This window comes from Azospirillum sp. VT-I1, from assembly GCF_055698305.1.
Map to the genome: position 1 here is coordinate 340,654 of NZ_CP168807.1, position 55,515 is coordinate 396,168.

Sequence of the window (55,515 nt, forward strand, 5' to 3'; positions counted from 1 at the left end):
CTGGGGTGGCATTCCCCGCCCGGGTGGCTGAGCGGTACCGTCCTGTTTCGCCAATCCTCGCAGCGGGACGGAATTTGGCTCCCGACCAGCGACCTCCAATCGCATCCATGGCTGTCTGAGCGCATCCCGGCGGGCAAGTCCGTCCGCCGGTCCGCTGCCCTATGGAACGGCTTTCCTTGAAAGCCCGCCAACCGGCCTCGCCTTGCAATCCGGAAGGCTTCGGGCGCCGCACAGGCTGCGTCCCGTCGCCTCCCCACGCCATCGGATGTTCCATCGTCATGTTCGCAAGCCGCACCCTTCGTGCCGCCGTTCTGTTCGCCGCGCCGCTCGCCGCCTGGCTGGTGGCCGGCGCCGTTCCGGCGCAGACGCCCACCGCCGTCACCGCTGCCGTTCCGGCCACGGCCACCATGCCGCGCGTGCTGGGCGATCCCCAGGCTCCGGTCGAGGTGATCGAGTATGCCTCGCTCACCTGCCATCACTGCGCCACCTTCCACAACACGGTGTTGCCGCAGGTGAAGCAGGAACTGGTCGATACCGGCAAAATCCGCATCGTCTATCGCGATTTTCCACTCGACCGGAGCGGTGTGGAGGCCGCGACCCTGGCCCGCTGCGTGACACCGGAGCGTTATTTCCCGCTGCTCTCGGTGCTGTTCGCCAAGCAGGACGACTGGTCGCACGCCAAGGATCCGGTGGAGGTCCTCGCCCGTCTCGGCGCGCTCGCCGGCCTGTCCCGCACCGCTTATGACGCCTGCCGCAACGACCAGGCACTTCAGGATGCGATCCTGCAATCCCGCTTGGACGGCGAACGGCTCCACGGCGTAAATTCCACGCCGTCCTTCGTGATCGGCGGCAAGACCTACAAAGGGGTTCTGCCGTTCGAGGACTTCAAGAAGGCCGTGACGCCCCTGCTGCCGGCACCCTGACGGTCGGAGCAGGAAAATTCCGGAGCTTCCGGCAATTCTGCCTTGATCCTCCAGTGGCTGGAGGATGCATGGTCGACGACGGCGGCGTGCCAGAACCGGATCGGCAAGGGTGGAGTGGATGATGCAGGACGGCACGGCCATGGATGCGGTGAACAGCTCCGGCAGGCAGAGTCTGCGCTACCGGGTGGATGGCATGGACTGTCCAAGTTGCGTCACTAAGATCGAAACCGCCCTGCGGCGGTTGTCCGGTGTCAGCGACATCTCCGTCTCCTACCACTCCGGCCTGCTCAAGCTGAAACTGGACGAAGCGGCCACGCCGAAGGCCGCGCTGGAGACTACGGTCCGCAGCCTGGGGTTCGGCATCGACGCCATGGGGGAAGTCCGCGTGGTGTCCGGCGACGGGGCGGTCGAGACCGCTGCCGGTCCGGCGGCGGAGCCGTCCTGGTGGAGCATGCCGAAGGCACGGCTGACCGGTGGCATCGCCCTGCTCGTCGCCACCGGCTATGCCGGGCTCTGGCTGATCCCCGCCGTTGAGGATTACGCCCTGGTTCCGGCGGCGCTGGTCGGGCTGGCGGTGTTCGGCCGGCGAGCCGTCACGCTCGCCCGGCTGGGCTCGCCCTTTAGCATCGAAATGCTGATGTCGGTCGCCACGGCCGGCGCGCTCGCCATCGACGAGACCGCCGAAGCTGCCATCGTCGTGCTGCTGTTTTCCGTCGGCGAATTGCTGGAGGGCATCGCTGCCGGACGGGCGCGCTCGGGCATCAAGGCGCTGACCGCGCTGATCCCCCGAACCGCGCTCCTGCTCGACGGCGAGGTGGCGCGCGAGATCCCGGCGGAACGGCTCGAGGTCGGGCAGTTGGTCCTCGTCCGTCCCGGCGACCGCGTTCCGGCCGATGGCGAGGTCGCCGAGGGCGAATCGGACGCGGACGAGTCGGCGGTAACTGGTGAATCGGTTCCCGTGCCCAAGCGGGCCGGATCCCGGTCTTCGCCGGCGGCATCAACACCACCGGCGCCTTGCGGGTGCGGGTGACGCGCGCCGCCGCCGACAACACCATCGCCCGCATCATTCACCTCGTCGAGGAGGCGCAGTCCAGCAAGGCACCGACCGCCCGCTTCATCGAGCGGTTCAGCGCGCGCTACACCCCCTTCGTCATCCTCGCGGCGATCCTCGCCATCCTGGTGCCGCCGCTCGCAGCCGGGGCGGAATGGCACGTCTGGATCTATCGCGGACTGGCCCTGCTTCTGGTCGGCTGCCCGTGCGCCCTGGTGCTCTCGACGCCCGCCGCGATCACCTCGGGCATTGCGGCCGGGGCGCGCCAGGGACTGCTGATCAAGGGCGGAGCAGCCCTTGAGGCGATCGGCCGCGCCCGCACCATCGCCTTCGACAAGACAGGGACGCTCACCTGGGGGCGGCCGCAGGTGACCGACCTCGTCGCCCTGTCCGGCACCGAGCGCTCGGTGCTTGGCCTCGCCGCGGCGGTGGAGAACGGCTCCAGCCACCCGCTCGCCCGCGCCATCCTGGAGCGCGCCGCCGCCGACGGCGTGCCGTTGCGCCCGTCCCGCGACCAGAAGGCCATCCCGGGCAAGGCGGCACGGGCCGTGGTCGGCGGAACACCGGTCGAGGTCGGCTCACCCCGCCACGCCACCGAGCGCTGCGGGGTGGACAGCCTGCCGGTCGAGCGCATCGCAGCACTGGAGGATGCGGGCAAGACGGTGGTGGTGGTCATTGCCGGCGACCGGCCGGTCGGGCTGATCGCGCTGCGTGACGAGCCCAGAGCCGATGCCGCCGCCGGCATCGCGGCGCTTCGGCGCCTCGGGGTGGAGAGCGTGATGCTCACCGGCGACAACGCCCGCACCGGGCAGGCCATCGGCCGCAGCCTCGGCATCGCGGTGAAGGCCGACCTGCTGCCCGAAGACAAGCTGCGGGAGATCGCCGCCCTGAAGGCGGCGGCGCCGACCGCAATGGTGGGGGATGGAATCAACGATGGGCCGGCGCTCGCCGCCGCCGATATCGGCATTGCCATGGGTGGCGGCACCGACGTTGCGCTGGAGACGGCCGACGCGGCGCTGCTGGGCAACCGGGTGGCCGGCATGGCCGAACTCGTCGCGCTGTCGCGGGCCACGGTTACCAACATCCGCCAGAATGTCGCCTTCGCCCTTGGCCTCAAGGCGATCTTCCTCGTGACCACCCTGATCGGCGTGACCGACCTCTGGCTGGCCATTCTCGCCGACACCGGGGCGACGGTCATCGTCACCCTGAACGCTCTCCGGCTGCTGCGCCGGCCGAAGATCGGGCCTCTCCCGGCCGCCGGCCAGGCGGCGTGACGCCAGACAGTCCATTTCATCCCCAAGGAGCATTGACCGTGAAATCGATTCTGACGGCAGGCGCCGTCCTCCTCGCCGCCTGTGCCCTGCCGGCCACCGCCGAAACCGTCCGTGCCGGAGACCTGTCGATCGAGCAGGCCTGGGCGCGCGCGACCATTCCCTCGGCCCAGACCGGGGCGGTCTATCTGACGATCCGCAACGGCGGTGCCCAGCCCGACCGTATCGTCGCTCTGGAGGCTCCGGTCGCCGGGCACGCCACGCCTCATGAAACCAAGCAGGATGGCGACGTGCTGCGCATGGCCGAAACCGGTCCGCTGAGCATCCCCGCCGGCGGTGCCCTGGAGATGAAGCCGGGTGGTACGCACATCATGCTGATGGATTTGAAGGGCGGGCTGAAGCCGGGCCAGTCCTTTCCGCTGACCGTGACCTTCGAACGGGCGGGAACGCTCGCGGTGCCGGTGACGGTCGGCCGGGCCGGCGCCATGGGGCCGGAGTGACCGCCGGATGACGCTGCGCCACCTTCGTCTCATTCTGTGGTCGGCGGTGGGCGTGGCGCTCGTCGCGGGCTCTGTGCTGCTCTGGCGGGCTTCGCCCGGCGGTCCGGTCCCTGCCACACGGCCGGACCCCGGCCGCCCGCTGGCTGAGGGCAGCCGATGGCAGCTGCTGGACGAGCGGAATCAACCCTTCACGCCCGCCGATCTGCCGGGACGGCCAACGGTGATGGTGTTCGGTTTCACCCAATGTCCCGATGTCTGCCCGACCTCCCTGTCCTACGTGGCGAACCTGCTCCGGTCGCTTGGGCCGCGGGGAGAGGCGATCCGGCCTCTGTTCCTGACCGTCGATCCGGAACGGGACACCCCCGCCGTCATGGCCGACTACACCGACCTGTTCGACCCCCGCATCCATGGCGTCACCGGCGCGCCCGATCAGATGGCGGCGGCCCTGAAGAGCCTCGGCATCTTTTCCCGGAAGGTGCCGCAGGACGGCGGCGGCTACACCATGGACCACAGCGCGACGATCCTGCTGCTCGACTCGTCTGGGCGCCTGCGCTCGACGCTGGACATCCATGAAGAGGCAGAGGCGGCGGTCCGGAAGGTCGAGCGCCTTCTGGCCGGTCCGGGCGCGCCAGGATAGTGATGCAGCGGCTTTTCCATCGGAAAGGCGCCGCCGGATGGCTGGGATGGACGTGCGCGTTGCCATCCCGGACGTCGTCCCGTACCAGATCGAAACGACTTCAAATCCGAAGGATTTCCCATGACCTCCTGCCCCTGCGGCTCGAACCGTTCATTCGAAGAGTGCTGTGGACCCATTCTGGCCGGGGAACCGGCAGCGACCGCCGAGGCGCTGATGCGCTCCCGTTATACCGCCTTCGTCCGCCACGACCTCGACCATGTCGAACGCACCCACGCTCCGGAAATCCGGGAGGACTTCAACCGCGGCGAGGCCGAGCGGGTCGCCGATGAGTCGGAATGGCAGCGGCTCGACATCCTGCGTGCCAGCGAGGAAGGCGACAATGGGATGGTCGAGTTCCTGATCCATTTCCGCCGGGACGGCAACGACATGCGCCACCACGAACGCGCCAGCTTCCGCCGGGAGGACGGACACTGGTTCTATGTCAGCGGCGAGGTCAACCCGAAGGGCGAGCCGCGCCGCGTGGTTAAGGTCGGGCGCAACGAGCCCTGCCCCTGCGGGTCGGGCAAGAAATACAAAGCCTGCTGCGGCAAGTGAGCGGACGGACGCCGCCATGGAACCGCGCTTCTCCTGCACCGCCTGCGGCAAGTGCTGTCACGGCTGGCTGCCGCTGACGCTGACGGACGCCGTCGCCCATGCCGGCCGCTTCCCGCTGGCCATGGTGTGGACGCCGGTGCGCTCCAATGCCCGTTCCTACGAGCTGGCGACCCGGCTGGGTGCCACGGTACGCCTACCCAACCGGAAGACGGTGGCGGTGCTGATCGTGCCGACCGCGTATCTGCCGACCGCCTATCCCTGTCCGGAGCTGAGAGATGACGGGCTGTGCGGCATCCATGAGACCAAGCCGTCGCGCTGCCGCACCATGCCCTTCTACCCCTACCGCGAGGAGAAGGATCAGGCCGACCTGCTGATCCCGCGCAAGGGCTGGCAATGCGACACCTCGGTGGCGGCGCCGGTCGTCTACAGCGATCATGCGATCCTCGACCGTGCCGATTTCGACCGCGAGCGGGACAACCTGATCGACCAGACGCCGGCGATCCAGCGCTATGCCGATTACATGCTGAAATACATGCCGTGGATCGTCGACGAGTTGGCGAAGCTGGCGGCCAAGCCGACCGGCGGCAATCTGGTCACCAGCCTGTCCTCTTTCCTCACTGCCACCCGCCGGCCGGACGCCGCGGAGATTGCCGCCGCCCAGGCCCCGCTGTTCCAGGCGATGGCGGAGCGGACGAAGGGCGATCCAGCGTTGCGCGACTATCATCGCAACTACAGCGGATGGGCCAAGGAGATGGAGAGTTTGGCGCGGCGCAAGCTTGGCTGAACGCTCAACAGGGCGACCAACGCCCATGCCATATTCTTCCCTCACATTGGAAGGTGAGCGTTGAGTTCGCTCGATAAAACATCCAGGAGGGGAAGTCATGGCAGATGATGACCGTGACCACTCCGACGGCGTCGGCCTCGACCCAGCGACGATCGTGATCGATTGGCCAGCGAGCCGGATGGAATGGATCGATCGGATTGAGGCGCAGCTCGTTCCGCGCCTCGTGGATGACCAGCGCTTTGTGAACGCCGACGCGCTTATTGGGAAGGTCCGGCGCCTAGCGGCGCTGTTGGGAACGGCGCCCGAAAACCGGGACTACATCCGCGCGCTCATCGAGGACGTGAACGAGATGGCCACCGCGGCGTCGCTCCTGGATCGGATGGAGGCTCGCGCCACCCTGCACTATGAGCCGCCGTTGGCGGGGACCAAGAAACGGATCGATTTCCTTGTCCGGTCCAATGACGGGAGACGGGCGTGGTTCGAGGTGAAGAGCATCCGGCCAAGCTGGGACGACGGCGATGCCTCCTGGCAACGCTTCGAGCGGCTGGCGGCCGACTTTCCGGGGAACGCCAGGCTGATCGTCCAACGGGAACTCGCGGGTGCGGTCATTGCCGGGCAAGCCGTCAAGGCCCGTTGGGGGTTTCTTAGCAGGACCGCCGATGTCGAACAGAGGGCTGCGCTGCTGCAGCCGGAGGACGATGGGCCGGTGCGGCTGGTCCTCTGCTCGAACGGCTTCGATTGGACGGAAAGCGATCTTGAGGACTTCGCGGATTTCTACAGAACCGGCGCATTCCGTCCCGACGACTGGTCACGGAACGCCATCCCTCTGTATCTGGAGGAGAACAGGATCGTCTTCAGACGAATCCTGGCGGGCCTCTGCTACCTGCAGCGATCCTACGACGCCGTGTTCGCGAGCCGCTTCACCTTCGATGTAAGCGGGCCCGACTTCAACTGGTGAGAGGAGCAGCCCGGTTATCATCGGCACTTCGATCGCGCCGCAAGTGGCAGAACGGCGACGCTACGGCAAGCCCTCTCACCGCAGACATCGTCGCATTTCCAAGCGGACAGCGTCCCCGACGGCGACCGGCCGGCGCAGGTGGATCTGATCGTCGGAGCCATCAAGCGCGGCGGCCTGCTCGGCGTCATCGTTGACATCCTGCCTACCCAGATCGGCGAGGCGGCTCATGTCTGGCTGCCGGCGGCGACAGCACCGGAGTGTTTTTGGGGATACCGCGCTTCCCGGGTGCTGGGCGTGGACCGAGTGCCGGCAGTTGGCTTTTCTCCAGATCATCAAGGTACTGGCAGGTTGACCTATGGGTCCTAAGTGCCGAGATCGTCACCCGGCGCCTGCGAGTTGGGTGCTGGGGCAGGGTACCGCTCCTTTTTTAGCCTTTTCAGCTGGGAAGCCGCCTCCTTCATCATCCGGAACCATGCTTGCCGTCGGGACTTGGAATCTGCCCACTCGGCCCGGGATGGGCCTTTCATGGCAATGGCGGCATGGGCGGCCGCCAGGAACAGGTCAGGTGACAGCGTGATAGGGACCGGTTCCGGTATTGGGGCCGCGGGCTTGATGTCCGGAAGCGTAACTGGCGGCGGAACCGCAGCGGGAACCGGCGGTGATCGCTGCGGCGTGTCGTGTTCCGGTCGCTTATGTGCTGGAGGTTTTGCCGTAACGGCGCTTGTCAGCTCCGCGTCGGTGTTGGTTCTGCTTTTGTACGTTTTGGGCGGATAATCCAGCACCAGCAGGTCGTCCACCGTAAACATGTCGTAATCGCTGAGCCCTTTGGCATCGCGAAGGAAGAAATAGCGATCAGGCAGTGATGCTTCCGTAATAGGAATGAGAGCCCCTCGGTCCCGGTGCCGCTCTTCCGCCCGTCGACGCTCATCTTCTGCGCCTTGCATGGAAGCGTAGGCTGCTGCGAATCTTTGAGCGAGGGGTGGTGCCCAGCTTTTCGACCGTTCAAGAACCGCGATATGCGCCTCGGGGTCTGCGGCACACAACAGTTGGGCGATGGGGTCGCCCAGGCAATAGACGCGCCAATCCTCCCAGTGAGGAGACCATTGCCGAAACGAAATCAGCCGTTCGGCTCCGCTGAGCATCGCATAGACCGTCACCAGAAGATCGAAGCGCACCGGGCCTGGAAGCGTGCTGAAGTCGGCGATGAGAGAGCCGGGATTCAGCCAAGCGGGAATCGCCATCCGCGCCCAAGGCAGACGGATATTGTCGGCCAACATCGTCCGATGCGCCGGCCCGCTGTTGAACCGGGGGGACATTTCGAGCACGTCCAAGAGGCCGACCAGCATTGCTCGGACCGCAGCAGGGCACCCGGTCCTCGACCAGGCATCCTCCGTTGGCATCCAAGCCAACGACCGTATGGCAGCGTTCATGAACGCCCGGAACGGTGGTTCGCTTGTCGCTTGTGGGTCTGGACCCTGCCGCCGATTAGCTGCGGGCCAGCGGCCCGGGTCGTCAAGCCGATCTGATGATTCCGCCGACCGGGTTCCCAGCCGGGTGCGGCAGAGGGTGCAGTGGAGGCGGGCCGTCGCCGGAGGTCCCGAAAACACGAGCACAGGATGCCGGCACACGGGACACCCCGGCACGAGCGCGATGTCATGCACTGGGCAATGGAAGGCCAGGGCACAGGTCCAGTCGACCCGCAGATGGTGAGGACGGCCAGCCGCTTCGTCGCCGGCCAGGCACGCGGGACAATGGAGGAACGGCGATCCAACGGTACAGGCGGTGCGGAAGGTTCTGCCCCACAAGGGACGCAGGCGCGGCACTGTCAACCCGACCAGGGTTTGCGCAGGCAGGCCGAGTGATCGTGACAGGACCGCCAGCGAGTCAGGATTGGGATGGTGGGACAGGGCATCGGAGAGACTCCGCCCTCCCGCTTGCTTGGCGATATGATCGAGCAATTCCAGAGACGTCATGCTGTAGACGCCGGCCACCCGTCCGAACCATGCGGTGAGGTATTCCTCGGGCAGCGGGCGCGGCACCACCGGCAGGGGAGACACCGCCATGGTCTAGGCCATGGCTTTGGGACGGCGGTTCCGCACCATGGACACGAGAGGCAAGAGCAGCTTGTCGTCGGACAGGCTGTCTTCGTCAATCCGCTCCTGGCCGGTGCGGATCGCGGCGATGGCGACCGTCTCCAGCAGCCGGAAGATGCGGCTCGTCACACCCGACGTGGCATCGATGAGAAGACGGCGGAACCGTGGAGTGCCCATCTCCGATGGCCGGCGGAGCGGCAGCACCGCCGAGACGCGCAGCAGCAGATCGCGCAGATCCTCATTGCTTCCCCAATGCGGCAATCCCAGCACCTCGAACCGCTCGGCCAGGGCCGGGTCCAGACGAATGGCGATGTCCGCGCCGGGGGTGCCGAGCGCCACGAGCGGGATCTTCAGACTGTTGTGCAGCGTGCGGAGCGCGGTGAGGCAAAGGGTCTGCTGCTTGGGGCCGACGTCGCCGATCTTGTTGACCTCGTCGATGAACAGCAGGCGGCAGCCGACGCTCTCCACCAGGCGGGCGACGGTGCGGTTGTCCGACTTGCCCGCCGGCGCCCCGAGCGCTCCGAGCAACTCCTCCCGGATCGCCTGCGGGGTCGGCTCGTCCGGCATCTCGATGTGCAGAGCCGGTCGGATCGTCGCTCCGGTTCCTTCATTGAATGAGACTGGATAATCGCGAATGAACTTCTCGGCCATCAGGCTCTTGCCCATGCCGGGATCGCCGCTGACCAGCAGGCACGGCATGCGGGAGCGTTTGGGAAAGTCGATGAGGAAGCGGAACCGCTCCTCCACCAACTGGGCGACCCGGTAGGGCACCCAGCGATCCGACAGGATGTAGCGCATGCGTTCCTCGTCGGAGCGGCCGGCGATTTCTTGCTGGGCCGGACCCAGGTGGCTCAAATCCGTAGGGGTCACCATTCTTCAACCTCGTCGGCGAGATCGGCAGGACTTGGTCGGGGTGGAGCAGACCGTGGTGCAAAGCCGTCCTGCCCGCCCCCTGGAGGGGAAGGGCGACTTCTGCGCTTGGCTCGGGTGGCGGCAGGAGAAGCATCGGCGGGGTGGGGGGCGGGAGGGCGGCCGGTGAGGGCACGTCGATCAGGTCGAGGGATCGGAAGGCTTCGAGCGTGGATTGCAGCCCCCGGCGCGCCTGCTTGGTCCGCCGGTCCCCCTCGGCGACCAACGCCCGACACTCCAGGATGGTCTCGTAGACCAACTTCTGGTCGACCTCGCGGTAGCCCTGGGCCCGGAGCGCCTGTCGGGCCTGCTGGTGTTCCCAGAACGATATCCGTCCGGGAACCGGATCCCGCAGGCCTATTGGCCAGTAGTGGTCCGCCGCGTCGTCGAACACCCAGACCTGGCTCATGTCCCGCTTGTCATAGCGGACGATCGGCTTCTCGCGGCGGACCTGCCAATGCTTCAGGATGGGATCGTGGTAGACGAGGTTGAACAGCTGGATGGTCTGCCCATCGACGGTCGGGGTGCGGAACGGCAGGAAGTCCAGCAGCAACGGATCGTCGCTTGCTGGGGGTCCCGCCGCCGATGGGCCGGGAGGGCGGCGATGGCCTCGTTCCATACGGCCACAGGAGGGCGCAGGAGCTGGCGATGATCGCTGGCGTGGTAGATTCCGACGATCTGCAGCGCCAACCACCGCTCGAACTCCGACTGGGTGATGCGCGCCCGGCCTTCAGCGTCATACTCGCCGCGCTGCCGGGGGTCGGAGAAGGTGGTGCCGGGCAGCAGATGCACCTCGCCCATCAGGCGGCCAATCAGTCGCTCAATGTGGCCGCCGACGTGCGGAACCTTGACGGGGCGGGGCACCGTTTCGATCCCATGCCGCCGGCATCCCCAGAGAAAGCCGCGAGCCTTGAACTCCCGCGCGTTGTCGAGATGCAGGGCGCGCGGCACCCCGGAAACCGGCCAGGGTGTCGTGATGCCGCGGGCCGCGAGCCAAGCCGCCTTTGCCCGAATGCCCTGTTCGAGGGCGTAGGCGACGCTGCATTCGCACGGGGGGCGCAGCGAGGCGTGGAAGCCGAAGACCATCCGGGTTCGGAGGTCGATGGCCAAGGTCAGCCACGGCCGGCCGATAGGTTGACGATGGATGTCGTCGAGGACGATGACATCGGCCAGCGTGTGATCGATCTGGATCACGTCGAGGGGATGCTCGACCTCGTACCGGCAGGTGTGCGGCCCGAACTCGTCACGGGCCGCTTTGGACCCCTCACGCCGTTTGAGAACAAGATCGGCCGGCAAGCTCTTCACACGCCGCTGAACCGTCGTTGCCATGACCTCTTTCAGACCGGCCCGTCGCAGACGACCGTTGATCTCCCGTACCAGCTTGGAGACCGGCGGCTTCTCGCGCGTCAGATAGGTGTCGTCGATAGCCGCTGAGATGATGTCCGTTGTCGGGGTGTTCAGCCGGGACCGGCCCTTGGTCCAGCCTCGGCGCAATTCCAGGACGGATTCTGGCTTTGGATTGTCCATGTACCGACCCAGCAGCTTGTACAGGGTCACCGCACTGATGCCGAGTGCCGCAGCTTCCCGTTCGACATCCTGGCGGGTTCGCTGTGTCAGTCCCGCCAACCGGGTCACAGCATCAAGCCGCGCACGCTGCTGAGCCGCTTCCGTATCTGACTGGTCCAGAAACCGCAGTCGCCCTCCGGAGCGGTCGGTCGACATTGGCGTGCGCTCCGGTTAACCTTATTGAGGTCAGGCTCGTGCTTCAGTTTGCGTTATTGGTATCCGGTTAACAATATTGCTGCCGGGCTAAGCATTTGGATATCAACATTTCGCGAGTTAAGCTTATTGAGAAGACCCACATTTGCCCTCTCGGATGCCCGCCCGACATGGCCCAGGACACTGTTCCCGCCCCCGCCTTTTCCCAGGATCAGGCGCTCGACCACCTGTCCAAGCTGGCCGACAAGGCCCGCGCTTATGCCCGCAACGCCAAGGCCGAGAACACGCAGCGCGCCTACGCTGCCGACTGGCGCCACTACAGCGCCTGGTGTCTGCGCCGCGGCGTTTCCCCGCTGCCGCCCGACCCGCAGGCGATCGGCCTCTACCTCGCCGACCTCGCCTCCGAGGCCTCAGCAGCGGGCCGGCGCTCGCGCTCTGCGGCGACGGTCGAGCGCCGGCTGTCCGGCCTGGCCTGGACTTTCCGTCAACGAGGCTGTCCGCTTGACCGCGGCGACCGGCACATCAAGGAGGTGCTGGCCGGCATTCGCCGCAGCCACGGCCGACCGCCCGTCCCAAAAGAGGCACTGCTCGCCGCCGATCTGCTGCGCATGCTCGGCTGTCTGGCCGGCGACCTGCGTGGCGTGCGCGACCGCGCCATCCTGCTGCTCGGCTTCGCCGGCGGGCTGCGGCGCAGCGAGATCGTTGGCCTTGACCATGGCGCCGAGGAGACCGCCGACGGCCGCGGCTGGGTCGAGGTGCTGGAGGGTGGGCTGGTGCTGCATGTGCGCGGCAAGACCGGCTGGCGCGAGGTCGAGGTCGGACCGGGCACCGCCCCGCTGAGTTGCCCGGTGGCGGCGCTGAAGAACTGGATGGAGTTGGGCCGCATCGCCCATGGGCCGCTGTTCCGCCGCATCGCCCGCGACGGGAACCAGACCTTGACCGACCGGCTGTCCGACAAGCATGTCGCCCGTCTGGTGCAAGCGACGGCTCTTGCCGCCGGCATTCGCGGTGACCTGCCGGAGGGCGAGCGTCGCCGCTGCTTCGCCGGTCACTCGCTGCGCGCCGGGCTGGCCACCGCCGCCGAGGCGGAGGAGCGTTTCGTCCAACGGCATCTTGGTCATGCGTCGGCCGAAATGACCCGGCGCTATCAGCGCCGCCGCGACCGCTTCCGCATCAATCTCACCCAGGCGGCTGGTTTGTGAGGTTGTCCTGAAGCTCGGTCACCCGCGCCCGTGGTGAGGGCACCCTGCGTGCCTACCGCTCCGCCTGGGCCCAGTACACGGCCTGGTGCGAGCGCCTCGGCTTCGCCCCGCTGACCGGCGACGCTGAGATCATCGGCCTCTACCTGGTCAGGGCCGCCGAGACCCGCACCGTGCCGACCCTGCGCGTCCACCTCGCCGCCATCGCCACCGCGCACCGCCTTGCCGGCGTGCCGGTCGACCTCAAGCACCTGCGCTTCGCTCTGGTGCTCGACAGCCTTGCCCGCGGCCAGGCCGACCGCACGGTGCGCCAAGCCACTCCCATCCTGCTCGACACCCTGCCGCGTCTGCTCGCCGTGCAGCCGGACGGGCCACTGGGGAGCCGCAACCGCGCCATGCTGCTGATCGGCTACGGCGCAGCCCTTCGGCGCAGCGAGTTGGTGGCGCTGCGCGTCAGCGACGTCGCCCGCCTTCCCGACCGCGGCGTCGAGGTGACGGTGCGCCGCTCCAAGACTAACCAGCGCGGCCGTGGCGATGCCGTTGCGATCTGAGCCTCTACCGATCCGGCCGTGTGCACGCTGCGTGCCCTCGACGCCTGGCTGGCGGTGCGCGGTGCGGTTGTTTGTTCGCCGCCCTTGTTCATGGTGGGCGATCAGACCGAGTTCGCGAAAGGCGGCTCCGTAGGACCAAAGCTTGTCGGTAGTAAGCTGGGTGGGTGGGAAACCGTGCTTCTTCAGCAGTTTACGCATCAGCTTGCGGGCTGCAGCCTTATCGCGCCGGCGCTGGACGAGCACCTCCAGGCGCGCAGCCAACCGATCCCGTGACAACGCCGTGTTGCCCCCTCTTCACTGACGATGTCAGTCATACCGGCCTTCTTGTCCCCGGAGCCTCCGGAAATCACGCGCGTAGCGCCTGGGAGAAGCTGTGCGCCGCACCTTCCAGCCGCTCGGTCTCACTCCCAAACGATTGTGCGGAGGAAAACATGCCTTCCGCAACCATTCCGGCCTGCTCGGCGGCCTGGGCAACCTCGGAAATCGCGGCGCTGACCGCGCCGGCCGCACCGCACCGGCGGTCTCCTGGATGTTGCGGGCGATCTCGCGCGTCGCCTCGTCCTGCTGGGTGACGGCGTCGGCGATCTCCTGCGCCCTGCGGGACGTTGGTGCGAAAATCGGTTGGCAGTTGGCGGGAAATGGCTTGCCGGGTAAGGAAGTCGGCCCTGCTAAAGCCGAGCCCCGGATGCGAGTCGCCTGACCGGGGAAAAATGCAGAAGGCCGCCCAAAGGCGGCCTTCGCTTTTCTGTGGTACTGGCGGCTTACCGCCGCCAGTACCACTTCGTCACGGTCTGAGGTCAGATCGCGGGCGGGACGTGGGCGAACCGCTTGCCCCGCAGCACTTCGCTGACCCGCCCCTGATTGACCCCCACGAGGGCGGCAATCTGGTGCTGGTGCAGGGAGGGGTTGTCCTGGGCCATCTTCTTGATGAGGGCGGCGACCGCCGCCGTCATGCGGATGGAGTTACGGCGACGCGGGCGGCCCCGCAGCACCTCATTGACCCGCCCCTGGTTGACGCCTGCGAGGGCGGCAATCTGGTGCTGGCAGAGGGTCGGGTTGGCCAACGCCAACTTGACGATAAGGGCCTTCGTGGCCCGGCTGAGACGCGTTTTCACGATAGAGGAGTCCTTTTTGCTTAGGAAAAAGGCCCTGTTGCGTGGAACTCGCAGACAGCTTAAGGTCACGATCAGTTACCACCATGACAATGCCGCCTTTGATCTCCGCGCCCTTGGGTGGGCCGGCGCCAAAGGTTGGTTCTTCAACGGAACGCTCTCGGTTGCAGCCGAGGGCGTTTTTCGTTTCCGAACCCCAACATCAACATAGGTAGCACAAAGCACCCGTAGGATTCAAGCTCCTCGGACGCAAAAATCTGCTGACTGTAAAGTATGGTCCGAATGTAGGCTATCTTCCTTGAGAGGTCAAGAGGAATTTGACAAGTGCAGGTTAATGTAAATGGTTAACTTTTGATTGTTTCTATGGTTAAAAAATAATTAACTATACTTGCCAACAACTTGTTAATGCTGATAAATCTTAATTTAAGTAAAATCTAATTTATTAACGAATTGATTGTCTCACCTTCTCAGTAGCGCTGCATTCTCAAGGAATTTTTTAGAAATCCTGTATTGCCCGCGCGAAGAACTTAAGGTTGTAAAAAATTCATCAGAAGCGCTTATAGGTTTTCTGTCGGGCTGAGATGGGATTGCGGCAGCCCATTGCTCGCTACGGCGCCCTCCAGAACGCGACTCCGAGTCGCCCTTATTGTCATGTCCGTTGACGTTGGTGCGAAAATCGGTTGGCAGGTGGCGGGAAATGGCTTGCTGGGTAAGGAAGTCGGCCCTGCTAAAGCCGAGCCCCGGATGCCATACAAAGCCAACGAGAGCCGACGTCACAAGATCCCGAAGGTCCGCTATCGGGTTGAGAACTGGGCGGCTTACGATGCGGCGCTTCGGCGGAGAGGAGACCTGACGATTTGGGTGTCGCCGGAAGCGATCGCCGCCTGGACGCCGGCCGCCACGGGGTGGCGTGGCCGGCCATCGCTCTACTCCGATATCGCCATTTAGGCCGGGTTGATGCTGCGCTTGGCGTTCGGTCGGCCGTGGCGCCAGACCGAGGGATTACTGGACTCGCTCGTGCGCCTGCTCGGCCTGGACCTGCCGGTCCCGGATCACACGACCTTCTCCCGCCGCAGCGCCGATCTGGAGGTCGCGTCGGCGCTGGTCAGGACGGACGGACCGGTCACCGTGGTCATCGACTCCACGGGGCTGAAGGTGTTCGGCCGGGGCGAGTGGCATCTGGAAAAGCACGGTGGCCACGCGCGCCGGAGTTGGCGCAAACTGCATTTGGCGGTCGATCCGGACACCGGTGAGATCCTGGCATCGGCGTTGACGTCCAACGAGGAGGGGGATGCCTCCCTGCTCGGTCCGCTGCTCGACCAGATCGCCCGCCCGATCGGCACGGTGCTGGCGGACGGCGCCTACGATGGCGAGCCAATCTACCAGGCCGTCATGGGCCACACGCCCGACGCCGCAGTGGTCATCCCACCCCGCTCTTCCGCCATGCCGAGCGACACGACCGAAACCGCTCCAACCCAACGCGACCGGCACATCCGGATGATCAAGGAGCGCGGCCGGGCTGGTTGGCAGCGCGCGGTCGATTACGGCCGCCGCTCCCTCGGGGAAGTCGCGATGCTGCGCTACAAGACGCTGATCGGTCGCAGCCTCCACGCCCGGACTCTGCCCCGACAGGAGACCGAGGCCAAGGTCGCCTGCAAGGTGATCAACATCATGACCGGCTTCGGCATGCCGGTGTCCCGTCGCGCCACCTGAACACCGTGGGATAGGGCGAAATCCGCCCAAATGCTGATTTCTGCACCAACGTCCATCGAGGAACCCCGCGCTCCTGAGCGCATCCAGCACACGTTGGCGGAGATGATCCGCTTCCGTACCCTGCTGATCGCCGCTTGTTGTGAAACAGCACGCGGCCAGGGCTCCAGAGTTTCGATTGTTACCAACGCACTCACATGCTGATCGGCGTCGGAGCCGCGCGCCGACCCACGGTCATTGCGGAGTCTCATGCCCGCCGCAGTCGCCCTTCCGATAAAGCTTCCACCTGTCGCACTGCGATTTCCAGGTCAGTGTCGGCGAGCCCGTCGGCAAGGGCGAGTAGCCGGGCGCGCAGTTCTGCACGCCGGGACGACATAGCCGTCGTGCCTACCTCTTCGAACAAGTTGCCGAGTGGTAGGTCGAGCACTCGACCCAGCTGCTCCAACGTATCCAGGCCGGGGAAGGCTTTGCCGCGTTCAAGGTTTGACACAGTCTCAACGGTTCGAGCGATAGCCTCGGCGACCTGCTCCTGGGTCAGATTGAGGGCTAGGCGGCGGGCGCGCAGCCGCGCGCCAAGGAGTTGCTTCAGGTCTCGCACCATAACCCGAACTGTCCTTTCGGGCACGGCACTTGACCATAGGCTCAAGTTTCGGCTTATCTCCAGAATCCGGAAAATAAGGTCGGGTAAACGGTTTCTGCGTGTGTCAATCGCCGGACAGTCCCGCTTGCCCGTACAGGAGGCTTAGATCGGTATGCTTGTGACGGAACAGTTTCAGGCCGCATGGGATCAAACGCTGGCGTGGCTGAAGCACAGCGACCGGCCGGCTTGGGACGGGTATGAGGTTGGACAGTTGTTGCAGCGGATCGGGCACAAATACAATTGGCATCTGATCACTTGGATGGACGGCAACGGTGAACGCGAATGGCGTGAACTCCACTTGGCGTGGGTGGCCAAACTGGCGGCTCTTGGTGCCCCTGAAAGCCTGCTTGCGACCGTCCGTGCAGTGGAGTGAGGCGCTACGACCAAGCCCGTGGCTCCGTTGGCAGGACGGGGTTATTCATGGGTGCGCCAGAGTTCGACCATGGTTTGAAGGGAGAGCATGAATGCTCCGATCGCCCATGCGCCGGGTCATTCACCGTTTGGCAGCGATCAAGCCCACTTTGGCCGAGCGCGATCGCTGGCTCTCGCAAGCCCGGTGGCACGGTCTGTCCTTGGCGGAGTACCTGCGGCTGACCGGGATGCGCACCGCTGCGTCAGTGACCGTCCCCGTCATTCCGGCGAACCGGTTCATCGTCAAACGTCTTGGCCGTCGACCGCATTGAACCGCCCCGAGTTTGTTGGAGGCCATTTGTGTTGAGTCACGCCGCCATGGCGACGTCCTCGGTTTGAGCATAGTAGCGCGCCTCGGCCTCGGCGGGAGGAATGTTGCCGATGGGCTCGAGGAGGCGCCGGTTGTTAAACCAGTCGACCCACTCCAGGGTGGCGAACTCGACAGCCTCCAAGGTGCGCCATGGCCCGCGACGCCGGATCACCTCGGTCTTGTAGAGACCGTTGATCGTCTCGGCCAACGCGTTATCGTAGGAATCGCCAACGCTGCCGACGGAGGGCTCGACCCCAGCTTCGGTGAGACGCTCGGTGTAGCGGATCGCAACGTATTGCGATCCCCTGTCGGAGTGATGAATGAGGCCACTGCTCTTGGCGGGCCGGCGGTCGTGGAGTGCCTGTTCGAGCGCGTCCAGAACCAAGCCGGTATGGGCTGTGCTGGACACCCGCCAGCCCACGATCTGGCGGGCGAAGGTGTCGATGACGAAGGCCACGTAGACGAAGCCCTGCCATGTCGACACGTATGTGAAATCCGCCACCCACAAGGCATTCGGGCGTGGCGCCTGGAACTGGCGGTTCACCCGGTCAGCGGGACAGGGCGCGGCTTTGTCGCTGATCGTGGTGCGCACCGCTTTGCCACGCGTCACCCCCTTCAGGCCCATCAGCTTCATCAACCGGGCAACCGTGCAGCGGGCCACATCGACGCCGTCCCGCCGCAACTGCCGCCAGACTTTCCTCACCCCATAAACCTGGAAGTTCGCGTCCCAGACCCGCCGGATAGCAACACTCAGCTCCGCGTCGCTTCGTGAGCGGGTCGGCGCCTTGGACGGATCGGCCCGCCGAGCGGCATGGGCGTGGTAAGTCGACGGGGCGATCGGCAGCACTCGACAGATCGGCTCGACCCCGTGGACAGCGCGGTGCGCGTCGATGAAGGCGATCATTTCTTGAACGGGCGGTCGAGCTCCGCCTGGGCGAAATACGCCGACGCCTTGCGTAGGATCTCGTTCGCCTGGCGCAACTCCCGAACCTCACGCTCCAGCGCCTTGATCCGCTCCTGCTCGTCCGTTGTCGGACCGGGTCGCTTGCCCTGGTCACGCTCGGCCTGCCGGACCCAGTTCCGCAGCGTCTCGGGATTGCAGCCGATCTTCGCCGCAATCGAGCTGATCGCCGCCCACTGCGAGGCATGCTCGCCTTCGTGCTCGAACACCATCCGGACCGCGCGCTCGCGCACTTCAGGGGCGTATTTGGGTGATGCCTGCTTCGTCATGATGACCCCATCCTCTCAAAAAACGGGACCTCCGACAAATCCGGCGCGGTTCACATCGCTGCCTTCGGCGCGTGCTGAGCTTAGCCCAAGTGCAACGCCGCCCGGTTCTTCTCTGCGGTTCTCCGAGCCCAGGTATTGGCCGACGCATCCGGAGCCACCGGCTCACCCAATTCCAACCGCACCTCCGAGACCATTATGTTGTTTTGCCGATTTCGCCGCTGCCACGTTACCGCCGGACACTGCGACCAGGGGCGTCGGGACGGTCACCATCCGGACCGAGAGCTATTGTGGATCTGCAAAATCCAGTCGCACAAGGGCTCGTCGCGTATAAGCTGGACCGGTACCGGACAAACTTGGATGTTCTTGAAACTGTGCGATTCATTCCGGAGACCGCATTGGGCAGCGGTGTGAGTGAGAGCTAAGTTCCAGATTTGACGTAGCGAATCGTCGAATGTCGGCGGCCTGAAGGCGGCGTCGTTCGTCATGTTGCCTTGCAGGCAACACTGCCATCATCGCGATTGGCAGTGGACGAACCATGTGACTCTAGCTGTGCTGCCCGCTCCCGCACCGGGTTATTATTACCGTCTTCCCATTGGTAACTTGCTTAAGAATCACAGAAAACTGTCTGTTGGCTTCAGCGGAGGATAGTATGTAGCACGTCACTTCTCAGTGTCGGACGGCGACGGGTGGACCACTCGAACTGCTGAATCGATGCCTCGTATTCGCTTGACCGCCTCCAAGGCTGCTGGAAGGTGGCTGATCATTTGTTCGTAGAGTGCAAGCATGTCATTTTGCTCATCCGCTGACATGCTGTCGATGCTATCCATGGCGAGAGACTTCTGGCGCTTGCCCAATGGCAAGAGGTCGATGACTTCCCGAAGGTCGTTTCGGCGATCCGCATCCTGCATGATTTACTCCGCTGTGCCGATTATTCGGAATTTTCCATGTCGCGTTCGATGGCATTGATGGTATGTCGGACTGCTGGATAACGGAAGTGACTTGGTATCTTGGCGAAGCGCCTGATCGTAGAATACTCAGGTTCTATAGCAAGATACGAGTTCAGATGCGTTCCGCGGCGGGCGGAGGCGAAACAGCCATGGTGACCGGCGGGTTATCTACCAAATCGCCGGCAACGCTCTGCTGACACGGTGCTAGATGTCAGCAATTGCAAGGAGGTATAATGATGAACACCCCCCTCATTTCACCAATTGCCGAGATAGCCGACACCGCCACTCTAAGCGCGACCGACTACGAGGTCTTGACCGAGCTGGTCGCCGATGCCTCGGACCTCGTCGATACCAATGCCGTGAAGGCTCATTTGGCCGCCGGCGAGACGGAGGCGTTCCCCTTCGAACTCGCTGAACGCCTTCTCAACGGCGACCACCCTATCACCGTCTTTCGAGAATACCGGGGCATCACAGTGCACCAGCTAGCAGAAACGGCCGGTGTCCTACCGTCGTGCCTGTCGGAGATCGAGAACGTTCACAAGCCCGGTGGCCTCAACACGATGGCAAAGGTCGCCGCTGTGCTGCGTGTTCCACTGGACCTGCTGGTGCGCCACTAAGAGCGCCTAACAGAACCATCTCTGGACGAATCGCCAGCAGATGAGGCTCGCGGCGATATGGTGGAAGGCGGTGAAGATATCGACGCGCCGTTCATAGCGGACGGCGATGCGGCGGAACCGGGCAAACCAAGCGAGTGTCCGCTCGACCACCCATCGGTGTCGGCCAAGGCGCTCACTGCTCTCGATGCCACGCCGGGCGATGCGTGGAACGATCCCCCGCCGGCGCAACGCCTGCCGGCAGTGTGCGAAGTCGTAGCCCTTGTCGGCGTGCAGCTTGGCCGGTCGGCGCCGTGGCCGGCCCGCACATTGGCGAATTGCTGGCACGGCATCGACCAACGCCTCCAGGAATTTGCTGTCATGCCGGTTGGCCGGCGAAATCCTCAGGGCGAGGGGGATGCCATTGGCATCGACGAGGATGTGGCGCTTGGAGCCAGGCTTGCCGCGGTCCGTCGGGTTCGGCCCGGTCTCCTCGCCCCCCTTTTGCTGGAACGCTGGCGCTGTCCACCGCCGCGCGATCCCAGTTGATGGCGTTGGCGTAGCCAAGCCGATCGAGCAGCATGCGATGCAGCCGCTCCCAGACGCCGGCTTGTTGCCATTCGTGCAGCCGGCGCCAACAGGTCATGCCCGAACCGCACCCCATCTCCACCGGCAGTAGTTCCCAGGGAATGCCCGAGCGCAACACGAAAAGGATACCGGTTAGCGCGGCGCGGTTGTCCAGCCGAGGCCGCCCGCCCTTCGGCTTGGGCGGCTCCGGGGGGAGCAACGGTTCAATCAGCGCCCAAAGGGCGTCGGATACGAGAGGGGAAGCCATACATCCCTCAACAGTCCAAACGCCGTTTTGTTAGGTGCTCTAACTGAGCTTTCGGAAAGCGAGCGTTCCTTTGCCACGGAATGAGCTGAGAAAATCGCGCGTTGCGTAGCTAAGCCATTTCACGCGCTCTGCCGCGAAGGGGTCAAACATATACATATACGCGTCTCGGTCAACTGGCGCATCACCTTCACCTTCGATGGGGTCGATGTCACAGTCCTGGGCTTGGAGGATTATCACTGATGGTTGCGCTTGATCGAAACCGCCGTCCCACCGTGCCCGGAGCGATCCTCAAAGCCCATTACATGGAGCCACGCGCTATCAGCGTAACAGCCCTGGCGTATGCGCTGAGTTTGAGCCGGAAGCACGTCAGCAAAATCGTCAACGGTCATAGGAGGGTGGAGCCCACCATGGCGGCGCGTTTGGCGTTGGTGCTTGGTACCACACCACGCTTTTGGATGAACCTCCAAGCTGCCGTTGATGAATGGGACGCCGCGGTGGAAATCGCTGACTGGAGGCCCAGAGCCACTGTCGCGCCACCGATGCCAGCCAACAGCGATACAGCCTCATCGGCGACGTAGGGCCGTCTACTATAGGTGCATTTGATGGACGTAACCCCGATCAAGACTGAAACTGATTTCCGGGCTGTGCTTGCCGAGATCGAGCGTCTTTGGGATGCCGAGCCCAACACAACGGAGGGCGACCGTCTCGACATCCTCATGGCGCTGGTGGACGCCTACGAGCGGCGCCACCACCCCATGCCGCCGGCAGACCCGATCGCGGCGATCGAATTCATGATGGAGCAGCGCGGGATGACGCGCGCCGACCTGGAGCCGATTATCGGATCGAGCGGACGGGTGTCGGAGGTCCTGAACCGGCGCCGGGCGCTTTCGGTTTCGATGATCCGGCGGCTGTCCGAAGCGCTCCAGATTCCCCCGAGATCCTGATCCGGTCCTACGACCTTTGTCGGCGAGTACACCGGCAGCCGCACGGGCACAGTCTTTGAGACGCTCGCCGAATTCTGCCATGAGGGAGTTGGGCAGCAGAGGTAACAGCAGGCCGCCCCTCGCCATGATCAGACGCTCAACGGAGCAACGACGGACAAGGTGATGAGGCCGCCAGCGAGGAGTAGAGTTCCATACGCGCAGCGTCGCCGGGCGGTATCGCGCGACACCCAGCCCTCATGCTGACAGAGTTCAGCGATCAGGCCGACGAGGAGAAAGACGCTCGCGCCGAGCCCGGCCATAGCCAACCGAAAGTCGGCGGGTTCGGGGCCGTAGGCTTGACCATAAAGTCCCCCAATGGCGCCACCGACACTGATGCCAAGTGGAACGCCAATAAATGGAAACACGAGCAGATCGAACTGTCCACGTCCGAGTCTGAGTGCTGTGCGCTGTGCGGCCCAGGCAAGAGTCATGACAAGCACCGCGGAACAGAATGTCACCATCCAAGGATGCTTGAGAAGCACGCACAGACCGAAGGCAGCCACCCCGCCCACCACGGGCAGAGCAGCGCTCAGCAAGTCAAGGGCGCCGGTGGATAGTAGTGGGGAGCGGGTTGTAGTCATACGGCGTCTCCGATGGAGTGCTTGCTCGATTCTACTCCAGACGGCTGGCGCCTGTCGCCGGTGTTCGACGTGGTGCCACAAGCTCGACGCGCCTTGGTCCTGCGCCCTGCCCGACACCAGTCGGCCGAGGCGGACCCGTCGAAGGCGCTTGAGGCGCACGAGGCGTTCGGGCTGTCCCGCGAGGAGGCCGACGAGTGCTACGCACGCATACGTGCGGCCGCTGCAAGCTTCCCCAAGTGGCTCGACCGCCACGAGGTGTCCGCGACGGACCGCGAGGTCGTCATGCGCAGGGTCCCGCACCTGCCGTAAACAGGGTTACCCGTGCACGCACCGGACCGCGGACGGCTGGTACGCAAGCGAGAACGATCTTTCTCGGGATCGGCCGGCGGTGCTGCTGTTTCAGCCGGAGGAACCGCCGACCTGAGGCACCGTTCAGGAGATGGCGTCCACATCAGGATGGGATCATGCCGGCCTCACATCGCAAGGTCACGATCAACAGGGCACCGGTGCTGACGCTGTGGGCTGCGGTGGTCGCAGAACGGCTGGGCCTCGACCGCGACGAGGCGCTCACCATGGGAAAGGCGCTATCAGGCCTCACAGCGCATGCCAAAGGCGTCCGGCTCGGGATCTATGAGCCGACCCCAGAGACGGTGAGCGACAAGCGCAAGGCGCTCCAGCAGGGCGAGGAGATCTCGATCGACCTCATGGGTCGGGCGATCCCGGCCGTGCACACCGAAGACGGGCTGCGCGCGGTGAGTCGGGGAAAGCAGATCAAGCCCGCTGCGGTGGACCGTTACCTGGCCAGCAAGTTCGGGGACGATCTGGATGACGTGCGCCAAGCCATGACAGTGCTGGCGGAGTCACTGCCGGCGGCAGAGCTGGCCCGGTGGGCGTTCCGGCTCTACGAAGGCTTCAGACCTGAGATAAAGGCTGGCACGGCCGGGTGGGGGGCCGAGGGCGAGCTGGACTTGGCGAAGCTCGCTCCGCCTCATCGTTCCTGAAGGACTGGATCACCACTGCAGAGTGCGCGGATTGTCCGGAAAGTGGGAACACGGTGAGACCGTGTCTTCCGACATCCCGGTGGGTCGGCTTGTCATAACGCTACTTCGACGCTCCGGTTGCGCTATATAGAATAAGGGCTTATCCGGGCCGGGGAATTATGACCTGTCGGAGGAAGGCCAGGGCACTCCCACACAAGGGATCTCCTCCCCTTTACTCAACATGTAGGGGCCGGCGCGACGAACGGTGTTTGCGCGGAGTCGCGTCGCCAACAGGGCGCCGGTTGCATATCATGGCCGTCACCGAAACAAACAAGGGAACCGCCATGCCCTACGCCGACGACCTGAAGGCCCTCACCATCGTCCTCGCCGCCAGCATCCTCGCCCTCGCTCTCTTCGGTGCCGACCTCGCCGCGTGGCTCGATGTCAATATCGGCACCCTCGCGCTGGGCACCTTCATCCTCGCCGCCGGCATGACCGTCGTTCTGCGCACTGAAGGCGACCCGACCCTGCCCTGGATCCTCTGCGCGTCCGGTGTCGCTGTGGCTGCCGTCGCCCCGATGATCGCCTCCCACGTCCTGGTGACTGAGGGCGCCATCCGCATCGGCGGCTGGCTCGAATACCTCAAGCTTGGTCCCTTCACGATGGAAGCCATAACCCGTGAAAACGCTTTGAGAAGCCTGCCAGTCCTGCTCCAGACCCCCTGGCTCTATGCTCCGGCGCTCGGCCTGTTCCTCGCCGCGGGGGTGGTCAAGATTTCAAGGTAGAGGATTTGCGGCACAGCCAAAGGTTAATTGACGCCCAGGCTAGTCGATAAAATCTCATTCAATTCCAGCCTAAAAGTGCGGTACGATGTGGACATGCGCCGCCATTGCGTGTATCGCGTCTTCTATCCCGTCCAAATACACAAAAAACTTATAATGAATAACAGCTTAAGATTTTCGGCAGGATCGCAGCGGTGAACCTGTTCGGCCAACTCCATGAAGATGCCTTTCTGCTGTTCAGTCGTGCAAACAGGCACCTCTACGCAGAACTCGTGACTGGCTTGTTCGAGCGCTTCTTCAGCGATACGGTGACCTTTCCCAATCGCTTGGAGGTGGTTGGCTATATTTATGACCTGCTCCGCAACCGTCCGGAACTCTGGACCGATGACGGAGAGGATCTGTCGGGAGTTGTCGACGTGCGGACCACAGGGCGCCGGATCCGCCGCTCCCGTTCGGAGGACGGGCGGCAGGATCTGCTCCTCGACCGCGCCTATCGGGCTTACGGCCGGCTTCTCGACACAGGATGGCTGGAGGAGGAAAGCTACGGCCTCAAGATCACGGTCGACATGCCGCCTGCGGCGATATTGCTGGCCGAGCGGCTGTCGGCGCTCCAGAAGGGGCTGGCCACCTCGTTCCGCGGCGTCGTCGTCACCATCCGCAACGCGCTCGCCTCCGTCAATGTCGATGGCCGCGGCAATGCCGTCGGGTTGAACAAGGCGGCGGAGATGGCAGTCCGCTTTTCGCGGGAGCTGCGGGCAGTGCTGTCCAGCCTGCGGTCGATCGAACGGGACATCCTTGCGTCGGAAAGCTTGAACGAACGCCTCGCCACCTTCGTGCAGGACTTCATCGGCAAGCTCGTGCTCAAGGACTTCGAGTCCATCTATAAAACCAACCATCCCTACCGCTTCAAGCAGGAGATCCTCGGCTACGTCGATGCCGTCGCCGACGAGGGAAACGCCCGCGACCAGATCGTCGATGGCTATGTCGAGGGAGAGGTGTCGCCAACACGGGAACAGGCGGGACTTCAGCTCGATCAGGATCTCTTCACCATCCGCAACGTCTTCGACAATGTCGACCAGACCTATGAACGGATCAACGTCTACCGAGTGCGGCTCGAAGGACGGCTGCGCAACGTTCTGAAATATGCCGAACTCGGCGATCATCGCCATTCCCAGCAGATCACCGGACTGGCGGCGCGGCTCGACCGCCTTCTGACCGACCTCGACGAGGCCGGCATGACGGAATGGCTCGACGACCGGCAGCCGATGGGCTTCGTCCTTCCAGAGGTTGTGCCCTGGGCATCGCATCTGCTGACCCAGCCCCGCACTCCCAAGCCGCCGGTCGAGGCCGCTGCCGTGCGACGCCAGCAGGCCGATCCGGTTCACGCGGCCTTCCGGCGCCTGCTGCGCGATTACAACGATCTGTTCGTGGTGGAGCCGGCCCGCGTGCTGCGCTTCCTGGACCGCCGGGTTTCGCCGGGCCACACCGGCGAGGCCCGATGGCTACCCATCGACGGCGTCGAGGATTTCCTCGCCTTCGAACAGCTCCGCCGCTTCTGCCACGCGCCGCCTCCGGAATTCGCGCAACGCTACGAGATCCTGCCATGCCCCGAGGGCATTCGGCGGGAGGACGGGTGGATCAGCTGCCGGAACTTCCTGATCCGCTCCAAAACCGCCGCCGAAGCCACGGGCCAGGCCGGGCAACCGCAGGAGATGCCATGACCATGCTGAAGGATCTGGCCGCCATCGAGGAGCGCTTCGGCGAGCGGGCGGTGGACGACGTCCGGTCGGTCGCCAACCAGCTCTTGCGCCGCCAGTTCCTGTTCGCAGGCGACCGCGGCGCCACCCACGCCTACGAAGTCGTCACGGGCTCGCGTTTTCGCGGTTACTTCACTGCGCTGTTCGATGCGCTGGGTTATCGGCTGCGGATCAGCGAGACCGAGCAATGGGTCGGCCTGCTACCCGACCCCGAGTTGGACCTGTTCCCGAAGATGCGGACGGAACAGACCATCGCGCTGCTCGTCCTGGCGCTCGCTTGGCAGGACGCGGCGAACCGCGGCGCCGCGGAAGCCCGCGCGGTTGTGAAGACCACGCTTAACGAGGTGCTCGAACGCTATCGCGACATCGCGGGACGGAACCGGAAGGAGGCGCTGACGTCGGCGCGCTTCGAGGATGCCCTGCGCGAATTCGCCCGGCGCGGCCTCGTCTGGGTCGGCGACTGGGATCCGGAGGCCGCCGACCGCGAGATCGAGATCCGCCCGATGCTGCATCTGCTGGTGGACGGAAGCGCTCTCGATCTCCTCGAACGCTTCGCCATCGAAGCGGAAGGGGCGATTGCCCGGGAGCGACGGGCCAAGCCGATGCAGGATGGCGACGAAAAGGAAGGAATGGCAGGGTGAAGCAGCTCGTCCGCATCGGCATGATCAACTGGCATCTGCTGCCCGCCCTCGACATCGACGTGAGCGGCGACATCGGCGTGATCGGCGAGAACCGCAGCGGCAAATCGACCCTGCTCGATCTCATCCAGGTCGTCGTCACCGGCAACAACGGGCGCTATCTCCGCCTCAACGCGAGCGCCACCGACAGCGGGCGCAAACGCGGCCTCCGTTCCGTCCACGCCTATTGCCTCGGCCGACTCAGCCCGGATCAGGTGATACGCCCGCAGGCCCTGACCTACATCTATCTCGTGTTCCGGGACATCGCGCCGCCGCATCATGCGGTCTCGATCGGCCTTGCCTTGGAGGCCAACCAGAACGAAGCCTCCGAACGGCCGCCGGTGCAGTTCATCGCCGACGGCATCGAGCTGAATTGCGCCCATTTCCTGGAGCTGTCCGCCGACGGTGCCGAACAGCCGCGCGAATGGGCCGTGGTCCGCCCGCATCTGGAACGCCTGTGCAGCGAGGCGGGCGGGACTCTGCTCGCCTACCGCAACGAACCAGGCAAATACGTGCAGGACTACATGAAGTCCGTGTCGACCGGCGGCCGGTTCGTGAACACCGACCAGTTCCTGAAGGCTTTCGTCAACGCCATCTCCTTCGAACAGATCCCCTCGGCCACCGACTTCGTGCGCCGCTACCTTCTCGAAGACACCCCGATCCGCATCGGCCAGCTGCGCGAGTCCATCGCCACCTACCATTTCTTCCGCAAGCAGGTGGAGGAGGCGCGGGACAAGCTGGCCCGGCTGCACAGCCTGCGCAGCGCCATCGCGGCCTACAAGGACGACCTCCTCGCCCAGGACCGCGAGCAGTGGATCGCTGCGCGCGCCCAGATGGACCATGCCTTCGCCGAGAACCGCAAGCTGCGCCGTCAGCGTGATCGGAGCCTCGCTGATCTGGTGGAGGCCCAACGGACCACGCAACAGCTGGAAACGCTGACCGAGGAGTTGAAGGCTGAGCTTGAGACGCTACGCGATGCCATCGCAGCGCAGAGCGGCAGCGCCCAGCGGCGCCAGCTCGACGGCGAGAGAAAGATTGCCGAGACCGAGCTAAGAGAAACCGCCGGGACTCTGGAGGCCATCCAGAAGGCGGTCAATCAGGGGGCGAACGCCCTGAAATTCCGCCCGCTTCTGCCAACCGGAATGGCGGATGTCTTCGCGATCCTGGAGCGGATGCGTCTAGCGGGCGGATCGGCCCGGGTGCCGGCCTGGCCGCACGATCCGCAGGCACTGGCCGCCACCCTCGACGATCCGCGCCTGCACCTTCTTCCGCTGATCGACGCCTGCGAAAAGGCAGCCGACGAGGAAACCAAGACCCAGGGCATCAAGGAGCGGGAACTGCAGGAGCTGATCCGACAGATCAAGACCATCGAGGAAACCGGCATCGTCATCGACCGTACCGTCGAAGGGCTGGTGGCCGAGATGGAGAGCTTCGGCTGGCGGCCGCGCATCGTCTGCACCCTGCTGCGGGTCGTCGACAGCCGCTGGCGCGATGCCGTGGAAGCCCTGCTGGGGCGCGACCGCGAGGCGATCATAGTCGCCGACGCCCATGTCGAGGATGCGATCCGCTATCTTCAGCGCAACCGCGGCCGGCTGCGGGGCTGCCGCGTTGTGAACAGCCGCAAGCTGTCGCCGTCCGACGGGCGCCCCGAGCCTGGAACATTGGCGGGCGTGCTCGCCTCGGACGATCCGGTGGCGATGGCGTTCGTCGTCCGCCGCATCGGCGGGGTCCGGCTCGCCCATTCGGTCGAGGATCTGCATCGCCCCGGTCGGGCCGTGATGCAGGACGGCACCTATGATGACGGCCTGACCGTTGAAATGCGCGAGGTCGCCGGCCCCTATAAAATCGGTGCGGGCGCCGGCCGCATCGGACTGCCGGCCCTGGAACGCCGGCGGGAGGTGATCGGGGAGGTGGCGGAGCTGAAGAGCAATGCCAAGGACCTGCGCAATGCCGCCGCCTGCCTTTCCCTGCTGTCGGCCGTGGCCGGCAAGGGCCAGGATCTGATTGCCGCACTGGACCGTTTCACCCGACTCAAGGAAAAGCTCGATACGCTTGCCGAGGACATCCGCGCGCTGGAGCGGAACATCAACCCCGAGTTCAAGGCGCGGATGGCGGACATCCAGCAGCAGATCGGGCTGTACGACAAGGAGGTCAAGGAGGCGATCCGCGCCGCGGAGCGGGCCAAGCATCACGTCGGGGAAATCAGCCTGAAGCTCGGCGGCGGTGAAGGCACTGCGGGGTCGACGCTGAGCGTCATCCTTGCGGGTCGGCAGTTCCGGGCCGTGCGCCACCGGATCGACCGTCCGTCGTCGCGTGCCGCCTATCGCACCGCGACGGCGGCGCAGAAGGGAAACCTCCCCCGCGCCGCGGATGCCGCCCGCCGCAACGCCGAGGCCGCTGCCCAACGAATCCAATCGGGAGGGAGTGCCATCTTCGACGGCTATCTGGCCTTCCACATGGATTTCGGCCTGAAGAGCGAGCTGACCCGGGAGCGGGCGCAGGTCATCCGCGATGTGGAACCCTGGGTCGAACAGGGGATTCAGCGCATCGAGGAGGTCGATCTGGTGCGGCACGAGGCAGATGCCCAGGCCGCGGCGGAACGCTCGCGCAACTTCTTCCAGCACTCCTTCGCTTATGAACTGCGCCGCCGGTTCGATGCCCTCCATTCCGCCCTGGACGACATGAACCGGACGTTGCGAGCGCATGACTTCCATTACGAAGTCTACCGCTTCGTCTCCCACCCGATGGAGCCTTATCAAGCGATCATCGCACTGGTGGAGGCCTCCCGCGCCGACGATTCCATGTTCGCGCTCCTGTTCGACAGCCAGGTCGACAATGCGCACCCGCACGCCACCGCGTTGAAGACGGTGCAGGAGCTATTGCTCGACGAGAAGCGCGACGTCGCGGACTTCGAGGATTACCGCCGTTACTTCAGCTTCAACCTCATCATGAAGGACATCAAGACGAACCGCGAAGTGGATCTGGAAACCCGGCGGGGCACCGGATCCGGCGCCGAACAGCAGGTTCCCTTCTACATCGCCATCGGCACCGCCCTCGCCGCCGCCTATCACGGCAAAGCGGCCGGCGATCCGGCGAAGAAAAAAGGGATCGGCCTTGCCGTGTTCGACGAGGCCTTCTCCAAGCTCGACGGCAAGAACCAGAAGGCCTGCATGGATTATTACGAGAAGCTGGGATTGCAGGTGGTGGTGGCGGCGCCGTTCGAGAAACGGGCGACGCTCTACGAAACCATGGAGTGCTTCGTCGAAACCATCCGCAACGGCGACCTGATCGACGTGGAGGCGTATGGGGTGGGGGAACGCACCCGGCAGGCCTTTGCCGGGGCGAACCCAGCCAACCTGGGGCTGGACCGGTTCCGGCAGATGATGGCCGCCCGGGAAGAGGCGTGAGCCATGGCGAAGCGCTTCCGCGACGCCGTCGGCGCGTTGGAGCACATGCTGGCGACCATCGAGCGGGAACCCGGGCGCAGCATCATCCGCGTTCACCCCGACTATGACGGCATGCGCACCGGCGAGGAGCTGGAGCGCTTCGGGCGCATCATGACGGCGGCCGAGAATGCCGGCGCCGTGCGGATCGTTCTCGAACGACGGCCGAGCGGTCCCGCCTCGATCCGCCATGTGGCGCTAGCCGACGCGGCGAAACTTGCGGCGCATCTCGGCCGGGTGCCGGCGATGGACGAAGCGGCACAAGCAACCGACGCACTCCGCCGGCTCACCGGTCCTCTGCCTGACTGGGTCGACGGGATTGCCGATGAGATCGCAGCGGCGTGGGCGATCCGGCGCGAGGGCTATCCGGGATTGGAACCCGGCGACGTGGGGACGGCCGCAGCCTTCCTGCGCCTCCTATGCGCGATCGACCACGGCGAGCATGCCGGCGTCGATATGCGGACCTTCTCCCGCCGCGCCTGCGGCGACAGCAAGGCCGCCGAACAGGGCTTGCCGCGCTTGGCGCGCGCTCTGCGCAAGCGTTTCGACCTTCCCAACGCTCCCCCGCGCGAAGCTCTTGCCGCTTTCGGCATCGAGAAATTTCCCCAGCCGGTGCTGTTGCGCGGATCGCTGTGCCTGCCCGGCGGGAAGCTGCTGGATGGACGGCCCTATGTCGGAGTGCCGCCGGAATGGCTGGAAACCCTGGCGGTCGCCGGACGACCGGAATATTTCCTCGTGATCGAGAATCTGGCGTCCTTCAACCGGCATGTGCGAGAGGTGGAGGATTCCAGCATCGTCCTGTACTCCGGCGGCTTTCCTGCCCTTGCGACGCTGAAGGCCATCCGGCGCATGGATGCGCTGCTGCCCGCCGATGTGCCGTTCTTCCATTGGGGCGACATTGATGCGGACGGCGTGCGGATCCTTCAACACATCGCCCGCTCCATCGACCGCCCGCTGCGTCCGCACCTGATGGGAGTGGATGCCTGGAGCGACGCAGCCGTCGACGAGCTTTGCCGGCATCTTGCCGACCCTGCCTTTGTGCCGATGGAGCAGGAGGAGTTGGACCCGCAAAGTCCCTTGGCCGGCACTCCCGCGCAGTGGCAATGAGCCGCATTCAATTGCGCCAGAAGCCAATCAGCGGAAAGGCGCACACGATGTGCGGAGCACCACTTGCCCCTCCTGGGGTGGATGCCACGACGTGGCCGCTGCCCTTGTCTCCGACCGGCAGAAGCTGTCGGTGACCAGGGATGGAGCAATGGCGATCCAGGCGCTTCAGCACCTGGGTATCATCGCTCAAGCGAAAGGCGAAGGCGGGCGCAGGATGGCTGTCCAACCCATCGAGCCGAACACTCCGCCCGACCAGGGCCTTGTCGCCTTTGCGCAACAAGGGTTCCGCACTGTCGCCCTGGGAGATTTCCAACGCACGGAGCAAGGGCAACAGCCCGTCCGTCATATCTACGGGCTCGCATGGCTTTCTGGCCTGGGGTAAGGCGCCGAACAGACCGCACACGACGCGGCGCAGTTCTACACCCTCCCGCGGATACACCTTATGCAAGTGACCGGCGTAGCCAGACAGGACGATCCGCTCGGCCTCAGTTTCCAGCTCGCACCAGCCGACCAAGGCTTTGCCCGCCACCGTGTCCCAGGCCAGCACCAGATCATGGGCACGCGGCTTGCCGGTCAGCGGTTCCACAATCAGCAGGGTGGCTGCATCGATTGGCGAGGGCAGCCATTTCGCCGCTGCACCGACTGAGAATATGGAGTGCCGATCCGGATCGATCCTCAGCAGTTCGGCGTCGGGAGGTGGCTCGTCCGCTGGGGCACCCTCCCCATCGCTTGCGGCAAGTTGTCCCACGATTTGGATAGAGCGTGCCGGGGCACGGGCATTCGGGAATGGAACGACCCTGGCGTCCTTCTTCGGCGCCTCTTCGGGCCAGTGATGCAGGATGGCAAGGCATTGTTCCCGGCGTTCGAGGAATGCATCAAGCATGTCGTCCACCACCTGCGCATGGTTCTGGCGCATGTCCTCAGATTGGAAATGGACGGACCAATTCAAAGCCTCGCCAAGAACCTCCTTATCGGGCGCTCCGTCGGGCAACAGGGAAAGGATAGCTTTGAACGGTTCGCGCGAGTGTGGCAGCACCGCGTCTCCGGTCAACGTGCGCAACCGCTTGCCCAAAGGCTGTAAGGTCGGGTGATCATGGACGGGGGTTTCCCCCTCGTTCAGGAACTTGACCAACGTCCTTTCAACAAAGGCGCGGGCTTCCCGGCAAAAATCCTGGATGGTGGAATCAGTGGATTTCCTGTCCCGCCATGCCTGCCGTTTAAGGATGATCTGATCCTGGTGGGGATCGAGCCTCACGATGTCGTATTCGTCCGGCCGAGCCACGAGATCCCATCGGGAAACCTTCTCGCTCACCGCCGCACCAATACGGAGGTCTCCGGCACGCGCCACCCTGGCTGAAAAGACACGGTCGAAGGTGAGGACGAACGGCTTGAACTCCTGGCGCGTGCACGCCACAAGGCCCTTTGCTAGAGTCCGCTGGTTGTCCTCATCGAACAAGCTTTGCGGGTCGTCGAGGAGCACAAACTGCAAGCCGCCATCGCGCTCCCAGACATATTGGGTGAGCGCCAGCACGAACGAGAAGAGCTGCGCCCTCTGGCGCGAGCTGTTCGTGATCTGGGCGGCATCACCCACTACGTCGCCTTGCTCGGCGCGCGATACAAGGGCGGAACCGTCGTGACCAAGCGCCACAAGGGTGGGGCCAACGTTGCTGGACGCCCGGTAAACCAGATTCAGAAACGTGCTGGTCTCCTTGTTCAGGGTGGCCAGCAGACCGCCCACTTGAACGTCGACCGCTTGCTTCAGCACCTTGAGGCCTTCGAGAGCGTCCGCGGCTCTGGTGGCCTTGGCGATCCGGGTTTCCTCGTCGACCCAACGCGTCAGGAGCATGCGCAACTCGCGTAAGTGGACCTGCGCCGCTGCCACGGGCACGTGATCGTGCAACAGGGTGCGCAAGCCATCGATGGCTGCGAGCAAGCATCCCCCCGGCAAATCCTCACCCTCGGCCAGCCCCACTCCGTAGGCTGCCGATACCACCGTGGAGCGCCGTTCCGCTGTGTCTGCGGCCCATGTCGCCGCATCCAGCAGAGTGGTCGTCACCTGGACAGCCTTTTCAACCCGCGATCCAGCCAGATCGGGATGCAGGCTCGGCAAGACCGACAACGTCGGATCAGGCAGACCGACCGCACCGGCTGCAAGGGCTTCCTCCGCCCGCCCGACCAGAGCTGCCAAAGTGGGAACATCCTTGAGCCGGGCCGCTATGTCGCCGGCGGTACTCTTCGCCCAGTCGGCGCGGAGCGAAGTCGGCCCCAGCATCCGGATGTGCTTCAGCTCACTTGCGACGGCCTCCGGCAAGTCTTTCTTGAAATCATTTGCTGCCTGCTCGATGAATTGATCGAGTGTGAACTGCAGGTCGGCGAGATCTTCTTGCGCCTGGGCCAATGCCGTGGCAATGGGCATTCCCAGATCGTGGTCGTGGTCCGCTTCGGTAAGGGAGCGAAGGCAAACGGGGCAGGCATCCGGTTCTCCTTCCCGGCCCTGCTCTTTCAGCCAAGCGGCGACGCGGGCGTACAGGCGACGGCGGACGAAGGCGGTCTTCTCCGCGTGCTGCCGGGCAAACTCGTTGGCGCGATCCGCCAGTGCCTGCACCTGCTTGCGAACCTCCTCGACCGTCGCCGCATCGATTGTGGCCAGCCTGCCGACCACTGCCGCGAGGGAGTCCCGTGGCGGCGTACCGCCGGTCAGAGTCGTGCGGGCACGGACCAGTTTCTCATCGAGCCCATCTAGAGCGACGCCTGTTTCCGGGACGCCCGCAGCCTTGGCGACCTCGGCGACAACCGAGGCCGTTCTCCGGCGCAGGTCGTTGTCGATGGCGTCAAGGCTGACCTTGCATTTGTCTCCCGATGTTGGGGAAGCAGCGGCCGGCGGCTTCGACGGGCTCTTCTCGAACAGCATCGTCAAGGCGCCGGCTTTGTCCGCAAAATCACTCACCGTCACCTTTTGGTCGTTCCGGCGGTTGGTCGTGAATGTGCCCTTCAGGAAGCTTGCGAACTTGGCAACGGACACTTCCGCAAGGTCGTTGATGGGGCGGAACTCGGTCAGTTCCTGGACGCCCTTGCCCAAGCTCTCCGGACGACCAAGCACAATGTAGGGAAGACGCGCCATATGCAGGACGCTGAGTTCTAACCCCAGGCGGGACACCCCAAGGGCGTCTTCCAGAGCTTGGGTTTGCTTCCCGTTGACCAACAAGCGGCTGGTGAAGCGGCCCTTGACCAGTGGCGCGACCTCGCGGCGGACGACCACAACCTGTCCCATCGCATTGGTCAGCGTGACCTCGACCCTGGTCTCGATTATCGCTCCGCCGGCTTGGGTCCGTGCGCGCCATTGCTCGGCGGTCGGCATGGGGACGACGGTTGGCAACAGGATCTCGTCGCCGTTGGGCAAGGCGTATGTGTTGACCAGCGTCTCGAACGGCTGAGGCTCGCTGGAGGCGCAGGGAATGTGCCCGGTCACCGCGAAAGTCAGCGCTTTGGCGATGGAGCTCTTCCCCGCACCGTTCTGGCCGCGGATCAACACCACGTCCCGCTCCACCTCAATGACCAGCGGCGGAGGAGTGCAGCCGTCGGCCAGACAGTAGGGATGAAGGCCGCCGAATTGCGTGATCTCGATCCTAATGACGGTCCAGCGCGGTTTGGCACCGAAGCGCACGCGGTCTGTCACGGCTGGCGGCTGGAATGGTTGGTCCAGCCAACCCATGATCGCCTTGGCAAGATCATCAGTGCCCCTGCCAAACGGCTTTGCGAAGATGTCCTGGCCAACCCGGTGGTCTAGGAAAAACTGCAGGGCATGGCGCTGCTGCGAATCCTCCAGATGGAAGGTGTCGCCGTTAGCCAATTGCACCGGCCAGCCGGCGACGACAGCCTCCAGAAACTCCCGTGCGGTGAGCGTGGCGGCTTCCTTGGGCCTCACCGGCGTTTCAACTGAGGTCACGGCGAACCTTTCTTAATTGCGGCCAAGCAGGAGTGCGGAGAGTTTCGGCAGTAGCCGGTAGCGGCCGAACGCGACGGTCAACCCGCCTACCAAAAGCGCGCCCAGGACGTAGGCTGCCAGCAGGCCCCACCAGAAGACGGGTTCGAGCGTGAGGTCGCTCATCTTGTTCATCCCGAACGCACCGGTCAGCAGCGAAGCCGGCAGGAACAGTGCTGCCACCGTGGTCAGGACGATCATAGTCAGGTTCTCTTGACGCCCGAGATCCAACCGTTCGGCCTCGTCCGCCAAGCGGATCTGCTCCTCAATCTCCTTCTGGATCTCGGGAAGGTGGTTCGCGGCACGCAGAAAGTCGTAGATCCGGTCACCCATGACGTATGTCGTCACGCGATGGGGTAGGTACTGCCGGCGAAACGCTGCGAAGCTGTTGCGCAGCTTTGCGATACCGGCGTCTGGGCCAGTTGCCTGATCAAGAAAAGCAGTCAACCGGACTCTTTGGTAGCAAACGGTCGCGAACAGCAAGCTGTAATAGATTTCCGTGTTCCGCGGTTGGCCATGTGTGGCTGCGCCCGCCAGAAACAGTGTCAGCCTGTTGCGCCACTCGTAGAGCCGCCAGTTCGCCCACTCCTGCAGATGATGAGCGAGGATGGTCTGCTGGGTCGTGGTGTCTGGACCAAACTCCTCCTTCCAAGACGCCATCCCGAGCGCAAGATGCAGCACAAAATCGTCTCGTACTTGATCTTCGGGCCATCCCCCTTCGGCATGGCAGAGATTGAAGTTCGGCAGGTCCTGGCCAAACCAGTGGACACGTCCGTCGACCTCATCCCAGCGTTCGGCTGGCAAAGCCAGAACGTTGCCCAGGATCCATTGCCGGAGGTGGAGTTCACGTCCGCCAACCCGCCAGATGGCAGGCATCGCCCCAGGATGTGCTGGGTGCCAAGAGGCGGCTGCAGTTGCCGTCCATTTCGCATCTTCAGGATTGAAGGGCCTGTTTCCGCTGACCTTAATTAGCAGAAGAGGGTGGACATCCGTCCAGAGCAGGTCCACCCACTCAATCTGCGCCCAAGGAAGGCCGTCTGGTCCAACCAGCTCCGGCCATATGTCAGGCAAGAAGGTCCATCGTGATGAATCTTCGCGCTTGCATGTTCTAGGCATGAAGAAGTCACGGCAGCCGGGAAGAAAGAACCGAGTTGCTTCTTCCAAGGCCTCCCGATCAGGCTCGACCAACCGTAGGATCCAGCTTCTCCAGGATTGCGAATGCTGCGCACGCGCCCTGTCTTCGCTGGCAAGGAAGAGCGGCGCGACCAAAAAGCAGGACCAATTGATCATTATCACAGAAGATAACTTTTCTTAGGATAGCGTCATCTCTCAGACGAGTGTCAATTCCTATATCTGTAACTAATAAGCGTCAACCCAAACGGGTGGAGGATGCTTCCTTTTTGCTTGCCGCGCACCCGCCGTTGGTTTCCACACCACAAGGCAGTGAGTGCACTTATGGAAAGACAGGATGATGGGTTCAGATATATCGAAATGTTTTCATCGACCAACAGGACAAAAACCTCTTCCACAGGCTGAACTCTTGTCCCACACCATTAATGCGTTACAGAGTGACGTAACGCATAATTCCATTGATGCGTCCCCATTAATGCGTTACATTACTCTGTAACGCATTAATGGGGACGATGATGGCGCGAGGTCGTCCAATGATTGGCACCCCGGAGGAGGCCGCAGAGCGGCGGCGGCGGCAAACAGCGGAGAGGGTGCGGCGTTTTAGAGAGCGGCACAGGGTGGAAAAGCAAAGATTCCCACCCAATGAACCAGCAGCAGTCGAATCCGCCACGCAGACGGTCGGCGAAAGTATGTCTTATGATACAGCTGGGAAGTATCTGCGCCGCTTAGTCGAACACATTGAGCATCTTGAAAAAGATTTGAGTGGATTGCGGACGCGAAATCCAGCACTCGCTGATGCCTATACCACTGAGCGACGATATGTACAGGAAGAGTTGAGGAAGATTTGGAATGAGGCAAAGAAGCTTGGCTTTGATGCCGAGGCTCTACACGAGATAATTCGGCTCCGCAAGTTCCCGCTGCCTCAACGTACTAAGCTAGAACACACCGTTAACATATACAAGAAAATGCTTGGGATGTAACAGAATATAGAGTTCAAATTAAATTCATCTCCTATAATCAGAATGGTTCGGTCAAACCTCTCCTGTCGTGATCTTGTCGCAGGGCTCAATCTTATGTCCATGGTCAGCATGGAGCCGCCATACGATGCGATCAAAGGAGCGTGCAAACTGATCTAATGAGCGTGATCCACGCAGCGCGTGCCCACCATCGCTCTTGCAGCTTCGCTCAATCCTTCTTTCCTGCGACAGGACCTCATGTCCGGCCGGCGCCAAGCAGCGCTCCGGGCCGTCTCCTCACAGAGCAATGACCCAGGGCGCTGAGATCCTGCAGAACGTCGTGTCGCCAGTCCATATGTGATGCAGCACGACCGCCAGCTTACGTGCGGCACTTGCGCTTGGCACCACGCCACGCTTCTGGGTGAATCTCCAGGTCGCTGTCGATGAATGGGATGCCTCTGTGGAAATTGCTGACTGGATGCCCAGCGCCACTTTCGCGCCACCGATGGCGTACGGCGATCAGTCGGCCACCAAGTCCTGCAGGAGTTTGTCATAACGTCCGCTCGGCGCTCCGGTTGTGCCATACTGAACAAGGACTTAGCCGGGTCGGGGATTTATCGCCCATCACCGGCCGGGCAGGGCGGTCCTGACGGAGGGATCTTCTCCGCTTGACTCAACATGTAGGGGACGGGTGCCGCGAACGACGTTCGCACGGACTCGAGTCGGATGGCGACGGCGAAGGTGGCCGCCGCCATCCGGGGGCGCAGACCACGTATCAGGGCGTCTGTTGGAAAATCCGGATTGTTTCAAGTTCGGTCAGGTGCAGCGTGGATCCCGACTGACTCAACAAGCCCTCGGCAATCGCATGAAGTTTGCTGAGATGAGCGTTTATTACCCTATCGGCATTTCTCAACGCCGTGAGCAAACCATCGCGGCAGAGAGCCGTTACGTTATCTGGGTCGAGATTCAGGTGGAGTCCCAATACCGTTAGACGGGACATGATCTGAGCGATGTCATCAGATGCCCCGACCACAGCGTCGAAACGGTCTGCGCCGGTCATCGGGTTCGCCAAACCGCGGGCGTGCTTCTCTCCAGCGATGCCACCGGCATTGAACGTCATGATGGGCTTGAAGACATTCGCCAGAACTGTGGCGATGACCTCCTCCCGAGGCAGATGTCCGGCCTTGAAGCCGTCCAGAAGTATTCGGATTTCTTCAGGGGTGTCCCTGATACCGCCGGCGTGGCAGGCGCTCCCCCCAAGGGTAGGGGCGCCGGTGGTGTCGACGGTGGGGCCGCCCGCAAGCACGAGCTCGCCTGGTTGTGCCAGGATGGCCACGGCATGACCGGCCTCATGGTACGCGGAGATGATCGTTTTATCGGTGTGTGGCAAGATCGGGGGCCTCTGTCATTGGAAAGCGCTTGATGACTCTTATCCACCAACGGGTGGTTGAAGTCATCTCGGGTGTAATCGCTGGCGTATGTAGGAGAGGCAAAGGTGCAGATGTACGGGGGCAAAGGGTTTCCGGCCGAGGCCGAGGTGCCCACCGTGGTGTTGAAGGTGCGCGCGCCGGATCCGGAGCGCGCCCTCGCCCTCGCCCTCGCCGGCGCCCGCGAGATCACCGCCGGCCTGCGCCTGGAAGCCGTCCACATCGGCGGCGCTCTGCCGGCCGAAGGCGTGTTCTACGAGGGCCCATGGCCCTGGTCGAACCGGGCGAGCTGAGCCGGCCACGACCGCGCCAAGCCCGAGGCTATGGGGAATGGGGCGATCGGATTGTTGATCATGGGCTGTTGCTCTGTCCGCCGTTTTGCCCCTATGGTTGGGGACAAGGCCGTCGGGGCGCGTGTGTCAGACGCGCCCGTCAGGTCCGGCCTTACGGCAGCAGGTCGAGGATCACTTTGACCAGCTGCAGAGCAAGGACCAGGAACTTGAGGATTTCCAGCATCCTCGTTCTCCTTGCTTGGGTGATGCGTGAAGGGGGTTGGTTGGCGCCGCCCCCTTCACACGCTCACGTTACCCATACAGAAAGGGGCAGGCAAGCCCCACTCTTCTAGATATTGTGGTTGACACATGAGATGCGGGGCCATTTTCCCGCCGATCATGCCCCATGATCAATATCTAGTGGGTTCAGATAGCCGTTTTGTCCCCGGTTGACGTACTCCCCGGATCGGGGATAGCCTCTCTCCGTCAATTGCACCGGAGGAGGCCATGACGATTGAGGGCACCGACAAAGCCGCCTTGCTGCGCAAGTTTCGAGACCGCCACAAGCTGAGCCAAAGCCAAGCCGCAAAGCTGTGCAACACCCCGGTGCGGACTTGGCAGGGCTGGGAAGGCGAGGGCCGGGAGCCGCCCGATTGCCTCTGGCGGCTGATCCACTACATCGACCGCTACGGCAAAAATCATGATCGGGTTGAGCCGATTCGATTCAGCGTGCGCGTCCCCGGCAAGGGGGCGATCAATGTCGCGGCCTCCCGCGCAAACGACTTTTTCGGGCGTGGGTTTATCGGCGGCGTCAACGACAGAGGCGAGCTGGTGGTGAAGGACGGTGTCACCGAGTTCGACGCCCTGGATTGGACGAGCGGAGACGAGTAATGAAAATGTACGGGGTCAAAGGGTTCCCGACCGGGGCCGAAGTGCCCGCCGTGGTGATGAAGGTGCGAGCGCCGGATCCGGAGCGTGCCCTCGCCCTCGCCGGTGCCCGCGAGATCGCCGCAGGACTGCGCCTGTAAGCCGTCCATATCGGTGGTGCCCTGCCGCAAGAAGGCGTTTTCTACGAGGGCCCCTGGCCCTGGCCGAACCGCGCGGCGTAACGCTGGCGAAAAACCGCTGCAGGCGATGGCGAAAATATAGACTCTTGAACACGCCTGATTATACCTTGGGGGTCTGGTGTCGTTGATCTGCGGAAATCATGCCGCAGACGGGTGGGCCTCGCCCGGATGCCGCGCTTATGAGGCGCTTGTCGCTAACAGAATAGGAGTGCCATGCGACTTAACGGTGATTGTGGTACAAACGATATGATTAACGTTATTGGTTTGTGCATTTTCTCGCTTTTTGTGTTCGCCGTGATGGCGTTTTGCGTCGCGGTCATCATCGGAGGCCCCCTGATCTTCACCGGGGCGAGCGTGATGGTGGCAGGAGTCGGGAAGGGGTTGGCCCACATTATTCGGGCCATCCCAAGGTGAGCCGAAAGGCCGGGGCGAAAGCTCCGGCCTTTCTTTTGAGTGCGAGGGCCGCAGTGGGCCGACCGGCAGGCGGGTGGGGCGGTGTAATGCCGTCACCTCACTCGGCCGGCATCGTCAGACGCGGGCCGATCCCCGTCAACACCGCCGCCCCGTCCCCAGGATACTCCAACGCGATCCCGGCCAAGCCCCAGTCCCCCTCGATGCGCTCCGCCGGCCACCAGCCCGGCCGGTCCATCAGGCCACTGCTGACCGTGGCAAACATCGCCCGGAACGCAACAACGGCGCCGCTGGTTGCCCAGGGCGCCATTGCCGGGTGGGTGGAAGGTTAGGTGCGCTTCTTGGCGCGTTCGTGCTCCACATAGGCGCGAAGCACGGCGTTGATCTTACTCTGGTATCGGTCGCTGTTGGTCCGGAACCAGTCTAAGACATCTTGGTCGAGGCGGATGCTGATCGCCTGTTTGCTCGGTGGTTCGACAACTCTCGCCGTCTGGAACCACGTCTCGTCGACGAGCGGAGCGGCATCGGGGTCGCGGCGAACCGCGACCTCGATGTCGGTATCAGTTTGACTGTCCACCCGCGACCAATCGGTCTTAGGAGTCCGGGGCGACGCCAGAGAACGTCGCGTGATACGCTCTTCTCTCACGTTTGTTCGCCTTTCTTGCCGAAATAATCCGGCAAACGTCGCCCCGCCATGTGAATACAACTGCAAGAATGCGGTTGTCCAACATGCCGAATGCGATAAACCGGGATTCACCGTTGTAGTTGCGAAGATCGGGCTTCTCGTACACCGGTCCTTCCCAAATATACATGGCATCAGAAAAATCAATGCCATGCTTCTCAGCGTTAGACTCGTTCTTATCCTCGTCCCATTCGAATTCCATTCGTTCCTACTCCAAAGGGTTGGTTGCCCCTATAGCCGAGGCGAGCTTGGTATGTTGTCGTCACAGTTGTTCTCCAACACATGATACAATTTGAGAGAGTGCTGCCGGTTCGCTTTGGGGGTCAGCCCGCCGCTTTACCGCAACACATCTGTATATACGAATATCCCGTACCGAGTTCAAGAACTTTCTTGGACCGGCTGTCATTGGTTTGGTCCTGCCGCCCGGCCCCTCGCGTGCACGCGAGGGCGGGGCGGCCAGTGGCCGCGGTTGTATCGGTGTGTTTTCCATATTGCCCCTACTGTGTTTTCTCCAGCGACCGGTTGTACGGTTGCGTCTCTAAAGCCATCCGACCTGAAAACGTGTAGCTTCGCTCCCCGCAATGGGGGGAGAGACGGATATGGCGTGGCTGAATTGGAAAGCAGAACGTTTGGTGGCGTGGCGCGAGAGCGGCCCGGTGCGCTGGGGCCGGCGCACCTGGAGCGCCTGGGGCAACGCAAAACTCCGGGCGGCTAAGGGGAGCCAACCGGCTCTTGCTTGGATTCTCGCTTGGTTGCGCGCTCATCCCACTGCGTCGGTTGCCTTGGCGGTTCTCGGGGTGATCGCGGTGCTGTTGGGGCCAGTGCTGTGGGTGGTCGGAGGGTGGGCGCTGATTCAGGAAACGACGGCGCGCGCCTTGACGGCATTCCGGAGCATTTCCGAACCTGAAAAGACCGTGGAAGCGTATGGCAAGCTTATCGGCGCGGTGGGCTTGCTAGTGGCGGCTCCAGTCGGCCTGGTGGGGGTCGGACTGGCCTTCTGGCGCACGTGGAACCAGCATCGCGACGGTGTGTTGGCAGCGCGCAAGCTGGAGGCGGAATCCTACGCCAAGGCGGCGGAAGCTTTTGCCAAGGCGGTGGACCATCTGGGCAGCGACAAATCCTCGGTCCGGATGGGCGCCGTTCTGGCCTTGGAGGCCTTAGGAAAAGCCACACCTCGCCTGCTATCCCAGGCTATCGAAATCCTGTGCGCCTTTGTCCGGGAGACCCGGTCAGTTTCTATTTCGCCCTTGACCTCTGATGAGGCGGGCGCTGCCGTCCCTGGAGTGATGCGCCTTCCCACAGACATCCAGCTAATCGTCAAAATCGTGGACCGCTTGAAACGGCAGGAGGGAGGCAAGCGTATCCAGATTGATCTCTCTAATGCTGATCTGAGCCGCGCAGAGCTGAGGAAGGCTGACCTGCACAGAGCTAAATTGCGTGGAGCTAAACTGCGCGAAGCCGACCTGATTAGGGCCAACCTGAACGGAGCCAACCTGAGTGAGGCCGACCTGAGCGGAGCCATCCTGCGCGGCGCAGATCTGAATATGGCATACCTAGAAGCGGCCGATCTATCCGGGGCTAACCTTCGCGGCGCAGTGCTGAGCGCGACCGACTTTAGCGCGGCCAACCTGAGCGAAGTCAATCTGATTAACGCCGACCTGAGCAGTGCATATCTGGGCGATGCCAACCTAAGTGGGGCTAACCTGCGCGGCGCCAACCTGCGCGAGGCCGAACTCAACGAGGTCAGCCTAAGCGGGGCTGACTTGAACGGAGCCAACCTGAGCGGGGTCCACCTGCGAGGCGCCAACTTGAGCAAAGCTAACCTGCGTGGGGCTGACCTGAGCGGGGCTGACCTGAACGGAGCCAACCTGCGAGGCGCCAACCTGCGAGGCGCCAACTTGAGCGAAGCCAAGGTGAGTGAGGCTAAACTGAGCGGAGCCAACCTGCGGGACGCCAACCTGAGCGGGGCCAACCTGCGGGGTGCCAACTTGAGCGAAGCCGACCTGCGAGACGCCAACTTGAACGGGGCCGACCTGCGAGACGCCAACTTGAACGGGGCCGACCTGCGAGACGCCAACTTGAACGGGGCTAACCTAAGCGAGACCATCCTCGTCGAGAGCCAAGATGACCAACCCTCTGCAGGCTCGGCGCCGTAAGCGCGGTTGCACTTCTCCATTTTCCATATCGCTACTTCGCCGCCCCGGTTGTATTCGAGCAAGCCCCTGATCTACCGAGGCTTCGCGTGGCAGTAGAAGTTATGCGGCAGCCGTTGGACCGCCTCAGATCAACATCTTGTGGACGGCCGCCACGCAGCCAGCCCCTGGAGGTTGAAACCCGACTTGGCCGGGCTGAATCCGGCAAAGCGAACCTTGGTCAGTGTGGGTGCGCCTGCGTTCTCACATCCCGAACAATCCACGCAGTTTCGTGTAGTGAAACTGGATCGGCGACGTTCGCAATTCAAACTTTTCCTAGAAGCTAATTGACTGTTTTCGTTGGTCTTATTAGAGGGCTCGGTCCCTTTTGCGCTATGCGATCAGGGATATTTGACGCTCAAATTTTTCAATGAAAAATCTCAGGAGAAAGCGACAGCAGCCGTTGGACCGCCTCAGATCAACATCTTGTGGACGGCCGCCACGCAGCCAGCCCCTGGAGGTTGAAACCCGACTTGGCCGGGCTGAATCCGGCAAAGCGAACCTTGGTCAGTGTGGGTGCGCCTGCGTTCTCACATCCCGAACAATCCACGCAGTTTCGTGTAGTGAAACTGGATCGGCGACGTTCGCAATTCAAACTTTTCCTAGAAGCTAATTGACTGTTTTCGTTGGTCTTATTAGAGGGCTCGGTCCCTTTTGCGCTATGCGATCAGGGATATTTGACGCTCAAATTTTTCAATGAAAAATCTCAGGAGAAAGCGACAGATGCAGCCACGCCGCCAGAACCGGCGTTCCGGCAGCCGCCTGCGCCAGCCGGCCGACCGCCCCGGAGGCGCGCTCCAGGGGAGCGAGGAGAGCCGAGGAATCGGTGAGGCGCTGGGTCATTCTTTATTTATCAATATTTTATTGCGTTTTGATGCCCATAGGGCGCAAAGATGTCCAGTTTTCCCATAGAACCGCAGCCGCTGTCAGGTGTCCGATGCGAAAAGCCGGCAACCGGCCGATCGGCCCAACCAACCGGCTTGGCGTCTTGTCGCGTGGCATGGCCCGGCGGCGGATGCGAGCGGCGGGAGCGAAGCAACCCAGCCTGTCCGGCGAGCCGCCGTAAAGAAAACGGTCCGTACCGAAACGGTCGTTTACTCATGCGTCCTGAAACTTTACGAAAGGGGTCCCGCCCCCTTTCCGGTTCGAAATCCGCCATGGCGCTCATCGGCTACGCCCGCGTCTCGACAGACGATCAGACCACCGCCGCCCAGATGGACGCGCTGCGCGCCGCCGGCTGCACCACGATCTTCGAGGAAAAGGCGTCCGGCGCCTCGCGCGCCCGGCCGGAGCTGGCGAAGGCCCTGGCCCGTCTCGGCCGCGGCGACACGCTGGTGATCTGGAAGCTCGACCGGCTCGGCCGCTCGCTGTCGCATCTGTTGGAGGTCATCGAGGATCTGCGCGGGCGCGGCTGCCACTTCCGCTGCCTCACCAGCCCGATCGACACCGCCAGCCCGCACGGCACGCTGGTGCTGCAGATGCTGGGCGCCGTGGCGGAGTACGAACGCTCCCTGATCCGCGAGCGGACGAAGGCCGGGCTGGCGGCGGCCAAGGCACGGGGCAGGGTCGGCGGCAATCCCAAGCTGAAGCAGGGCGACACGGCGACGGTGCGGCGCTTGGCGGAGCGGCAGCGCCAACTCTACCTGATGGAGCTGACCCGGACGGCGGAGGAGTGGCTGCCCACTGTGCGGCGTCTTCGGCCCTCCCGCTCGTGGGCGGCGGTGACCCGCGCCCTCAACGCCAAGCTGCCGCCGGGTCGGCACTGGACCGCCGAGCGGTTGCGCCGGGCCGTCCGTGCCTTCGTCGCCGAGGGGCTGGCCGACCGGGTGCTGCTCGACAAGGTGCCCTCCGTGCGCGGAGACGACCGGCTCATGGTGCTGGTCGCCGGCATCGCGCGGGCAAACCCCAAGCTGTCGCTGCGGGCGATCGGTGCGCAGCTGGAGGCGATGCGGGAGACCACGCCGCGGGGTGGGCGCACCTGGGCCGCAGCCTCGGTCAAACACCTACTCGACCGCGCCAAGGAACAAGGGCTGGTGCGTGAGGAAGACCGGACGTCGGCATGATGCGGCGTACGGATTGACGGAAGTGGGCCGGTTGCGCTCCGGTCTTGTCGCAGCCAACGCTCGTGGCAAAAAGCTCGGCCGGAGGTCTACGGCGCTGAGTCGAGCCGTCCCCGATTGACTAGGCATTTTCTGCGATCAAGGTCTTGATGTCCTTGAAGATGTCGTCCCATTGCCCACTGGTGAGCGGCACCAGTCCAAGGAATCGCAGGAGGACCACGCCCTCGGTGGCCAGGAAGGCCAGCCGGGCGCGCCGGGCCTCGTCGGTGTTGAGGTCAAGGCCGTCCAACCGACGTTCATACCAGTGGCGGGTTTCCGCGAGGTGCTCCGGCGTCTGCAGAAGCGCTGCCAACAGCCCAACGACACGACTGTGCGAACCGTCATCGTGCCGGTGGGTCGTCTCAACATGAGCCGCAACGCGTTCGACCGGGGTCGCCCCCTCGCCGGCGATCTTATCGAACTGCTGTTCGTAATCGCCAATCCAACGCTTGAGCATCGCGGCGATCAGCACCTCCTTGGTGCCGAAGCAGGACTGAACTCCTCCCTTCGTGATCCCGGCAGCCTTCGCGACCGCGTCGATCGTCAACGCGGCGGCCCCCCGGGAGCCTATGATTTCCTCAGCAACTTCAAGAACATGGTTTCGGTCGATGGTCTTGTGGCGCCCCATGGCCTCATCTCTCTTGCAAATTACCAATACGAACGTATTTTAAATCACGGCCAGCTTCGCCGCAAGGCTTGGCTCGTCGACCACAGCTTCCGGATCATGAGATATGGAAGAACACAAACGCGTCGTCATCGTCGGCGGTGGCTTCGGCGGCCTCGCGGCCGCCAAGGCGTTGGCGGGCAGCACGGCCGACGTGGTGCTGATCGACCGAAGCAATCATCACCTGTTCCAACCCCTCCTTTATCAGGTCGCAACCGCAGCCCTGTCCCCGGCGGACATCGCCGCGGCGACACGATCCTTGTTCGGGAAATCCTCGAACGTCACTGTGGTGATGGACGAGGTGACGGGCGTGGACACCGCACGTAAGCGGGTGAACGCTGCGCAGAGCGGTGCCATTCCGTACGATTACCTGATCCTGGCAACGGGAGCCGATTACAGCTTCTTTGGGCACGACGAGTGGGCGGATCACGCCCCGGTTCTGAAAACGCTGGACGATGCCCTGCGCATCCGGGCGCGCTTGCTGGCCGCGTTCGAAGAAGCCGAGCGGAGCGACGATGACGAAGAGATCCAGCGCCTGCTGACCTTCGTCGTCGTCGGTGCCGGCCCGACCGGGGTCGAAATGGCTGGCGCCATCGCCGAGTTGGCGCGGACGGCGCTCGCCGATGCCTTCCGGCGCGTGACCAGCCAGCAGGTGCGGATTCTATTGGCGGAGGCTGGAAAGACTGTACTCTCGGCCTTCCGCCCCGAGCAGTCGAGCCAAGCCCTCCATGCCCTCCGGACGCTGGGTGTTCAAGTCCTGCTGGATCAGGCGGTCGAGCGGATCGACGAGAGCGGAATCGTTATCGGTGGCAAGCGGATTGCGAGCGCAAACGTAATCTGGTGCGCCGGCACCCAGGCGCGTCCGGCTGGAGCTTGGCTTCACGCGGAGACGGCGCGGAACAAGGCCGTGCTGGTTGCTCCCGATTGCTCCATCCCGGGTCATCCGGATGTTTTCGCCATCGGCGACGTGGCCAGCCACCGAACCGCCGATGGGACCGTCCTGCCAGGATTGGCACCGGTTGCCAAGCAGCAGGGGCGTTACGTCGCCAAGCTCATTCTGGCGCGCCTCGCCGGCCGCTCGGCGCCAGCAGCCTTCCACTATCGCAACTGGGGGACCATGGCGGTGATCGGCCGGTCGCGGGCCGTCGCCGATTTCGGTTGGCTGCGGCTTGGCGGGCACATGGCATGGCTCACCTGGTCGCTGGTCCACCTGCTGCTCCTCGTCGACCATCGCAGCCGCCTGTCGGTCCACCTCAACTGGACCTGGGCGTGGTTCACAAACCGCCGCGCCGCCCGCCTGCTCACACACTGGCCGGGCCAGCCGCCACGCCGCATCGGCGGGAAGCCCGGCAGTTCCAGGCACAACGACACACAACATTCAAGGATCTGACCATGGCTTGGCTCTATCTTGTTCTCGGCGGCGTATTCGAAATCGGATTCACGACCTGCCTGCGCTATACGGATGGCTTCAGGAACCTGCCCTGGACGTTGGGTTTCATCGTCTCGCTCACCCTCAGCATGGCCCTTCTCGAAGTGGCGACGCGGTCTGGCATTCCTCTGGGCACCGGCTATGCAGTGTGGACCGGCATCGGCGCCCTCGGCACGGTTGTCATCGGCATGATGGCATTCGGCGAGCCGGCGACGCCGGTGCGCATCCTGCTCATCTTTGGGCTGGTGGCCTGCATCGCCGGCCTTAAACTGACTTCCGGTCACTGAGTTCAGAACGACCGAAGAGGCTCGTACGTCCCTGGGTGGTCTAATGAAAAGTAACCCTTGAACCACACGCTGATCTCCTCCTGAGAGGTGCAGCGTGGGTCTGACGCCGTGGCCTGTTTGCATCCGGCGGCCGGGACACGGTGACGCGGACCCAAGCATGCTCCAGTCGATCGCGAGGATCATGCCCGTGCTGATCCATCTCTACGTCATCGCCAGGCTGAGCCGCCAGTTCGGGGTCGCTTGGTGTATGGCCGCCTCGGCAGCGCCGGCTCTACCTGATGGAGTTGACCCGGACGGCGGAGGAGTGGCTGCCCACTGTGCGGCGTCTTCGGCTGGCCCACTCCCCGGCCCGCTCCTGGGCGGCGGTGACGCGGGCGGTGAACGCCAGACTGCCGCCCGGCCGGCATTGGACCGCCGAGCGGCTGCGCCGCGCCGTCCACGCCTATGTCGATGAAGGGCTGGCCGAGCGGGCGCTGCTCGACAAGGCGCCTGCGGTCCGCGGTGACGACCGGCTGATGGTGCTGGTGGCCGGCATCGCCCGGGCGAACCCGACGCTGTCGCTGCGGGCCATCGGCGCCCAGCTGGAGGCGATGCGGGAGACCACGCCGCGGGGCGGACGCAGTTGGGCGGCGGCCTCGGTCAAGAACCTGCTGGACCGTGCCCGGGCGCAGGGTCTGCTGCCTGCCGGAGCCGCTCCTGCTTCGCCGCAGGGAAGCTGATCGGGCGGCGCGATGGGGCAGCGGCGACAGCCCGGCCGCGAAGCGCCACCCCTGCCCGCCATCGAGCCCTATTCGACATAAAGCACGGTGTCGTGGTGGATCGGGCTGTGATGGCGCAGCCGGTAACGGCTGCCCGGGCGCATCGTCTCGATCAGGCGGGGGATCGCCGCGAAATCCCCGATGTCGTGATAGACCGCGACCGCCAGCTTCGGCCGATGGTCGCGGATGGTCCGTTCCGCCCCGCGCAGGGCGGGCATCTCGGCCCCCTCGATGTCCAGCTTGATGAAGCTCACCGGTCCCAGCCCGAGATCGTCCAGCGCCTGGACCGGAACGGTCACATCACCTCCCGCATCCAGCCGGCCGCCCGGCCCGTGGCCACCGGAAAAGTGCAAGGTGTCCGCATGGCTCCACAGGCCGATGGGGTGAATGGTCACGCGGGGAAGGGCGGCGGCGCGCTCCCGCAGGCGGGGGAGGTTCGAGGGGTCCGCTTCGAACGCGTGGATGTGACGATGGGTGCCCCCTGAGGTGCCCCCTGTGCAGGCGGCGAAGGCCGCCACGGTGTCGCCGTCGAATGCCCCGCCGTCCACCAGCACCTCGTCCCTGCCGACGGCCAGGGCATCGGTGAAGAAATACATGTCCCGGTAGGGAAGCCGGACCGGTTCCAGCCAGCGGGCGTCCCAGGTCAGGCGGTAGAGCATCACCGACAGGAAGCAGCGGCGGCTGGCATCGTCGTCGAAGCCGTTCCACTCCGCCTCCCACTCCGCCAGGGCGGCGATCTGCCCGGCGCTCCCCATCATGTCGGGCGAGCACAGCCCGGCGGAGCGCATCGCCTCGAACAGCGACAGCAGCGGCCGGCCGCTGGGCTGCCACAGCGCGCTGAAATGGGCGACGGCCTCGTCGGAGCTGCAGCACATGACGCCGACGGCCCGGGGTTCGCGCCGGATCAGCTCGCGAAGCCCGTCATCGCCGAGGATCGTCCCGTTCCCCAAAGACTGGCCGGCACGGGCGTTGTCCACGACCCCGACGACCGTCCAATGCGCGATTGCATGCCGCACGAGGGGCTGCGCCATCACCGACCCGGCACCGAGAAGGACCAGCGGCACCCCGCCCGGATCCAAATCCCGGCGGTCCCCCGCCTGCAGCACGCGCCAGTCGCCGGGCGTCCGCATCGCCTGCTCCAGCCGCCCGCCAAGCGCATGGCGGAGCGCCGTCACCTCATCACCCTCATTCCCCATGCCTCGCCCCCTGTCCCTGGCCCTCTGCCGCACCGGATTCCGCGGAGCATAGCAGCGCGCTTCCCCTCCGGCGGACGGAAGTTGCCGCCGGGGTGCCGGCCCCCGCCTTTCCACCCCTCCTGTTCTTCTGCCACATCCTCCTGTCCGAACGCGCGAACTCCCTCGCGCGGAAGTGGATTTATGCTCGTTGCCGTGCCGGCGATGGCCGGGTTTCGTCAACCGTGACAGCAGCGGGAGGTTGGCATGAGTATGATAAGGCGCAGCTCCGCCGAGTTTCTCGGGACATTCTGGCTGGTCTTCGGCGGCTGCGGCAGCGCCGTGCTCGCCGCGGCCTTTCCGCAGGTCGGGATCGGGCTGCTCGGCGTCTCCCTCGCCTTCGGGCTCACCGTCCTGACCATGGCCTATTCCATCGGCCACATCTCCGGCTGCCATCTGAACCCGGCGGTGACGGTCGGGCTGTGGGCCGGCGGGCGGTTTCCGGCCAAGGACATCCTGCCCTATGTGCTGGCCCAGCTGGTCGGGGCCTTCGCGGCGGCCCTGGTCCTCTATGTCATCGCCACCGGCAAGGCCGACTACAGCCTCGCCGTCAACGGCCTCGCCGCCAACGGGTACGAGGCGCATTCGCCCGGCCAGTACAACGTCACCTCGGCCCTGGCGATCGAGCTGGTGCTGACCTTCTTCTTCGTGCTGGTGATCCTGGGCTCCACCGACCGGCGGGCGCCGGCCGGCTTCGCGCCGCTGGCCATCGGCATGGCGCTCGTCCTCATCCACCTGATCAGCATCCCGGTCACCAACACCTCGGTGAACCCGGCGCGCAGCACCGGCCCGGCGCTGGTGGTCGGCGGATGGGCGCTGCAGCAGCTCTGGCTGTTCTGGATCGCCCCGCTGGCCGGCGGACTGGCGGGCGGGCTGGCCTACCGCGCGCTTGCCGAGGACGTGCCGGCGAAGCCCGCCATCACCGGCGAGGCGAAAAGCTCCTCCACCTGATCCGGGCGATGGGGCCGGTTTACCGGGAAGCGGTTCGAGAGCCGGCCCCCCATCCTCACCCCCGGTTCACGCCCCCAATTCCTGCCGATGTCGCAACTCCGTCAGCCCGTCCACTGTTATTCAGGCAGTGCAGACGGCGCAGAAGGCGTATCCATGCGGCAGTTCGACCCCGATTCCAACCCGATGACCGAGGCCGATTACGGCATCGTGCTGGGCCTCTTCATCGGCATCTATCTCGGCCTCCTGGTGGTGTCGGCGCTGCCGTAAGATCACCCCGCCTGCGGCCGCTCCGGCAGCATCAGGCAGCGGTTGACCAGGTTCATCAGCTCGCTCTGGCGGGTGGTTCCGGTCTTGGTGAAGATGCTGCGCAGCTGGCTGCGCACCGTGCTGATCGCGACGCCGCGGCGGTCGCCGCTTTCCGCCGGGGTCAGGTCGGCCAGCAGGTCGGCGACCAGCCGGGATTCCACCGGCGTCAGACCGAACAGGGCGCCCAGCCGCGCCTCCAGCCCCGGTGCCACCGCGGCGGGGTCGACGATGTAGACCGCCGTCCGGATCCGCCCCCCATCCCCACCGCCGCCCTGCGGCCCCGCCGCCTCGTGCGACAGCGGAAGGACGGTCAGCAGGTAGGGCGCCCGGCCGGAGGGGCGCGACACGCGGAGGTCGGCCGCCTCCACCCCGGCCCGACCGGCCGTTCTTCCGCCGTTCGACAGCGACGCCTCCAGAACATGCGCCAGCCGGCGCGCCTCGGCTCCCCGCTCGGCCTGCAGACGGCCGTGCACGAGCCGAAGCCCGTCGCGCGCGTCGATCATCGCCTGTCCGGCCCGGTTCACGGCGACCGTCCGTCCGGCGCCGTCGAGCAGGACGACCCCCATCGGCAGGCCGTCGATCATGCGGGCGCTCCAGGCCGTCTCCTCCTCCCGGCCGTCCCGGCGCGCCCACAGCCGGACGCGCAGCCGCATGGCGCGCTGAAGATGGGGGCGCAGTCCCGCAGGAGCCGGGCCGTCTCCTCCGGGAAGGGCGGCCTGTCGGCGGGGCGGAACAGGCTCAGCACCGGCTGCATCGGCGTCAGTTCCCCGCCGTCGGCCAGTGAGACGGAGCACAGCCGCCCCATCCCCTCCCGCTTCAGCATGTCGTTGAAGATCATCGAGCGGTGGAGTTCCGCCTCGGGCACCAGCTCCTCGCCGCGGCGGACCACGCAGCGGTCCAGCAGGCCCTGCGCCGCCGCCGCGTTGGCCCAGAGGTCGCGATGGCGGAAATGGGCGGTGTAATCGCCGAGCAGCCCGTCGGAGATGTTGTGACGCACCCACAGCGCCATGGTCCGGGCATCCTGCCCGAGCGCCGCGGTGAACAGGAAGCCGTGCGTGGCGCCGGCCGACGCGCAGATCCGCTCCAGGATGCCTTCCCAGCGCTCCGGGAAGGTCACCGTGTCGTAGATGTCCTCGATCAGTTGGTCGGCCGATTGCCCCATGGGAGAGTTCCTCCGATCCGGGACAATTTCTCGTAGGCAATTGCCGCCGCTCAAGACCGATCAGTTGCGTATAACCATCGGACGAACGGTTCGTCCGTCATGTGAAGGATGCGGGTCACCGGGATTTTCCTCAAAAGTCGACAACGCGGAGCCCTGCCGAAGGCGGGAGCCTTCGAACCGGAGCCGCCGCCATGACCGCAGCCATGACTGACGACCGCCCACCCCCGTCCTCCGCCGCAAGGCCGCCCGTCCACCCGTCCGGGCGCCCGTCCGAAGGCCGGATACGCCTGGCGCTGGTCGCCGACCGCGACCCCCTGCTGCGCGAGGGGCTGCGGCTTTACCTGGAAACGCTGGGATGGCAGGCGGTGGCGGGCAGGACTGTGGACGAGGGGCTGGGGCTGCTGGCGCGCATGGCCACCCGGCCGCCCGACTGCCCGCCCGGTTCCATCCTCCCCGATCCGATCGTCCCCGACCTGATCGTGATAGGGGAGACGGAGCGCCGGGGGCGGCCACGCCCTGGCCGTCCCTGCTCGACCGGCTGGCGGCGGTCCAGGGCACGGTGCGCACGGTGCTGCTGTCCATCGCGGCGTCGAACCACGAACTGATGCTCCGGGCGCGCGACCGCGGCTTCGACACCATCCACCTCGACTTGGCGCCCCTGAACCTGGACGCCCTGCTGCTCGGCTATGTGCGCCGGATCGAAGGAGGGCGGAGCTGACGGGGTGGCGGACCTCATGGATTATCATGAAATCATTTTATCATGTCCTGTGCTGTTCTGATGGTCGCCCAGATCGTGAACAGAGGGCTGTGGACAGGAAATGGACTGGTGCCGTGACGAAATGCCGGGACACTCGACCATGCCCTGCTGGCCCAGAGGGCGGAAGAGCGCCCCCTTCACCCGCTGCCTGATCGACAACTGCCCCGTGCAGCCGGCTCCACTGGCCCGGCAGCCATATCCGCCGCCTGACCGGCACGCTCCGGCGACTGGCGGACGCGGCGGGCAGACAAGACGCGGGTTGACAAGACGCTTGGGCAAGCGGCTTTTCGACCCGGCCGGAACGCGAAAGAAAGACCTTCCATTACCATGCTGCATCAGGCTGTCATTCTTGTCGGCGGACGGGGGACGCGGCTCGGACCGCTGACCGACGACACGCCCAAGCCCCTCCTGCCGGTGGGAGACCGGCCGCTCCTCGCCTATCTGGTCGATGAGCTGTCCCGGCAAGGCTTCAACGACATCCTGATGCTGGCCGGCTACCGCGGCGACCGGCTCGAACGCTTCTGCGAAGAGATGCAGCGCCCAGGCCTGCAGCTGCGCTGCGTGACGGAACCGGAGCCGGCCGGCACCGGAGGCGCCCTGCGGATGGTGGCGGACCTGCTGGACGTTCAGTTCCTGCTGCTGAACGGCGACACGCTGTTCGACATCAACCTCAACGACCTTGCGACCCCGCCTCTGCCGGCCGACGGCAGCGTCCTGGCGAGGATGGCGCTGCGCCGGGTTCCCGACACCGCCCGTTACGGCGCCATCGCCCTGGAGGCTGGTCGGGTCACCGCCATGCATGAAAAGGGGCGGACGGGGGAGGGGCTGATCAACGGCGGCCTTTATCTGCTCGACCGCCGCGCGATCGACCGGCTGCCACCGTCGCCCTGCTCGATCGAGACCGGCCTGTTCCCCCTGCTGGCGGCGGAGGGTGCCATCGAGGGGCGGGTCTACGACCGTTTCTTCCTGGACATCGGCGTGCCCGACGATTTCGCCCTGGCCCAGAGCGCCATTCCCGCCAGCCGGCGCCGCAGGGCCGCCTTCTTCGACCGCGACGGCGTGCTGAACGAGGACATCGGCTTCGCCCACCGTCCCGACCAGATCACCTGGATGCCGGGGGCCAGGGAGGCGGTGAAGCGGCTGAACGATGCCGGCTTCCTGGTGTTCGTCGTCACCAACCAGGGCGGGGTCGCCCGCGGCCTCTACAGCGAGGAGCATGTGCGCACGCTGCATCGCTGGATGCAGGAGGAGCTGCGCGCCGTCGGCGCCCATGTCGACGCCTTCTACCACTGCCCGCACCATCCCGATCATGGCGAGCCGCCCTATCGCACCGACTGCCGCTGCCGCAAGCCGGAGCCGGGGATGCTGCTGCAGGCGATGGCGGAGTGGCCGGTGGAGCCGCAGGGCAGCTTCCTGATCGGCGACCGCGAGACCGACGTCCAGGCGGCGCAGCGGGCGGGCATCGAAGGGACGCTCTACCGCGGCGGCGACCTCGACGCGCTGGTGGCCGGCATCCTTGCGCGCTCCGGGGCCCACTCCGGAGCCACTCCCGGGACCGGTGCGCAGGCCGAAGCCGTCCGCTAGAGTCCGTCAGATGCTTACTGAAGCATCTGACGGACTCTAGCCTTTTGATTTTCCCTGCGATTCACGCTTCAGACGATTCAGTCTGAACCGATCGCACTCTAAGGAAGCCACGCCTCAAGCCAGGGGGCCAGCCACCGCCAGAGCAGGACGGCGGCGGCCAGCCACAGGGCGACCATGACCGCCGCGGCGGCGACGCTGACCGGCCGGGCGGCCTGACGCGCCGCCGCGGCCCGGTGTTCGGCCAGAAGCTGCGGCGGGATCAGGCGGATGACCAGCAGGATGCCGAGCGGCACGATCAGCAGATCATCCAGATAGCCCAGCACCGGAATGAAGTCCGGGATCAGGTCGATGGGACTCAGCGCATAGGCGGCAACCGCCATCGCCAGCAGGCGGACATGCCGGGGCGTCCGCGGGTCGCGCGCCGCCAGATAGACGGCGAGCACGTCGCGCTTGATGCCCCGCGCCCATCTCTTCGCGCGTGCCAGTGCCGATGCTTCGGCGTTCTCGGTCATGCCGCTGATGTCCGGTTATGGCCATCCCATCCGCTGACGGCGGCCGGGCCCGGAAGGCTGTAACCCAACCCCGGCAGTCCGTCGAGCCCCGCGACGGCGGAGCCGATACCACCCGAACGGGAAGGGCGCGCGGCCTCGGCCGCCTTGGGTATAGCCGGCAATCCTTTGGAATAAACCTCCCGCGTGCTTCCTGCCCCACGCAATCAGACGTAGGTTTTTCTGTCCCTACATGCAGGTTTTCCAAAAAGCGCCTTTGAACAAAAGCCCGGAGGCTCCCTATGCGGTTCCCGGTACTCGACGGATGGCGCGGTCTGTGCGCGTTATGCGTGGCCTTATATCATTTGCATACACTCGATCACTTCCACCT

General features: G+C 64.6%; 56 protein-coding genes, 5 pseudogenes and 1 other annotated feature (1 of these 62 only partly in view). Of the genes and pseudogenes, 38 read left to right on the forward strand and 23 right to left on the reverse strand.

From position 1 onward, the window contains the following. Positions 1-278: 278 nt before the first annotated feature. From AB8P05_RS32640 to AB8P05_RS32675, 8 genes and pseudogenes are all read left to right on the forward strand, one after another. A complete protein-coding gene (locus AB8P05_RS32640) occupies positions 279-923 on the forward strand; it encodes a DsbA family protein (protein ID WP_149225173.1) in 645 nt (214 codons plus the stop codon). 121 nt (positions 924-1,044) lie between these two features. Then, positions 1,045-3,248: pseudogene (locus tag AB8P05_RS32645) on the forward strand (heavy metal translocating P-type ATPase). A gap of 38 nt (positions 3,249-3,286) precedes the next feature. Further along, positions 3,287-3,745, forward strand: a complete 459-nt coding sequence (locus AB8P05_RS32650) for a copper chaperone PCu(A)C (RefSeq protein WP_188092413.1) — start codon at positions 3,287-3,289, stop codon at positions 3,743-3,745. Between the two features lie 7 nt (positions 3,746-3,752). Next, positions 3,753-4,382: an SCO family protein gene (locus AB8P05_RS32655; RefSeq protein WP_149225175.1), complete on the forward strand. Its 630-nt coding sequence runs from the start codon at positions 3,753-3,755 to the stop codon at positions 4,380-4,382. A gap of 120 nt (positions 4,383-4,502) precedes the next feature. Next, complete coding sequence (locus AB8P05_RS32660; RefSeq protein ID WP_149225176.1) at positions 4,503-4,976, forward strand: YchJ family protein; 474 nt, start codon at positions 4,503-4,505, stop codon at positions 4,974-4,976. A 16-nt stretch (positions 4,977-4,992) separates the two neighbouring features. Then, a complete protein-coding gene (locus AB8P05_RS32665) occupies positions 4,993-5,760 on the forward strand; it encodes a YkgJ family cysteine cluster protein (protein WP_149225177.1) in 768 nt (255 codons plus the stop codon). A 97-nt stretch (positions 5,761-5,857) separates the two neighbouring features. Further along, positions 5,858-6,718 (forward strand): hypothetical protein, encoded by an 861-nt coding sequence (locus AB8P05_RS32670; protein ID WP_149225178.1) that lies wholly within the window; start codon positions 5,858-5,860, stop codon positions 6,716-6,718. A 138-nt stretch (positions 6,719-6,856) separates the two neighbouring features. Continuing rightward, positions 6,857-7,084: a hypothetical protein gene (locus AB8P05_RS32675; protein ID WP_149225179.1), complete on the forward strand. Its 228-nt coding sequence runs from the start codon at positions 6,857-6,859 to the stop codon at positions 7,082-7,084. Here AB8P05_RS32675 and AB8P05_RS32680 read toward each other — a convergent pair. From AB8P05_RS32680 to AB8P05_RS32695, 4 genes and pseudogenes are all read right to left on the reverse strand, one after another. Beyond that, positions 7,081-8,064, reverse strand: a complete 984-nt coding sequence (locus tag AB8P05_RS32680) for a hypothetical protein (protein ID WP_247883843.1) — start codon at positions 8,062-8,064, stop codon at positions 7,081-7,083. The genes AB8P05_RS32675 and AB8P05_RS32680 overlap by 4 nt on opposite strands. A gap of 357 nt (positions 8,065-8,421) precedes the next feature. Continuing rightward, positions 8,422-8,781, reverse strand: a pseudogene (locus AB8P05_RS32685) (TniQ family protein); the annotation flags it as partial. A gap of 3 nt (positions 8,782-8,784) precedes the next feature. After that, a complete protein-coding gene (locus AB8P05_RS32690; RefSeq protein WP_472762066.1) occupies positions 8,785-9,609 on the reverse strand; it encodes a TniB family NTP-binding protein in 825 nt (274 codons plus the stop codon). Between the two features lie 553 nt (positions 9,610-10,162). After that, positions 10,163-10,339 (reverse strand): annotated as a pseudogene (locus AB8P05_RS32695) (hypothetical protein); the annotation flags it as partial. A 1,270-nt stretch (positions 10,340-11,609) separates the two neighbouring features. On the opposite strand from AB8P05_RS32695, the gene AB8P05_RS32700 reads away from it, so the two are divergent. Together AB8P05_RS32700 and AB8P05_RS32705 are read left to right on the forward strand one after the other, a co-directional pair. Beyond that, positions 11,610-12,641, forward strand: a complete 1,032-nt coding sequence (locus AB8P05_RS32700) for a tyrosine-type recombinase/integrase (protein ID WP_472762067.1) — start codon at positions 11,610-11,612, stop codon at positions 12,639-12,641. A gap of 170 nt (positions 12,642-12,811) precedes the next feature. Then, positions 12,812-13,189: a site-specific integrase gene (locus tag AB8P05_RS32705; RefSeq protein ID WP_472762281.1), complete on the forward strand. Its 378-nt coding sequence runs from the start codon at positions 12,812-12,814 to the stop codon at positions 13,187-13,189. Positions 13,190-13,309: 120 nt separating this feature from the next. Here the strand turns inward: AB8P05_RS32705 and AB8P05_RS32710 are convergent. Continuing rightward, positions 13,310-13,387: pseudogene (locus tag AB8P05_RS32710) on the reverse strand (IS6 family transposase); the annotation flags it as partial. Positions 13,388-13,562: 175 nt separating this feature from the next. Between AB8P05_RS32710 and AB8P05_RS32715 the strand changes: the two are divergent. Beyond that, positions 13,563-13,889: a hypothetical protein gene (locus AB8P05_RS32715; RefSeq protein WP_472762068.1), complete on the forward strand. Its 327-nt coding sequence runs from the start codon at positions 13,563-13,565 to the stop codon at positions 13,887-13,889. A gap of 97 nt (positions 13,890-13,986) precedes the next feature. Here the strand turns inward: AB8P05_RS32715 and AB8P05_RS32720 are convergent, their stop codons facing one another. Beyond that, complete coding sequence (locus AB8P05_RS32720; RefSeq protein WP_472762069.1) at positions 13,987-14,304, reverse strand: hypothetical protein; 318 nt, start codon at positions 14,302-14,304, stop codon at positions 13,987-13,989. Positions 14,305-15,045: 741 nt separating this feature from the next. Here AB8P05_RS32720 and AB8P05_RS32725 point away from each other — a divergent pair. Next, positions 15,046-16,014: pseudogene (locus AB8P05_RS32725) on the forward strand (IS5 family transposase). Between the two features lie 244 nt (positions 16,015-16,258). Here the strand turns inward: AB8P05_RS32725 and AB8P05_RS32730 are convergent. Further along, positions 16,259-16,612: a helix-turn-helix transcriptional regulator gene (locus tag AB8P05_RS32730; RefSeq protein WP_472762070.1), complete on the reverse strand. Its 354-nt coding sequence runs from the start codon at positions 16,610-16,612 to the stop codon at positions 16,259-16,261. 151 nt (positions 16,613-16,763) lie between these two features. Between AB8P05_RS32730 and AB8P05_RS32735 the strand changes: the two genes are divergently transcribed. After that, on the forward strand, positions 16,764-17,024 hold the full coding sequence (locus AB8P05_RS32735) for a hypothetical protein (protein ID WP_472762071.1): 261 nt from the start codon (positions 16,764-16,766) through the stop codon (positions 17,022-17,024). A 91-nt stretch (positions 17,025-17,115) separates the two neighbouring features. Next, positions 17,116-17,334 carry a hypothetical protein gene (locus tag AB8P05_RS32740; protein WP_472762072.1) on the forward strand — a complete coding sequence of 73 codons (219 nt, stop codon included), beginning with the start codon at positions 17,116-17,118 and terminating at the stop codon, positions 17,332-17,334. A gap of 36 nt (positions 17,335-17,370) precedes the next feature. Here AB8P05_RS32740 and AB8P05_RS32745 read toward each other — a convergent pair. Continuing rightward, a protein-coding gene (locus AB8P05_RS32745) for an IS3 family transposase (protein WP_472762073.1) occupies positions 17,371-18,602 on the reverse strand; the annotation gives its coding sequence in 2 pieces (ribosomal slippage) (positions 17,371-18,308 and positions 18,308-18,602; 1,233 coding nt in all). After that, positions 18,202-18,318 (reverse strand) — a sequence feature (AL1L pseudoknot). It overlaps the preceding gene by 117 nt. A 659-nt stretch (positions 18,603-19,261) precedes the next feature. Next, positions 19,262-19,510 carry a hypothetical protein gene (locus AB8P05_RS32750; RefSeq protein ID WP_472762074.1) on the reverse strand — a complete coding sequence of 83 codons (249 nt, stop codon included), beginning with the start codon at positions 19,508-19,510 and terminating at the stop codon, positions 19,262-19,264. A 272-nt stretch (positions 19,511-19,782) separates the two neighbouring features. Here AB8P05_RS32750 and AB8P05_RS32755 point away from each other — a divergent pair, with 272 nt between their 5' ends. Continuing rightward, positions 19,783-20,166, forward strand: a complete 384-nt coding sequence (locus AB8P05_RS32755; RefSeq protein ID WP_472762075.1) for a helix-turn-helix domain-containing protein — start codon at positions 19,783-19,785, stop codon at positions 20,164-20,166. Between the two features lie 6 nt (positions 20,167-20,172). Here AB8P05_RS32755 and AB8P05_RS32760 read toward each other — a convergent pair. Then, positions 20,173-20,977, reverse strand: a protein-coding gene (locus AB8P05_RS32760; RefSeq protein ID WP_472762076.1) for an IS5 family transposase whose coding sequence is annotated in 2 segments (ribosomal slippage) — positions 20,173-20,647 and positions 20,646-20,977 — 807 coding nt in all. Because the reading frame shifts where the segments join, the coding sequence is not laid out codon by codon here. 302 nt (positions 20,978-21,279) lie between these two features. Between AB8P05_RS32760 and AB8P05_RS32765 the strand changes: the two genes are divergently transcribed. Both AB8P05_RS32765 and AB8P05_RS32770 read left to right on the forward strand, forming a co-directional pair. Further along, a complete protein-coding gene (locus AB8P05_RS32765) occupies positions 21,280-21,555 on the forward strand; it encodes a HigA family addiction module antitoxin (RefSeq protein ID WP_472762278.1) in 276 nt (91 codons plus the stop codon). A 24-nt stretch (positions 21,556-21,579) separates the two neighbouring features. Continuing rightward, a complete protein-coding gene (locus AB8P05_RS32770) occupies positions 21,580-21,921 on the forward strand; it encodes a helix-turn-helix domain-containing protein (RefSeq protein ID WP_472762077.1) in 342 nt (113 codons plus the stop codon). A gap of 128 nt (positions 21,922-22,049) precedes the next feature. Here AB8P05_RS32770 and AB8P05_RS32775 read toward each other — a convergent pair whose 3' ends face one another. Next, on the reverse strand, positions 22,050-22,541 hold the full coding sequence (locus tag AB8P05_RS32775; RefSeq protein WP_472762078.1) for a hypothetical protein: 492 nt from the start codon (positions 22,539-22,541) through the stop codon (positions 22,050-22,052). A 72-nt stretch (positions 22,542-22,613) separates the two neighbouring features. On the opposite strand from AB8P05_RS32775, the gene AB8P05_RS32780 reads away from it, so the two are divergent. The 7 genes from AB8P05_RS32780 (at position 22,614) to AB8P05_RS32810 (ending at position 31,287) form a co-directional block, all read left to right on the forward strand. Then, the gene (locus AB8P05_RS32780; RefSeq protein WP_472762079.1) at positions 22,614-22,850 is read left to right on the forward strand and encodes a hypothetical protein; all 237 of its coding nucleotides are present in this window, start codon (positions 22,614-22,616) and stop codon (positions 22,848-22,850) included. 155 nt (positions 22,851-23,005) lie between these two features. Then, positions 23,006-23,542 carry a hypothetical protein gene (locus AB8P05_RS32785; protein WP_472762080.1) on the forward strand — a complete coding sequence of 179 codons (537 nt, stop codon included), beginning with the start codon at positions 23,006-23,008 and terminating at the stop codon, positions 23,540-23,542. Positions 23,543-23,832: 290 nt separating this feature from the next. Continuing rightward, the gene (locus tag AB8P05_RS32790) at positions 23,833-24,306 is read left to right on the forward strand and encodes a hypothetical protein (protein ID WP_472762081.1); all 474 of its coding nucleotides are present in this window, start codon (positions 23,833-23,835) and stop codon (positions 24,304-24,306) included. Positions 24,307-24,497: 191 nt separating this feature from the next. Continuing rightward, positions 24,498-26,024, forward strand: coding sequence for a Wadjet anti-phage system protein JetA family protein (locus AB8P05_RS32795; RefSeq protein WP_472762082.1), 1,527 nt, complete (start codon positions 24,498-24,500; stop codon positions 26,022-26,024). Next, positions 26,021-26,701, forward strand: coding sequence for a DUF4194 domain-containing protein (locus AB8P05_RS32800; RefSeq protein ID WP_472762083.1), 681 nt, complete (start codon positions 26,021-26,023; stop codon positions 26,699-26,701). The genes AB8P05_RS32795 and AB8P05_RS32800 overlap by 4 nt, the downstream gene beginning before the upstream one ends. After that, entirely contained in the window at positions 26,698-30,144 is a 3,447-nt protein-coding gene (locus AB8P05_RS32805; RefSeq protein WP_472762084.1) for an SbcC/MukB-like Walker B domain-containing protein, read from the forward strand. The genes AB8P05_RS32800 and AB8P05_RS32805 overlap by 4 nt, the downstream gene beginning before the upstream one ends. A gap of 45 nt (positions 30,145-30,189) precedes the next feature. Beyond that, positions 30,190-31,287, forward strand: a complete 1,098-nt coding sequence (locus tag AB8P05_RS32810; protein WP_472762085.1) for a Wadjet anti-phage system protein JetD domain-containing protein — start codon at positions 30,190-30,192, stop codon at positions 31,285-31,287. A 7-nt stretch (positions 31,288-31,294) separates the two neighbouring features. Here AB8P05_RS32810 and AB8P05_RS32815 read toward each other — a convergent pair whose 3' ends face one another. Beyond that, positions 31,295-35,233 (reverse strand): AAA family ATPase, encoded by a 3,939-nt coding sequence (locus AB8P05_RS32815; RefSeq protein WP_472762086.1) that lies wholly within the window; start codon positions 35,231-35,233, stop codon positions 31,295-31,297. Positions 35,234-35,245: 12 nt separating this feature from the next. Beyond that, positions 35,246-36,457, reverse strand: coding sequence for a CorA family divalent cation transporter (locus AB8P05_RS32820; protein WP_472762087.1), 1,212 nt, complete (start codon positions 36,455-36,457; stop codon positions 35,246-35,248). A 476-nt stretch (positions 36,458-36,933) separates the two neighbouring features. Here AB8P05_RS32820 and AB8P05_RS32825 point away from each other — a divergent pair, with 476 nt between their 5' ends. Next, positions 36,934-37,380, forward strand: a complete 447-nt coding sequence (locus tag AB8P05_RS32825; RefSeq protein ID WP_472762088.1) for a GapR family DNA-binding domain-containing protein — start codon at positions 36,934-36,936, stop codon at positions 37,378-37,380. Between the two features lie 751 nt (positions 37,381-38,131). On the opposite strand, the gene AB8P05_RS32830 is transcribed toward AB8P05_RS32825, so the two are convergent. After that, the gene (locus AB8P05_RS32830) at positions 38,132-38,746 is read right to left on the reverse strand and encodes a hypothetical protein (protein ID WP_472762089.1); all 615 of its coding nucleotides are present in this window, start codon (positions 38,744-38,746) and stop codon (positions 38,132-38,134) included. A gap of 111 nt (positions 38,747-38,857) precedes the next feature. Between AB8P05_RS32830 and AB8P05_RS32835 the strand changes: the two genes are divergently transcribed. The 3 genes from AB8P05_RS32835 (at position 38,858) to AB8P05_RS32845 (ending at position 40,083) form a co-directional block, all read left to right on the forward strand. Next, complete coding sequence (locus AB8P05_RS32835; protein ID WP_472762090.1) at positions 38,858-39,076, forward strand: hypothetical protein; 219 nt, start codon at positions 38,858-38,860, stop codon at positions 39,074-39,076. Between the two features lie 486 nt (positions 39,077-39,562). Beyond that, positions 39,563-39,946 (forward strand): helix-turn-helix domain-containing protein, encoded by a 384-nt coding sequence (locus AB8P05_RS32840; protein WP_472762091.1) that lies wholly within the window; start codon positions 39,563-39,565, stop codon positions 39,944-39,946. 5 nt (positions 39,947-39,951) lie between these two features. Further along, positions 39,952-40,083: a hypothetical protein gene (locus AB8P05_RS32845; protein WP_472762092.1), complete on the forward strand. Its 132-nt coding sequence runs from the start codon at positions 39,952-39,954 to the stop codon at positions 40,081-40,083. 550 nt (positions 40,084-40,633) lie between these two features. Here AB8P05_RS32845 and AB8P05_RS32850 read toward each other — a convergent pair. The 3 genes from AB8P05_RS32850 to AB8P05_RS32860 form a co-directional block, all read right to left on the reverse strand. After that, positions 40,634-40,798: a hypothetical protein gene (locus tag AB8P05_RS32850; protein WP_472762093.1), complete on the reverse strand. Its 165-nt coding sequence runs from the start codon at positions 40,796-40,798 to the stop codon at positions 40,634-40,636. A 63-nt stretch (positions 40,799-40,861) separates the two neighbouring features. Further along, positions 40,862-41,110, reverse strand: a complete 249-nt coding sequence (locus tag AB8P05_RS32855; RefSeq protein WP_472762094.1) for a BrnA antitoxin family protein — start codon at positions 41,108-41,110, stop codon at positions 40,862-40,864. 16 nt (positions 41,111-41,126) lie between these two features. Beyond that, positions 41,127-41,417: a BrnT family toxin gene (locus tag AB8P05_RS32860; RefSeq protein WP_472762095.1), complete on the reverse strand. Its 291-nt coding sequence runs from the start codon at positions 41,415-41,417 to the stop codon at positions 41,127-41,129. A gap of 397 nt (positions 41,418-41,814) precedes the next feature. On the opposite strand from AB8P05_RS32860, the gene AB8P05_RS32865 reads away from it, so the two are divergent. Next, the gene (locus tag AB8P05_RS32865; RefSeq protein ID WP_472762096.1) at positions 41,815-43,371 is read left to right on the forward strand and encodes a pentapeptide repeat-containing protein; all 1,557 of its coding nucleotides are present in this window, start codon (positions 41,815-41,817) and stop codon (positions 43,369-43,371) included. Positions 43,372-44,100: 729 nt separating this feature from the next. On the opposite strand, the gene AB8P05_RS32870 is transcribed toward AB8P05_RS32865, so the two are convergent. Further along, a complete protein-coding gene (locus AB8P05_RS32870; protein ID WP_472762097.1) occupies positions 44,101-44,250 on the reverse strand; it encodes a hypothetical protein in 150 nt (49 codons plus the stop codon). Between the two features lie 314 nt (positions 44,251-44,564). Here AB8P05_RS32870 and AB8P05_RS32875 point away from each other — a divergent pair, with 314 nt between their 5' ends. Further along, positions 44,565-45,470, forward strand: coding sequence for a recombinase family protein (locus AB8P05_RS32875; RefSeq protein ID WP_472762098.1), 906 nt, complete (start codon positions 44,565-44,567; stop codon positions 45,468-45,470). Positions 45,471-45,588: 118 nt separating this feature from the next. On the opposite strand, the gene AB8P05_RS32880 is transcribed toward AB8P05_RS32875, so the two are convergent. Next, on the reverse strand, positions 45,589-46,134 hold the full coding sequence (locus AB8P05_RS32880) for a TetR/AcrR family transcriptional regulator (RefSeq protein WP_472762099.1): 546 nt from the start codon (positions 46,132-46,134) through the stop codon (positions 45,589-45,591). Positions 46,135-46,237: 103 nt separating this feature from the next. On the opposite strand from AB8P05_RS32880, the gene AB8P05_RS32885 reads away from it, so the two are divergent. The 3 genes from AB8P05_RS32885 to AB8P05_RS32895 all read left to right on the forward strand — a co-directional run bounded on the left by AB8P05_RS32885 (position 46,238) and on the right by AB8P05_RS32895 (position 48,605). Continuing rightward, complete coding sequence (locus AB8P05_RS32885; protein ID WP_472762100.1) at positions 46,238-47,560, forward strand: NAD(P)/FAD-dependent oxidoreductase; 1,323 nt, start codon at positions 46,238-46,240, stop codon at positions 47,558-47,560. A gap of 2 nt (positions 47,561-47,562) precedes the next feature. Continuing rightward, positions 47,563-47,886 carry a DMT family transporter gene (locus AB8P05_RS32890; RefSeq protein WP_472762101.1) on the forward strand — a complete coding sequence of 108 codons (324 nt, stop codon included), beginning with the start codon at positions 47,563-47,565 and terminating at the stop codon, positions 47,884-47,886. 278 nt (positions 47,887-48,164) lie between these two features. After that, complete coding sequence (locus AB8P05_RS32895) at positions 48,165-48,605, forward strand: hypothetical protein (protein WP_472762102.1); 441 nt, start codon at positions 48,165-48,167, stop codon at positions 48,603-48,605. 68 nt (positions 48,606-48,673) lie between these two features. On the opposite strand, the gene AB8P05_RS32900 is transcribed toward AB8P05_RS32895, so the two are convergent. Next, the gene (locus AB8P05_RS32900) at positions 48,674-49,840 is read right to left on the reverse strand and encodes an FkbM family methyltransferase (RefSeq protein WP_472762103.1); all 1,167 of its coding nucleotides are present in this window, start codon (positions 49,838-49,840) and stop codon (positions 48,674-48,676) included. 249 nt (positions 49,841-50,089) lie between these two features. On the opposite strand from AB8P05_RS32900, the gene aqpZ reads away from it, so the two are divergent. After that, a complete protein-coding gene (aqpZ, locus tag AB8P05_RS32905; protein ID WP_455176281.1) occupies positions 50,090-50,827 on the forward strand; it encodes an aquaporin Z in 738 nt (245 codons plus the stop codon). A gap of 269 nt (positions 50,828-51,096) precedes the next feature. Here aqpZ and AB8P05_RS32910 read toward each other — a convergent pair whose 3' ends face one another. Next, positions 51,097-51,786, reverse strand: a complete 690-nt coding sequence (locus tag AB8P05_RS32910) for a helix-turn-helix transcriptional regulator (protein WP_472762104.1) — start codon at positions 51,784-51,786, stop codon at positions 51,097-51,099. Continuing rightward, complete coding sequence (locus tag AB8P05_RS32915; RefSeq protein ID WP_472762105.1) at positions 51,714-52,295, reverse strand: hypothetical protein; 582 nt, start codon at positions 52,293-52,295, stop codon at positions 51,714-51,716. The genes AB8P05_RS32910 and AB8P05_RS32915 overlap by 73 nt, the downstream gene beginning before the upstream one ends. A gap of 191 nt (positions 52,296-52,486) precedes the next feature. Between AB8P05_RS32915 and AB8P05_RS32920 the strand changes: the two genes are divergently transcribed. From AB8P05_RS32920 to AB8P05_RS32930, 3 genes are all read left to right on the forward strand, one after another. Beyond that, complete coding sequence (locus AB8P05_RS32920) at positions 52,487-52,900, forward strand: response regulator (protein WP_472762106.1); 414 nt, start codon at positions 52,487-52,489, stop codon at positions 52,898-52,900. Beyond that, entirely contained in the window at positions 52,864-53,013 is a 150-nt protein-coding gene (locus AB8P05_RS32925; protein ID WP_472762107.1) for a hypothetical protein, read from the forward strand. The genes AB8P05_RS32920 and AB8P05_RS32925 overlap by 37 nt, the downstream gene beginning before the upstream one ends. Positions 53,014-53,379: 366 nt before the next feature. After that, a complete protein-coding gene (locus AB8P05_RS32930) occupies positions 53,380-54,636 on the forward strand; it encodes an HAD-IIIA family hydrolase (RefSeq protein WP_472762108.1) in 1,257 nt (418 codons plus the stop codon). Between the two features lie 98 nt (positions 54,637-54,734). On the opposite strand, the gene AB8P05_RS32935 is transcribed toward AB8P05_RS32930, so the two are convergent. After that, positions 54,735-55,148: a YkvA family protein gene (locus AB8P05_RS32935; protein ID WP_472762109.1), complete on the reverse strand. Its 414-nt coding sequence runs from the start codon at positions 55,146-55,148 to the stop codon at positions 54,735-54,737. Positions 55,149-55,489: 341 nt separating this feature from the next. Between AB8P05_RS32935 and AB8P05_RS32940 the strand changes: the two genes are divergently transcribed. After that, positions 55,490-55,515, forward strand: partial view of an acyltransferase family protein gene (locus AB8P05_RS32940; RefSeq protein ID WP_472762110.1) — the 5' portion only. 799 nt of this gene lie beyond the right edge of the window; only the first 26 of its 825 coding nucleotides appear in the window; it begins with the start codon at positions 55,490-55,492; its stop codon lies beyond the right edge, outside the window.

Coding starts and splice junctions, on each gene's coding strand:
- AB8P05_RS32750 (WP_472762074.1), bottom strand. CDS start 19,510: ATGCAGGATGCGGATCGCCGAAACGACCTTCGGGAAGTCATCGACCTC.
- AB8P05_RS32890 (WP_472762101.1), top strand. CDS start 47,563: ATGGCTTGGCTCTATCTTGTTCTCGGCGGCGTATTCGAAATCGGATTC.
- AB8P05_RS32640 (WP_149225173.1), top strand. CDS start 279: ATGTTCGCAAGCCGCACCCTTCGTGCCGCCGTTCTGTTCGCCGCGCCG.
- AB8P05_RS32690 (WP_472762066.1), bottom strand. CDS start 9,609: ATGCGCTACATCCTGTCGGATCGCTGGGTGCCCTACCGGGTCGCCCAG.
- AB8P05_RS32865 (WP_472762096.1), top strand. CDS start 41,815: ATGGCGTGGCTGAATTGGAAAGCAGAACGTTTGGTGGCGTGGCGCGAG.
- AB8P05_RS32900 (WP_472762103.1), bottom strand. CDS start 49,840: ATGGGGAATGAGGGTGATGAGGTGACGGCGCTCCGCCATGCGCTTGGC.
- AB8P05_RS32915 (WP_472762105.1), bottom strand. CDS start 52,295: ATGGGGCAATCGGCCGACCAACTGATCGAGGACATCTACGACACGGTG.
- AB8P05_RS32930 (WP_472762108.1), top strand. CDS start 53,380: ATGCTGCATCAGGCTGTCATTCTTGTCGGCGGACGGGGGACGCGGCTC.
- AB8P05_RS32885 (WP_472762100.1), top strand. CDS start 46,238: ATGGAAGAACACAAACGCGTCGTCATCGTCGGCGGTGGCTTCGGCGGC.
- AB8P05_RS32910 (WP_472762104.1), bottom strand. CDS start 51,786: ATGCGGCTGCGCGTCCGGCTGTGGGCGCGCCGGGACGGCCGGGAGGAG.
- aqpZ (WP_455176281.1), top strand. CDS start 50,090: ATGATAAGGCGCAGCTCCGCCGAGTTTCTCGGGACATTCTGGCTGGTC.
- AB8P05_RS32785 (WP_472762080.1), top strand. CDS start 23,006: ATGCCGGCCTCACATCGCAAGGTCACGATCAACAGGGCACCGGTGCTG.
- AB8P05_RS32765 (WP_472762278.1), top strand. CDS start 21,280: ATGGAGCCACGCGCTATCAGCGTAACAGCCCTGGCGTATGCGCTGAGT.
- AB8P05_RS32735 (WP_472762071.1), top strand. CDS start 16,764: ATGCTTGTGACGGAACAGTTTCAGGCCGCATGGGATCAAACGCTGGCG.
- AB8P05_RS32845 (WP_472762092.1), top strand. CDS start 39,952: ATGTACGGGGTCAAAGGGTTCCCGACCGGGGCCGAAGTGCCCGCCGTG.
- AB8P05_RS32740 (WP_472762072.1), top strand. CDS start 17,116: ATGCTCCGATCGCCCATGCGCCGGGTCATTCACCGTTTGGCAGCGATC.
- AB8P05_RS32860 (WP_472762095.1), bottom strand. CDS start 41,417: ATGGAATTCGAATGGGACGAGGATAAGAACGAGTCTAACGCTGAGAAG.
- AB8P05_RS32775 (WP_472762078.1), bottom strand. CDS start 22,541: ATGACTACAACCCGCTCCCCACTACTATCCACCGGCGCCCTTGACTTG.
- AB8P05_RS32800 (WP_472762083.1), top strand. CDS start 26,021: ATGACCATGCTGAAGGATCTGGCCGCCATCGAGGAGCGCTTCGGCGAG.
- AB8P05_RS32730 (WP_472762070.1), bottom strand. CDS start 16,612: ATGGTGCGAGACCTGAAGCAACTCCTTGGCGCGCGGCTGCGCGCCCGC.
- AB8P05_RS32655 (WP_149225175.1), top strand. CDS start 3,753: ATGACGCTGCGCCACCTTCGTCTCATTCTGTGGTCGGCGGTGGGCGTG.
- AB8P05_RS32835 (WP_472762090.1), top strand. CDS start 38,858: ATGTACGGGGGCAAAGGGTTTCCGGCCGAGGCCGAGGTGCCCACCGTG.
- AB8P05_RS32850 (WP_472762093.1), bottom strand. CDS start 40,798: ATGTTTGCCACGGTCAGCAGTGGCCTGATGGACCGGCCGGGCTGGTGG.
- AB8P05_RS32790 (WP_472762081.1), top strand. CDS start 23,833: ATGGCCGTCACCGAAACAAACAAGGGAACCGCCATGCCCTACGCCGAC.
- AB8P05_RS32840 (WP_472762091.1), top strand. CDS start 39,563: ATGACGATTGAGGGCACCGACAAAGCCGCCTTGCTGCGCAAGTTTCGA.
- AB8P05_RS32770 (WP_472762077.1), top strand. CDS start 21,580: ATGGACGTAACCCCGATCAAGACTGAAACTGATTTCCGGGCTGTGCTT.
- AB8P05_RS32755 (WP_472762075.1), top strand. CDS start 19,783: ATGATGAACACCCCCCTCATTTCACCAATTGCCGAGATAGCCGACACC.
- AB8P05_RS32870 (WP_472762097.1), bottom strand. CDS start 44,250: ATGACCCAGCGCCTCACCGATTCCTCGGCTCTCCTCGCTCCCCTGGAG.
- AB8P05_RS32880 (WP_472762099.1), bottom strand. CDS start 46,134: ATGGGGCGCCACAAGACCATCGACCGAAACCATGTTCTTGAAGTTGCT.
- AB8P05_RS32935 (WP_472762109.1), bottom strand. CDS start 55,148: ATGACCGAGAACGCCGAAGCATCGGCACTGGCACGCGCGAAGAGATGG.
- AB8P05_RS32920 (WP_472762106.1), top strand. CDS start 52,487: ATGACCGCAGCCATGACTGACGACCGCCCACCCCCGTCCTCCGCCGCA.
- AB8P05_RS32680 (WP_247883843.1), bottom strand. CDS start 8,064: ATGCTGGTCGGCCTCTTGGACGTGCTCGAAATGTCCCCCCGGTTCAAC.
- AB8P05_RS32670 (WP_149225178.1), top strand. CDS start 5,858: ATGGCAGATGATGACCGTGACCACTCCGACGGCGTCGGCCTCGACCCA.
- AB8P05_RS32700 (WP_472762067.1), top strand. CDS start 11,610: ATGGCCCAGGACACTGTTCCCGCCCCCGCCTTTTCCCAGGATCAGGCG.
- AB8P05_RS32810 (WP_472762085.1), top strand. CDS start 30,190: ATGCTGGCGACCATCGAGCGGGAACCCGGGCGCAGCATCATCCGCGTT.
- AB8P05_RS32665 (WP_149225177.1), top strand. CDS start 4,993: ATGGAACCGCGCTTCTCCTGCACCGCCTGCGGCAAGTGCTGTCACGGC.
- AB8P05_RS32825 (WP_472762088.1), top strand. CDS start 36,934: ATGATTGGCACCCCGGAGGAGGCCGCAGAGCGGCGGCGGCGGCAAACA.
- AB8P05_RS32875 (WP_472762098.1), top strand. CDS start 44,565: ATGGCGCTCATCGGCTACGCCCGCGTCTCGACAGACGATCAGACCACC.
- AB8P05_RS32660 (WP_149225176.1), top strand. CDS start 4,503: ATGACCTCCTGCCCCTGCGGCTCGAACCGTTCATTCGAAGAGTGCTGT.
- AB8P05_RS32895 (WP_472762102.1), top strand. CDS start 48,165: ATGGAGTTGACCCGGACGGCGGAGGAGTGGCTGCCCACTGTGCGGCGT.